This window comes from Arthrobacter sp. UYCu723, assembly GCF_054059215.1.
In genome coordinates this window covers 2999194-3056864 of the sequence record NZ_JBSSBW010000001.1, presented here as the reverse complement: position 1 = coordinate 3056864, position 57671 = coordinate 2999194, and the positions used below count along the sequence as shown (strand labels likewise).

The following is a 57671-nucleotide window of genomic DNA, read 5'->3' as shown; positions in this document are numbered from 1 at the left end:
ACTTATCCTCTTAGCTTTCAGTGGATCCTGCGTTATCCACGCTAGTAATAACGCCGCCGAAACAATCAAACCGGATCAGGCTATTTTCAGCTCTAGAGAGGCCGCGCACCGATCCAGCGTAGGCGCCGCCTGCATCGCCCGAGGGGCCGCATCACCCGAGGGTCCGCTGTCAGCGAGGTGCCCTGCTTTCGGTGGGTCCGCATGGAACCCTCCGCTATACGGTAGCATACTGAGGTCGCCGCGTCAGGCTGATGGCAACCACCAAACGTCCTCCATCTGCCTGCATGTTAGATTCGAAAGCGATTCCACGACGAGCCTTTTTAGGACTAATAGTTTGCCAACGACAGCGACATTTTCTTCACGTGTTTCACGATCTAAAGAGAAAATTCTTACGTGGATATGCCTCAATGACAATGCGTTAAAGGTTGCGGTTGTCCTTGCGTATTTGGTTGTTGTGGCCAGCGGAGCTACCACTTCATCCATTGGGATTTCCGTACTCAGGGAGGACTCAAGTCATCCCTTGGGTCTTCAACTCGGAGAGTCATCCCCGATTCGGGCGGACGAATACAATGCGTTCTCCCCCATTGTCCTTTCGATCATGGCGACCGGCGGCGCACCGACGACCAGCGTGCTTGCTGCCCCGGCGGATCTGGTTCACCGCTACTCTTCCGGTGGTTTTTTTGAATCCATTGTGTTCTTCGATTCCACCCTCCTGCACAGTGCATCGTTCTTGCCGGACGCCATGGTGTTCGCTGCCCACTGGTGGCTGCCGGCACTGCTGCTTTTCCTCTTCCTCCCCAAGTGGTTTGTCCAGGTAGGTGCCGGCGGCCGCTGGGGGTGGCTGGCAGCGATGCTGATAGTGCTGTCCCCGGCCGCATCGTGGTGGACGATGATGCCGATCCAGCTCATCGCCTACACAGTGGCAGGTTCGAGTCTTCTGTTGTCCGCGTTCCAGCGGTTCACGCGTCAAGAGCGCCTCATTCCCGCGCTGCAGAGCGTTGCGTCAGGAATTCTGATCGCCGGAATGCCCAGTTTTTACATCCCGTGGTCCCTGGTTCTTGGCCTGCCCATCCTTGTTGCGACCGTCGCCTGGATTTTCGCCGTCCGGGCAAACTGGAAGCCGAAAATCCTGGCTTTGGGCAGCGCGGGCCTGGTTGCCATGGTGTTTGCCGGGGGTGTCCTCGGGGAAAACCGTGCTGGAATAGCGGCGCTGCTGGAATCCGTGTACCCGGGCTCACGCAGGTCCGCGGGCGCAGCGCAGAGCTTCGGCATGCTCTTCGGCGCTCCGGCCCTGGGCGCGCTGCAGGAGATGACTCCGGTGGGAAGCAACGAGAGTGAGCTGTCGACAGCGTTCACCATCACGTTCGTCTGGGCAGCTTTCCTGCTCGTCGGTCTCAGAAAGTTTGGGCGCCCGCGGGACAACGTCGTCGTCTTGGTTCTGCTGGGATTCGGGCTGACGTGGCTCGCCTGGTGCACGATAAACCTCGGAGACCAGAGCGCAGCTATCCCCCTGCTGAACTACATTCAGCCCGCGCGGGCGGCCCAGGTCTGCGGGATAACTGGAGCCGTCCTGGTCTGCCTGCTGCTTTCCCGTCTGCCGGCCAGGCCCGGCTGGCGGCTACCTGTTGTCTCGGCGGTCGTCTGCGGCCTGATTACTGCCTACGCCGCTTCGCTGCTTCAGCAGTCACAGCTTCCCGTGATCACGAACACGTTCATCGCTCTTGTGGCTATCGCCGTTGCCGTCGCGGTCTTTTGCGTGACGCGGTTTCCCCACAAGATCTGGCCGATGCTGCTCGTCTCTGCGTTGGCCGCGGTGCCTGTCATCAATGCAAACCCGCTGCTCTTCGGCATGGGCGATCTGCGCGTATCCGCAACTGCAGGCTACCTGCGCGATCAAGGAAAGACTGCACGGGCGACGGACGGGGTGTGGGTGTCCGACTCACCAGCATTTGACACCGTCATGCTGGCCAACGGTGTCCCGTCGCTGAGCGGGCTGCAGCGATCCGGGCCCGACAAGACGCAATGGGCCAAGTTGGATCCGGATCAGGCCCACGCCAACGAATGGAACCGCGGTGGCGGATTCATCTACTTCCAGTGGTTGCCTGGCCAACCCATCTCGTTCGGCAACAATGGCTCGGACTCCGCAATGGTCGGAGCGGACCCCTGCGACCTCAAGCTGCGCATCCCGAATCTGCAGGGAATCGCTTCCACCCACCCGCTGAATGATCCATGTCTCCGAGCGGACCGGGTCCTTAAGTGGTCCGATCAGGACATATTCACCTACAAGTTCTCCTAAGTGCCAGGCGGACGTTCCAGCAGCATCGAAGGTAGGCAGCGGCGCCGCCGTGCGGCGCCTGATTGCTGTTCCGTGCGGAGCATCGGAGGCCGCTGCAACCCGCCGAAATGGCAAGCCGCAAGGGCGGAGAGGCTAGGGTTGTAGGGAGGAAGGACTCGGCACACTCCAGATTGGGAAAGGATTTTCGTTGCGCAATCGGTCCATAGGCGGGGCTTTCGCCTGCATTCTGCTCGCTGGCATAGGAGTGGCCGGTTGCTCCGGCGGGACGTCCGCAAACGGCGTCATAGGTTCTCTCACCGCGATCGGGACCCCCGTGCAAAAAGACCCGATCGGGGCATGGAGCAGCGCCTGGACCAAGAAGAACAACGCCACGTCCCTGAACTACTCCCCCGATGGTCACGACGTCGGGTTGTCTGCCCTGGCAACGGGGCAGGCCTACTTTGCGGCACTGGATGCGCCCCTTACGGTTGAGCAGCAGGATCGGACCAAGGCGGCCTGCGGGCCCTCGGGGGCTTTTTCCGTCCCGGTTTCCATCACGTCCATCGGCGTTGCGTTCAACATGCCCAGTATCCGGAGCCTGAAGCTGACGCCGGCTGTGCTGGCCGGCATCTTCTCCGGGGAAATCACCCGCTGGGACGCGAGTGAGATCGCCGGGCTGAATCCCGGCCTCACGCTTCCATCCACGAAGATCGTTCCGGTCACGGCGACGGCACCAAGTGCCGAAACGACAGCGTCCACCAAATATCTCAGCGGCGCCCCGGAGTGGACCGCCGGCGTTTCCGCCGTCTGGCCGAAATCTGAAGACGGGATCGAGGTCAAGAAACTCTCCGATGTCGGATCCAAGGTCGACGAGACGGAGGGGGCCATAGCGTTTATGGATCTCGGCTCGATCGGCGGTCGCTTCGACACGGCACTCCTTAGCTTCGGTGACGGTTTCATCCGCATCTCCAAGGACTCAGCGGCCGTCGCTGCCCAGGAAGGGGCCACCCGGACCGTCCCCACAGGCGTCGAGTTCACGCTTCCGGAAACAAGCGCCCAAGGCTACGCCCTGGGCGTCGTCAGCTACCAGGCATTCTGCCGTTCATACAAGAACGCGCAGCTGACCACGCTCGTGAAATCCTGGGGGAAATTCGTGCTCAGCCCCGATGGCCAGGTCGCCTCGACCTACTTCGCAAACGTGGCCTCGCCAAGCGAAGCCGCCCTGCGCGAGTCCAACAAACTGATTGAAACTATCGGGGAGGCGAGTTGATGCACGCAACCGAGACCGGCACCCAGCCGTCGTCCGTCACTACTGGCACAAAGAGCACACTCCGCGGCCGCTCCCGCAGGCGCGAGTTGTCCCCGGCCACCCGCAGCGGGCTGAGGTTCTTCCTGCCCGTCTTCGCTCTTCTGTCCCTCCTCACCACCCTGTGGATCCTGGCGACACCGCTCATGGCGTATCCGGATGAACCCTCGCACGCCATCAAGGCGGCCGCAGTGGCCCGGGGCCAGTTCTTCCCCGCACCGGGAGAGTCCTACGGCCACGGCATCCATGTTCAGGTTCCGTCCTACATCGCCAACGTCGAATCCCAGATGTGCTTTTCGTTCCAGATGCAAAAACCCGCGGGTTGCGCTCCGGCCATACCGCCGGATGACAACTACCAAACCATCGGCGTAACCTCGGCAGGCTTGTACAACCCGTTCTATTACTGGCTGGTCGGGCTGCCCAGCCTCTTCATGTCAGGTGCCCCCGCACTGTTTGCCATGCGGATCGTCAGCGGCCTGATGTCGGCGGCGTTTTACGCGGCCGGCTTCACCGCACTGTCACGTCTCCGCCACCCGAAGTGGCCGCTGATCGCGGCCAGCATTTCGACGACACCGATGGTGCTGTTCCTGGCGAGCGGCATCAATCCCAACTCCCTGGAAGTGGCGGCCTCGATGGCCGCATTCTGTGGACTGGTTTCGGTGCTGGAGAACTCCCGACACCTGGACCGTGCGCGCCCCGGCATCGTGACCGTCGGCGTCGCCGCCGCAACCCTGGCCAACACCCGAAACGTGTCGCTGCTGTGGCTGCTGTGCGGCGCGATCGTTGCATGCCTGGTCTTCCGGCGGGCCGACGTTGCAGCCATCTTCAGGAACCGGATCGTGCTGGCAGTCACAGCCCTGGCGAGCGTCGGAATTGTCCTGGGCGTGGCTTGGAACTTCATCATGCTGAAGGCGCCCGCTTCCGCAGGGGAAGCCCCGGCAGGCATTTCGAATCTCGGCGGAGAAGTGCGCCCTTACAACGCCTTCCTGACCATGATGGACAGGTCGTTCGACTTTGTGCACCAGTACGTCGGCGTCGCAGGGTGGCTCGATGCGCCGGTGCCCCAGGGAGTCCTCGCCTTCTGGAGCCTGCTGCTCGTCGGGCTGGTACTTATGGTGTTCCTCGTCCGGCCCTACCGCCTGCAAGGGGCCTTCTGGGTGGCGCTGGCATTCCTCGCGGTGGTGCCGGCAGCGCTCCAGGCAGCGCTGATCAACACCACCGGCTTCATCTGGCAGGGACGCTACAGCCTCCCGCTGTTCGCGATCGCGCTGATCTCAGCGGGCTTGGCCATGAGGTTCCGCCCGTTCCACCAGCGCCCCCAGAGCCGGACCATCACCAGGATTCTGCTGCTGGCAGCCTGGGTTGCACACATCTACGCCTTCCTGAACGTGCTGCGGCGCTACGTCGTCGGCCTGCAGGAGTGGGGCAATTGGCAGACCATGGTCACGGTTCCCGGCTGGCAGCCTCCCCTCTCCTGGGAGGTCCTCACCGTGGTATTCGCAGCAGTGCTGCTGGTCGCCGCTTCGAAACTGTTTTCCTACCTGCATCCAGGCTTCGAGCTGTTGCCGAGGCTGTCCCGCCGGGTCAGAAAACTGCGTTCCGCCCTGAACCGGCCATCCGGCAACCGCTAGGGCTGCCTCAGCCCTGCGAAAGTTCTGCGCCGAGGTACTCCTTGAGCCGTTGGGACACCTGCGGAGGCTGAAACCCGGTGGCCCAGATCTTGTCCAGCGCCAGGACGCTGTTCAGGGGCCGCGGCGCCGCCGGCTTGCCCTTGAAGTACTCCTCCGTGCTGACGCCCGAGACATGTGATGCCTGCCCGCCCGCCAGGTCAAAAACATCGGCTGCAATTGCGGCCCAGGACTGTGGTTCGCCGTCGTTGCTGAGGTTGTAGACGCCGTAGTCCGAGCCCGTCTCCAGCAGGTGCCTGATGCCGGCGGCGATGTCCTGCGTGAACGTCAGCCGTCCGATCTGGTCATCGACGACGGACGGCTCGATCCCCCGCCGCGCGAGCGAGGCCATGGTCCGGACAAAGTTGTTCCCCTCGCCGATCACCCAGCTCGTGCGGACGATGTAGTGGCGGGGAACAACGCTGACGACGGCGTCCCCCGCGGCTTTCGTCTGGCCGTAGACGCCCAGCGGCGCTACCGGTTCGGACTCCGCATGCGTCGTGCGGGCGCCGTCGAAGACGTAGTCCGACGAGACATGGACGAGGGTCAGGTCATGCTCGACGGCGGTGCGGGCCAGCCGCGCCACGGCCGTGACATTGATCGCCCAGGCGGCGGCCCGGCCTTCGGGCGACTCCGCCGCATCCACGGCCGTGTAGGCGGCCGCGTTGATGATCGTCGAGTAGTTCTTCCAGTTCCGGGACGCGAAGGAATCCTCGCTGGCCAGGTCGAACTCATTCCGGCCGGCGAACTCAACGCCGGTCTCGCCGTCGTACAGCTCCCGCAGGGCCTTGCCGAGCTGGCCGTCCGCGCCAACCACCAGGATCTTCTTCGCCGGCATCGGCGCCACATCCGCCAGGCGCGGGTGCGCCTTGTCCTTGTCGGAGAGTTCGGCCTGCTCCAGCGGGATCGGCCACGCGATGGCGGCGGTCTCGTCGGCCAGGTTCAGGAAGGTGTACTGGCCCTGGGCGTCCGCGGACCAGTGGTCGTTGACGAGGTAGGTGTAGGCGGTGTTGTCCTCCAGGGTCTGGAACGCGTTGCCCACGCCCCGGGGGATGAAGATGGCCTGGCTCGGGTCCAGCTCCGCCGTGAAGACCGCGCCGAACGACGGACCCTCGCGAAGGTCCACCCACGCGCCGAAAATCCGTCCGGTGGCGACCGAAATGAACTTATCCCAGGGTTCGGCGTGGATTCCGCGGGTGGTCCCGGCCTTTTCGTTGAACGAGATGTTGTTCTGCGCCGGGCGGAAGTCCGGCAGGCCGAGGGCCACCATCTTTTCGCGCTGCCAGTTCTCCTTGAACCAGCCGCGGTTGTCTCCGTGGACCGGGAGGTCGTAGAGGACGACGCCGGGGATGGGGGTTTCGTGCGCTGTGAGCTTCTTCGAGAACTCGATCGACATCGTCTACTGGCCCTGTTCCTTGTACTTGGCTTCCGTGGCCGCCTTCTGCGGGCGCCACCACTGCTCGTTGTCACGGTACCAGGCGATGGTGTCCTCGATGCCGGCGTCGAAGTTGGAGAAGCGGGGCTCCCAGCCGAGCTCCCTGCGGAGCTTCGAGGAATCAATCGCGTACCGCATGTCGTGGCCCGGACGGTCAATCACGTGGTCGTAGGCGTCCGGGGCCTGGCCCATGTGCTTCAGGATCAGTTCGACGACGTCCTTGTTGTTCTTCTCGCCGTCGGCGCCGATCAGGTAGGTCTCGCCGATCCGGCCCTTGTCGATGATGGCCAGGACAGCCGAGGAGTGGTCGTTGGCGTGGATCCAGTCACGGACGTTCTCGCCCTTGCCGTACAGCTTGGGGCGGATCCCGTCGATCACGTTGGTGATCTGGCGCGGGATGAACTTTTCCACGTGCTGGTAGGGCCCGTAGTTGTTCGAGCAGTTGCTGATGGTCGCCTGCAGGCCGAAGGACCGCACCCAGGCGCGCACCAGCAGGTCCGAGCCTGCTTTGGTGGACGAATAGGGGCTCGACGGGTTGTACGGGGTGTCCTCCGTGAAGCGTTCCGGATCGTCCAGTTCGAGGTCGCCGTAGACCTCGTCGGTGGAGATGTGGTGGAAGCGCTTGTTGTACTTCCGCGCAGCCTCGATGAGGGTGTAGGTGCCGATGATGTTCGTGTCCAGGAACGGGCGCGGATCGTGCAGCGAGTTGTCGTTATGGGATTCCGCGGCGTAATGGACCACCACGTCCGCTTCGGCGACGAGCCCGTCAACGATGCCGGCATCGCAGATGTCGCCCTGGACGAGCCGGAAGCGGTCCCCGGGAAGGCCTTTCACGGACTCCACATTGCCGGCGTAAGTGAGCTTGTCGAGGACCATGACGTGATGGCCCGTGTTCTCCAGTACGTAGTGGACAAAATTGGAACCGATGAAACCGGCGCCGCCGGTGACGAGGAGTTTCTGCATCCTGCCAGCTTACCGAATGCCCGCGGCCGGCTCAGAACCGATTGCGCCGCCTGCGGAGTGCTTCGACCATGAGCCGAAGCAGCATCATGCGTGCCGCCAGTATTTTGGGGAGCGACCGCCAGCCGGCAGGAGTCTGGTTTTCCTCGTGGAGGCGCCGGCAGATGGTCGACTCGTCCAGATGTGAAATAGACCCGGCAACGTTGCCGCAGACGGCGAGCCAGAGGTCGTGGGATTCGCGCACGTACGGGGGAATCGGCAGGAAGTATTTGGCCGCGTCCCGGCGGAACGCCATTCCGCAACCATAGTAGGCACGGTATCCGACCAGGATGCCGGCGAGGTTGGCGAGGTGCCGGCGGGAGTCGGCGGAACGCAGCCGGGGTATCCACGGCCGGGGGCCGCCCCCCAGCATGTCAAAGTTGCTGGCAACCACCTGGGATTCCGCGAGGGCCTCGAGCATCAATTCGATCCGTCCGGGAAGCCACACGTCGTCCTGATCTGACAGGAAGATGAAGTTCCCGCGGCTGAGCCGGACGGCCTCTTCGAAAGTGCGCACGTAGCCCCGGTTGCTGGCGGCCCGGACCAGGCGGATGCGGGGGTCCGTGATCGCGGCGATGATGGTGGCCGTCTGGTCGGGGGACGCGTCGTCCACGATGACGAGCTCGTCGTCGGCGCCCAGCTCGGCGAGGATGGAGGCTACCTGCTCCTGGACGAACGCCGCTCCCTTGTAGGTCGCCATGCACACGCTCACCCGGATCTTCCGCCCGTCCGGCGTCGTCAAATCGTTCATGCAGACCACTCTAGGTGAACTCTTGCGGCGGAAGCCCGGACGGGGTGATCGCGTATCATCGTTAGGTCAAGCCCTCGAGCACTAGGACCGTACACCGCATGAGACCCGTATTGCTCCGGCTTGCGGGCTTTACCCTGCTGCCGCTGCTGGCACTGGTTCTGCCCTTCCTCCTGTTGCCGATCATTGCCCGCGTCGTGGGCGCGGCGGGCTGGTCCAGCATCACCTCAGGCCAGGCCATCGGTGTCTTTGGGGCGACGATCATTCTCTGGAGCTGGAACATCTCGGGTCCCGTGGAGATCGCCCGGGCCGGGGCCGCCCCCACCCGGGCCGCCCTGTACTCCAGCAGCATCCGCTCCAGGATCGTGATCGCGGCAGTGGTCCTGCCCCTCATGACTGCTTTGGTGACGTTCGTGGCACATGACGGGTACGGGCTCGATGCCGTCACCATGGCCTGGGCGACTGTCCTCACCGGGTTTTCCCCCGCCTGGTACGGGATCGGGACAGGGCAACCCCGGATCCTGGCCGTCTACGACACGCTCCCCCGCTTCTTCGCGGCGCTCATCAGTGCGCCCCTGATCGTGGCCACCGGCCAGGTCTGGACCTACGGTGTCGTGTCAGTCGTTGCGACCCTGGCGGCGCTTGCGGCGTTCCACAAGCGCTTCGGCGAGGCTGGAACCTGGTTCCCGAAGAGTCCGCGGAGCGTGCTCCGGGAGATGATCGTCCCCCACGCCGGTACCGCGGGCATCAACCTCACGGGGAGCGCCTACGCCTCCTCGCCCGTGCCGATCGCCACCGCTACGGTGCCGTCCGCGACGGCCACCGCCGGGTTCGCCTCCGCCGACGCCATCTACCGGCTGGGACTCTTCAGTGTTGTTGCCCTCGGCAACACCTTCCAGGGATGGACGCTTGAGCGCGACGCCGCCGACCCCCGCCAGCGGCACCTCGTTGCCCTGGGCACGCACGCCGGGCTCGGCATTGCGGGCGGACTATTCCTCGCCTTCTTCGGTCCCTGGGTGTCCGGCCTCATGTTCGGTGACGACAAGCGCGCCGATACCCTGACGTGCATTTACTACGGGCTGTCCTTCTTCTTCCTCTCGGCGTCAACCCCCCTCATCAGGAATATCCTGATTCCGGCCCGGCGCCAGAAGTCGGTCCTGAAGTGGACCGGGGTCTCTGCCGTGGCCGGGGTTCTCCTCATGGTGGTTGCCGGCCTGACGTCGAACGTTCCGGGTGTCGCCCTGGGAATGGCGGTGAGTGAGGCCATTCTCTTCCTGGGCCTGCTGGCCCCCGCCCTGCGGGTCCTGCCCGCCGTTGCCCGCCCGTCAACAGTCGAAAGGTAGTATCAACAGCGTGACTGAAAGAGGCCAGCGGCGGATTGCCGCCGTAATTGCAGCGTTCAATCCCGACGACGACCTCCTGGCCAACGCTGCCGCCATCCGGGCACAGGTCGACGAGCTCGTCGTCGTGGACGACTGCAGCGCGGATCCTGCCGCGGCCGGCATCTTCGCCCGATTGCAGCAGCAGGGCGTGAAGGTCCTGGCGATGCCCCGCAACTCCGGCATCGCAGCCGCCCTCAACCGCGGCGTCGAGGAGCTGGAGGCAACAACAGCGCCGGAATTCATCCTCACCTTCGACCAGGACTCGCTGCCCGTTGCCGGCTACGTCGACAACGCCCTCGCGAGCTACGACCTGGCCACAGCCGCCGGCAGGAGGGTCGGCTTCGTGTCGGCGGAATCCTTCAGCGGACACCGCGTCCCCGCACTCGGGAAGTCAGACGGCCTGGCTGAGGCCTTCGACCCGATGCAGTCCGGCTTCTTCATCCCGGTCTCCACCTTCGCCGCGATCGGCAGGTTTGACAGAGGCTTCTTCATCGACTGCGTGGATTCCGAATTCACGGCCCGCGCCCGGGCCGCCGGGTACAGCGTGCTGATCGGTGCCGGCTGCGCTGTCGACCACCGGCTCGGGGCGCGCCTTCCGGCCACTGTGTTCGGCAGGCCGCTGCGGCTCAAGGGCAGCGCCCTGTCCTTTAACTACTACTCCCCGTTCAGGATGTACTACATCGTGCGCAACGGGACGACCCTCATTCGGCGGTACTGGCGGCGGAACCCTTCCTGGCTCCTCCGCCGTCTGGTGGAGGAATCCAAGGCGCAGCTCCTGCGGTTCACGTTCAGCCCCGACCGCGGCAGCCTGGCGATCGCCGCCTGGCACGGATTTCTTGACTCCAGCCGCGGACGAGAGGGCCAGATCAGCAATGAACTCGTCAACCGCTTCCGGGCCCGTTGATATATTGGAGAACTATGAAAATTCATGACCCGACCCGTGTCCTGGTCATCATGCCGGCGTGGAACGAAGCCGAGTCGGTGGGCAATACCGTTCGCGAGGTGCTTGGCGTCGGACGCCCCTACGATGTTCTCGTCGTCAACGACGGATCGACTGATTCCACGGCGGACATCGCCAAGGAAGCCGGCGCGACCGTCCTGACCCTGCCGTTCAACCTGGGTGTCGGCGGCGCCATGCGGGCCGGATTCAAGTACGCGCAGCGTCTCGGCTACCGCCGGGTGATACAGGTGGACGCGGACGGCCAGCACGATCCCCGCAACATCGACGAGGTCCTGGCCGGCCTCGAATACGCCGATATCTCCATCGGTGCCCGTTTTGCCGACCGGGGCGACTACGAGGTCAGCGGACCGCGCAAGTGGGCCATGCAGTTTCTGGCCAAAGTGATTTCCGGACTTGCCAAGACCCGGCTCACCGACGTGACCTCCGGCTTCCGGGCGGCCAACGAACGGGCCATCAGCCAGTATCTGGACCACTACCCGGCAGAGTACCTGGGTGACACCATCGATTCCCTCGTGGTCGCTGTCCGGTCAGGCTGCAAAGTGACGCAGATCCCCGTCGCGATGCGCCCGCGCCAGGGCGGCACCCCCAGCCACAATCCGCTCAAGGCGGCCATCTACCTCGGACGCTCGATTTTCGCCCTGCTGCTCGCGCTGACCCGCAAGCCGTCACGGATTCCCGCGGCACCAGTCAACGCTCAGGGGAGGGCACAGTGACGAACCTGGCAGCATTCATTCTCTCGCTGGCGATCGTAGGGGTCGTCTTTGAAATGCTTCGGCGGAAGAAACTCCGTGAAAAGTACGCCGCGCTCTGGCTGATCGTCGGCGTCGGAACCCTCGTCCTGGCCGCATTTCCCCGTCTTCTGACCATCGTCGCGGAAGCCGTGGGCGTGCAGCTGCCGTCGAACCTGCTGTTTATCATCAGCATCCTGCTGCTGTTGGGCGTCTGCCTGCACCTGTCGTGGGAAATCTCGGTCGTCGAGGACGAAACCCGCACGCTCGCCGAGGAAGTGGCTATTCTGCGCACCATGGTCGAGGCGATGCCCCAGGACTCCGGCGGCGACACGCCGGCGTCGCCGATGTCGAAGTAGCGGGTACCGAAAACTTCCTATGGCACTCGATATCTTCATCCCCTACTGGGGCGACGCTAATTTCATGAAGCAGGCCGTCGACAGCGTCCTGGCCCAGAGCAACCGCGACTGGCGCCTGACGGTGGTGGACGACGCCTATCCCGGTGATGAGATCCGCCGCTACGTCGAGGCGATGGAGGACCCGCGGATCACCTACATCCGCAAAGAGACGAACCAGGGCATTACCGAGAACTTCCGGACCTGCGTCTCGCTGGCAACTCAGGACGTTCTGGTGGTCATGGGCTGCGACGACTTGTTGTTGCCCAACTATGTCGACGTGGTGCTCCGCGCCCAGGCGGCGTTCCCCCAGGCCTGGATCATCCAGCCCGGCGTCCAGGTCATCGACGAAACCGGTGAGGCCGCGGCCCCGCTGGCGGATATTGTCAAGCAGCGCCTCGTTAAGCCGCGCGGATCGGGCGCCCGCCTCGTGTCCGGCGAAGCACTCGCGGTCAGCCTGCTCCACGGCGACTGGCTGTACTGGCCCTCCCTCGCCTTCCGCACGGACCGGATCCGGAACTACGAGTTCCGCGACGGCTTCCCGGTCATCCAGGACCTCGCCCTGGTCATGGACATGGTCCTGGGCGGCGCCGAGCTTCTGATCGAGCCGGAAACGTGTTTTGAGTACCGGCGGCACACGAACAGCGCTTCCTCGGCCAAGCTCGTGGACGGGTCCCGCTTCACCGGTGAGCGCGACTACTTCGAGGTTGCGGAGCGTCTCTGCGCGGCGAAGGGGTGGCACAAGGCCACCCGCGCGGCACGTTTGCGGCTGACGTCACGGGCCCACGCGGTCCTGTACGTTCCCAACGCCCTCCGGCAGGGCGGTACCGGGCCGCTGGGCACGCTCCTCCGGCATGCCTTCGGAAGGTGAGTGGCCGCACGATGCATGAAAATCCGAACGGGCACGTCAGCGGCGTCGCCGGCGTCGTGACGGCCTACCGGCCGGACGCCGGGCTGGTCAGCAACGTTGCATCCCTCCTGCGGCAAGTGCATGCCGTGGTGGTGGTGGACGACGGCGGTGGGCCCGGCTTTGAAGACATCTTCGCGGCCCTCGCCGGCGCCGGCGCCGTGGTGGTCCGGCTCGAGGAAAACTCGGGCATTGGCGCAGCCCTGAATGCGGGCATCAGCCGGGCACGGGAAGGCAGTAGGCCTGACTACATTCTCACCGTGGACCAGGACTCGTACTTGCCCCAGGGCTACGTCCGTGCGCTTCACGATGCGGCTGTTGCCGCGCGGGCTGCCGGCATCGAGCCCGGCCTCGTGTCCCCCGCCCGGATTCAGGGAAACCCGGTCAAGCGCTCCGGATCCCGCAACGGCATCGCCCTGGGCAGGGAACCCATCCAGTCCGGCCTCATGATTCCGGTGGCAACCCTCGATTCCATTGGCGGTTTTTGGGAAGAGCTGTTCATCGATCTTGTGGATACCGAATACTACTTCCGCGCCCTCGACGCCGGCCTGCCGACCGTCCTCGCCGATACGGAATTCAACCACTCCCTGGGGACCATGGTTGAATCCAGCGTTTTCGGGCGGACCGTCAACGTGGGCGGACGGCCGCTGAAGGTCCGCATCGCAGCCACGTGGCGGTACTACTACATCTTCAGGAACAGGGTCCTGGTGGGTCGTCGGTACGCCACCCGCAATCCGGCCTGGGTGGCCGCAGGGATCTGGACCGACCTCCGCCACCTGCTGGTCGTCACGCTGCTGGCGCCCGGGCGCTCCGTCAGGCTCAGCTGCGCGGTTAAGGGCATCACGGACGGCTTCCGGGGCCGCAGCGGCCGGGGACACGAGAACTGAATCCGGTGCGAAGGCGGCGTCCATCCGGCAGGGCGCGGGTTTGGTTCACCGCTGACCGGTAAGGGAGGATATAGTCCATGCGCGGAATTATTCTTGCCGGTGGGACCGGCTCTCGTCTTCATCCCATCACCCACGGCATCAGTAAACAGCTCGTCCCTGTCTACGACAAGCCGATGATCTATTACCCGCTCTCGACGCTGATCCTGGCCGGAATCCGCGACATCCTGATCATCACCACCCCGCATGACGCCGTGCAGTTCCACCGGCTCCTCGGAGACGGCTCACAGTTCGGCATCAACCTCAGCTACGTCCAGCAGGCTGCCCCGGACGGCCTGGCGCAGGCCTTCATCCTCGGGGAAGAGCATATCGGCAACGAGACCGTGGCCCTTGTCCTGGGCGACAACATCTTTTACGGCCAAGGCATGGGCACCCAGCTGCGCAAACATGCCGACATCGACGGCGGCGCCGTCTTCGGCTACTGGGTCAAGGACCCCAAAGCGTACGGCGTGGTTGAATTCGACGACGCGGGCCAGGCCATCTCGCTGGAGGAAAAGCCGGCGAAGCCCAGGTCCCACTATGCGGTTCCCGGGCTGTACTTCTACGACAACGACGTCGTGGAGATCGCCAAGAACCTCAAGCCCTCGCCACGCGGCGAACTGGAAATCACGGATGTCAACCGTACCTACCTTGAGAATGGCAAGCTCCGCGTGGAGATTCTGCCCCGCGGCACGGCCTGGCTCGACACCGGAACCTTCGATGACCTCAATGACGCCTCCAACTTCATCCGCACGGTGGAAAACCGCCAGGGACTTAAAATCGGGGCCCCCGAGGAGATCGCCTGGCGCCAAGGATTCCTGACGGATGACGAGCTGCGTCAACGTGCCGAACCGCTGACCAAGAGCGGTTATGGTGCCTACCTGCTCAGCCTCCTAGAACCGTAACGGCCGGATGTGGTGGTCGGTTTTACCGCAGATCATCGGCGCTGCCGTCCTCCTGATCGCACCAGGACTACTGGTTGCCCTGGCGGCGCGGTTCAAGGGGTTCGATGCCTGGGCGCTTGCTCCCCTGCTGTCGGTGGGCATCATCGTTGTCACATCGACGCTGGCCCCGCTGGCGAACGTCAGGTTCGGCCTCGTGCCGGTCGCCGTCGTCTCGCTGCTGGTGGCCGCCGTGGGGCTGGTCGCTGTACGTTTTCGCGCCGCCCGGCTGCCGGCCGCCCCGCGGCCGCGGAGGCGGCCCTGGCCAGCGCCGTGGACGCCGGGCGGTATCGTGCCGTTTGCCGCCTTCGGTGGCGCGGCACTGCTGGTCGCTGCCAGCGTGGTCCGGGCCATCGGCTCCCCGGAGGCCTTCTCGCAGACGTATGACGCCGTCTTCCACCTGAACTCTGTAAAGTTTGCCCTCGAGACCGGCCAGGCGTCGTCGCTGACAATCGGCGCGATGACCGGGGGCGGATTCTACCCGGCCGGCTGGAACGCCGTGGCCACCCTCGTGGCGTCGACCACGGGCGCGGAGGTGCCGGTCGCGGTCAACATCACCAGCATTGTCATTGCCGCCGTGTTCTGGCCCCTTGGCTGTCTCCTTCTGACCCGGTGGATCGTCGGCCCGCGGGCGGCGGCGACGGTGGCGGCGGCAATCGCCTGTGCGTCCCTGGGTGCCTTCCCGCTCCTGATGATGGATTTCGGTGTCCTGTACCCGAATCTGCTCGCCATCAGCCTCCTGCCGGCGGCCATTGCCCTGGCGGCCTCGCTCGCCGGCCTCACACCGGGATCGGACCGGCGGGATCTGGCCACGGCGCTGGCACTCCTGCTGGGACTCGCCGGGCTCGCCGTCGCGCACCCCACTACCTTTACGGCCTGGCTGACCTGGACGTTGCCCATGGCAGGTTCCCTCGCGTGGCGGTGGTTCGGGCCGGCGTGGCGTAACCGAGGGACCGCGCGAGGCCGTTTCATAAAATACGTCCTGTCGGTGTTCGGGTACAGTGCCACGTTCGTGACCTTGTGGATCGTCCTGCGGCCGCCGGCGGATGCCTCGTTCTGGAAACCCCGCGGCACCGTTCCGCAGGCTTTTGGTGAAGCCCTGATGACATCCCCCGTGGATCTTCCCCCGGCCTGGCTTGTGGCGCCTCTGACGCTTCTTGGCCTCTGGGCATGTTTCAAGGTGCCGAAACGCTTTGCCTGGCTTGGGCTGGTCTTCATCCTGTTTGCGGGCCTCTACATCGTCGTCGCCGGCTTTCCAGAGTCTCCGACGCGGGACTTTCTGACGGGGGTCTGGTACAACGACAGTCTCCGCGTTGCTGCGCTTCTCCCGGTGGCCGCCGTGGTGCTCGTCGCCGTCGGCATCGATTGGGCAGCCGGGGCGCTCCCGGCCGCCCGAAATCGGTATCGTCACGTCGGCCGGGCCCTGCACGGTCCCGCCGGCTGGAGCGCGCCGGCACGGCTGGCCTACCGCACCGCGGGAGGAATTGTCCTGGTCCTCGCAGCCGTCGTCTTGGGCCAGCAGGGCGGCCTCAGGGAGGAGGTGCGGCTGGCCTCGTCCCACTACCGGCTGGACGCCTCCTCCCTGCTGGTGTCCCCGGACGAACTGGCAGTCTTAAAGCGCCTCCCGCAGTCAGTGCCCGAAGATGCCGTTCTGATCGACAATCCCTATACGGGCGCGGCGCTGTCCTACGCTCTTGGCGACCGCAAATCCGCGCAGCTCCACGTCCTCAGCTACATCTCCCCGGAGCTCCAGAAAATCTATGACGGCTTGGGGCGCGTCTCAACGGATCCGAGCGTCTGTCAGGCCGTCCGGGAAGAAAACGGCTTCTACGTCCTGGACTTCGGCACCAGGGAAGTGCACCGCGAATACCACACGCCCCCCGGCCTGACCCGTCTGGATCAGAACCCAGGCCTGCAGCTGATCGACAGCCAGGGCAAGGCAAAGCTCTACAAGATCACGGCCTGCGGCAGCTGACGGACCGCAGTCCGGAACCGCGCCATGCTCTTGCATCGGGGCCATGCCGTTACAGCGAGACGGACCTCCGCCGGAGTTCGCCGACGACGTCGTGCACTTCCCCGTCCATGATGACCGCGCCGTGCTCCAGCAGCACGCCGCGTTCACAGACCGTGGCGACCAGGTCAAGGTCGTGGCTGACCACGAACAGGGTCTTGCCTTTGTCCGAGAGTTCCTTGATCTTGGCGATGCACTTGCGCTGGAACGGCTCGTCGCCCACCGCGAGGATCTCGTCGATGAGGAAGACTTCGGGGTCGGTGTGCACCGCGATGGAGAATGCCAGCCGCAGGTACATGCCCGATGAGTAGAACTTCACTTCCGTGTCAATGAACTCGCCGATCTCGGAGAATTCCACGATGGAGTCGAACTTCTCGTCGATCTGTTTCTCGGTCATGCCGAGGATCGCGCCGTTGAGGTAGACGTTGTCGCGGCCGCTGAGGTCGTGGTGGAAGCCGGCGCCGACCTCAATCAGGCCCGCCACCCGGCCCCTGGTGCGCACCGTCCCGCCGTCGGGCTGCAACACGCCCGAGATCAGCTTCAGGAGGGTGGACTTGCCGGAGCCGTTGAGCCCCAGCAGGGCAACGGTTTCGCCCTGCTTGACCTCGAGGGAGACGTCCTTGAGGGCCAGGAATTTCTTGGACAGATCCCCCTTGCGGCCCTTCACCAGCCACACGAGGGCCTCTTTCAGGGACCGGGTGTGGCGCAGAACGAACTGCTTCCGGAGGCCCTCACAGCTGATGGCGACGTGGCCGTGCGAAGTCATCTTAAAGCTCCTGTGCGAAGTGGATGGCGAGCCGGCGGAACGTCAGCTGTCCGAAGAACAGCACCACGAGTGTCACCAGCATGGCGACCGGGAGCCAGACGGTCAGCAGGTCAGGCGGCATGGCGCCGCCCACCAGCTGGTCGGCTTTGAGCGTCGGTTCCCAGAAGGCCCAGTGGAAGACTTCGACGGCGACCGTCATCGGGTTCAGCTGGTAGATCCAGAACCACGGTCCCATCACGCCTTCGACCATCGACCAGACGTACAGGACGGGGGACGCCCAGGTGACGATCATGACGATCATGTCCACGATGTTCTCGGAGTCACGGAAATAGACGTTGACCGCCCCGAACATCAGGCCCAGGCCGGTGGCTAGAACTGCGACCATCAGGAAGATCAGGACCACGGCGGCCAGCTGCAGGATCGACGGCGTCCATCCCACCACCAGGCAGGCGCCAATCAGCACCAGGAGCTGCGGCAGGAAGTGGGCAGCCGAGACCCAGACCGTGGCGACCGGGAACAGTTCCCGCGGCAGGTAGATCTTCCGGATGAGATCGCGGTTATCCACGACGGAGCGGGTGGAGTTCGAGAGCGACTCCGTGAAGAAATTCACCAGCACGATGCCGGCGAAGAGATAGATCGCATAGTTCGGCGTGCCCCGCTGGAGATTCAGGAAGATGCCCAGCGCCACGAAATAGATCAGGAACTGAACCAGCGGTTTGACGTACGACCAGAGCAGCCCGAGCACCGAGCCGCGGTAGCGCACCTTGATTTCCTTGCGCACCAGCAGCTTCAGGAGGAACCGGTCCCCATAGACGTCGAGGAGGCCCCGCCCGCTGCCGGGCCTGACGAGCTGGTCGGCCGGACCTGCCATCTACTCACCGTCCTTGGAGTTCGCCTCAAACGTCTTTTTCCACGCGTCAATCGAACTGATCTCGGCCACTGCGCGGCGGTACTGTTCGGCGAGGGTGTCCCATTCGCGAAACAGCTTTGCGTGCAGCAGGGTCGCTTCCGTCAGCATGGATTTGAGCTTCTTCGGGTCGCGCTGGTACCACGACGCGCCGGTGCCCTCCGCGTTGGAGACCACGACGCTGTCATAGTGCGCCACCCGGTACCAGCGGTTGTCCCGGTGGGCCAGATAGCCCTGGGGCCGTTCGGCGCTTTCCGGGCCCGGCGCCTTGATGAGCTGGCGCGCCACCGTCTTGATGCCCCATGGAATCAGTTGCTTCTTGCTGGGCAGCCCCACGACCGTCCCGCCCATGGGTCCGCGGCCGATCTTTGGCGCCGGGAAGTCATCGACGTCTTCCTTCAGCTGGGCGTCCGGGTACTGCGCTTTCAGCGCGTTGATTTCCGGCAGCTTGGTGCCGAGCACCTTGTGGAGGTCGTCGGGTCCGTTCAGGAGGTCGCGCAGCGCGTCGATCCGGCCGTGTTCGGTGAAGTACTGCATCGAAACGAGGTGCTTGACGTCGGACTGGAAAGATTCGCGCAGCACGCGGCCGCCCTTGGGATACGGGCTGTGGATCAGCGTGGTGATCAGCCGGTTGCGTGCGTGGAAGTAGGCCTGCCAGCCGACGAGGTCGTCTTTGTCGATCCAGGACACGTGCCAGACGGCGGCACCCGGCATTGAGACCGTGGCAAAGCCGGCTTCGCGGGCGCGCAACCCGTATTCGGCGTCGTCCCATTTGATGAACAGGGGCAGGGACAGCCCGATTTCCTGGATTACCTTCGTGGGGATCAGGCACATCCACCAGCCGTTGTAGTCAACGTCCACGCGGCGGTGCAGCCACGGTGTCTGTCGCAGGTTCGCGACGCTGAAATCGTGCCGCGTTTCCATGTCGGCATGGGGCAGGGCCGGGACGATCCGGTAGGGGTCCACGACCTCGCCGAAGGTGTGCAGGACGCTGCGGTTGTAGAGGTCGAACATGTGGCCGCCGACAATTGTCGGCTTGCGGCAGCGGTCGGCGAACGCCAACAGCCGCACGATGCTTTCGGGTTCGACGACGATGTCGTCGTCGAGCAGCAGGGCGTAGTCACTGCCGTTTTCGACCGCCTCGAACATGCCACGCGCGAAGCCTCCGGAGCCGCCCAGGTTTGCCTGGTTGATGACCCGGAGCTTGCCGCCGAGGGCGTCCCGGACGGCGGCGAAGCCCTCTTGGTCCTCGACCTTCTGCGTGCCCTGGTCCACGATCAGGATTTCCTTGACGTTTTCAAGGACGTCCGGATTATCCGCCAGGATCCGGGCGTTGTTCAGGCAGAAGTCGGGCTTGTTCATGGTGGTGATTTCGAGGGTCACCTGACCCTTGGTCGCGGGACCGCCCGTGGCCTCCCACGCACCGTTCTTCAGGACCAGGTCGCCGGTGCTGGCGGCCAGATCAAACCAGTACCAGCCGCCGTCGCCGAAGGGCTTGAGTGAAAGTTCGAACGTGGAGGTGGCGTCGCCGTCGACGTGCTTGCCGTCGACGCGCTGGACCGATCCGCGGGCGTTCGACTTGTAGACCGTGACCGTTCCCGGACCGCTGGACTCTACGACCAGGCGGACGTCCCGCACCGAGGTCCAGCGCCGCCAGTAGCTGGCCGGGAAGGCATTGAAGTACGTGCCGAAGGAGATCTGCTCGCCGGAACGGACGCGCATGGAGTGCCGGCTGAGGAGGTCTTCGAAGTGTGCCTGGCGGCTCTCCGAGCTGAACATCTGCAGCTTGTCTTCGAGCAACTTGGGCGTGCGGGCGAATTCGTCGTTCTCCCGCAGCCGGACACCGCTGGCGGTGCCGGCGTCGGCGTACAGGGGGACCGTGTCCGGCTGGTCTGCCGAGGGCAGGATGACCCGCTGGATCGTCTTCCAAGGGTTTGTCACGTCTGCGGCGCTCATGCGTCCACACCTCCGCTTTCGAGCTTGGCGCCGCCTTCGAAATGGGGGCGGATCTGATTGTCGAACATGGTCAGCGCTGAGCCGATGGCCATGTGCATGTCCAGGTATTTGTACGTTCCGAGCCGTCCGCCGAAGAGGACGTCCTGCTCGGCGGCCGCCAGGTCACGGTATTTGAGCAGGCGTTCCCGGTCCGTGGCCGTGTTGATCGGATAGTAGGGTTCATCGCCTTTTTCCGCGGCGCGCGAGAATTCACGCATGATGACGGTCTTCTCCGTCTGGTAGTCGCGCTCCGGGTGGAAGTGGCGGGGCTCGATGATGCGGGTGTAGGCCACGTCCGCGTCGTTGTAGTTGACCACCGACGTTCCCTGGAAGTCTCCGACGTCGAGCACTTCTTCCTCGAAGTCGATGGTGCGCCAGGAGAGGTCGCCCTCGGCGTAGTCGAAGTAGCGGTCCACGGGACCGGTGTAGATCACCGGGATGTTGCCGACGACCTTGTTCTTGCTGTACTCGTGCGATTCGTCGAAGAAGTCGGTGTTCAGCCGGACTTCGATGTTCGGGTGTTCGGCCATCTTCTCGATCCAGGCGGTGTAGCCGTGGGTCGGGAGGCCTTCGTACGTGTCGTTGAAGTACCGGTTGTCGTAGTTGTAGCGCACGGGCAGCCGGGAGATGATGCCCGCCGGCAGGTCCTTGGGATCCGTCTGCCACTGTTTGCCGGTGTAGTGCTTGATGAACGCCTCGTAGAGCGGCCGCCCGATGAGCTGGATTCCTTTGTCGTTCAGGTTCTGCGGATCGGTGCCGGCAAGTTCCCCGGACTGTTCCTTGATCAGCTCGCGCGCCTGGCCAGGAGTGAGGTTGGCCCGGAAGAACTGGTTGATCGTCGCCAGGTTGATCGGCAGCGAATAGACCTCACCCTTGTGCACCCCGTACACCTTGTGCACGTAGTTCGTGAAGGTCGTAAAACGGTTCACGTACTCCCACACGCGCTCGTTGGACGTGTGGAAAAGGTGGGCACCGTAGCGGTGCACCTCGATGCCGGTCTGTCCTTCTTTTTCGCTGTAGGCGTTGCCGCCGATGTGGTGGCGCCGGTCGATGACGACCACCTTCAAGCCCAGCTCGGTGGCGGCCTGTTCTGCGATTGTCAGGCCAAAGAAGCCCGACCCTACGATGACGAGGTCAGCGGTCACAAACTCTCCTGGTTCGAATGCGGGCAGCCCAATGTTGCGCATTGTCTGCTGCTCCAGCCTACCCGAGACGGGATCGGAACCGCGGACCAGCCTCCGGCGCCCAGGGTTTCCCGCGGCCGCAGGGCAGTCGTCATGGCGCCTCCGCAGCCGCTGCCGCGCCGTTCCCGCCGGGGTTCCTTATCCACATGGCTGGGCTTCCCCGGGACGCCATCCTGCCGCCGCTTCTAGCGTGGGCTACAGTCCGCTTCGGCAGAAAGGATCCTGCGGTGATGTTGCAGTGATTTTCCAGTGATGTTGCAGTGCACCCTGGTGCCAGCACCAGGTTCGGCGCTCGCGGGAGGCCCGGTCGAGCTGGCCGTCGAGGTGCCCGCGGAGTGCTCGGGCACGGACCTGGAGGAGGCCATCTCGCGGCGCTACGGAACGGGCGGGCTGACGGTGGACGGGGCTCCGGTCCGGGCCGTGCGGGTTGGTGATCCGCCGCTGCGTGACGGGGCGGTCCTGGTCGACGGCGCCTCGCAGGCTCTGCCCGGCATCAGCCAGGGCCGTCCGGCGGTTCCGCCGCTGTTCCTCGCCGTGCACAGCGGTCCCGGCGCGGGGACCATCGTCCCGCTTCGGCGGGCGCGGTTCCGGATCGGACGGAGCGGGACGGAGATCGTCCTTCCGGACGCCGAGCTGTCCCGTGAACACGCGCGGCTGGACGTCACGGACTCGGCTGTGACCATCGCTGATCTGCACAGCGCCAACGGGACCGCCGTCGACGGCAAGCGGGTGAGCGAAGCGGTGGTGGCCACCGGCTCGGTGATCCGTTGCGGTAATTCCACGATGTCCCTCATCTTCGGCGGCGGTTCCGCGGATTCCGGGGTGTCGGAATCCGCGGGCTGCAGCGTTGCGGAGCCGCTGACTGTGGGCGGCCCCGCGAACAGCGCTCCGTTTAACAGCAGCCGCGCAACGGTGCTGCTCACAGCAGTGTTGCCGCTGGTCATCGGAGTTGGCCTGGCGCTGTTGACCGGGCTGTGGATGTTCCTGGCGTTCAGCCTGGTCTCTGCCGCGTCCATGCTGATCCCGGCGGTGTCCGGCCGGAGGCAGCGTCGCGGGCTGAAGGCAGCCCTCGCGGCAGCCGTGCGCGAGGATATGGAACGACGACGGCGGTCCGCCCCGTCCGCGGCGGAACTGTGCGCCCACAACGCCTATGGCGATGCCGACGGCAAGGAACCGCGCGCCGGAACCGGCGCCCTCTGGCTGCGGCTTGGGCTCGCTGAGCAGCGGGCAAACATCAGGCTGGAACCGGCGGATCCCGGCTTCCTGCCACCCCCACTCGGCCTGACGCCGCTGACGCTCGACCCGGCCGCCGTCACCGCCGTCTCCGGCCCGCAGGCTGCTGTGGCCGGGCTGGTCCGCTCCTTCATCCTGCAGCTCGCCGGCTATCCTGCCGCCCGGCGGACCCGGGTCCTGATTCACGGCTCCCCGGCGTGCATCCCGCTCGCCGCGCGGTTCCTCCCCCGGGTGACGCTGTCCGGCCACGACGGCGTAACGGCCAGCCACCTGCGCGCCGGCCCGGGTCCGGGCTGCGACCGCGGAGTACTGATCATTGTCGACGACCCCGGCGGCGGGCTCATCCCCGCGACGACGCCGGGCACTGCCCGGGCCGCCGCACTCAGCGCTCTGGCCGCCGGCAAGGGCTGGCAGGTGATCGATTGCTCGCGTCCCGCGGACCCGCCCGAGGGCCCCGTCATTGCCCTCGGAGGGCGCACGGCCCGGCTGACACGGGGCCCCGATGCGATCCCGTTCCTGCCTGACCTCGTCCCTCCCCCGGTGTTTGACAGCTATTGCCGCCGGTCAGGGTCCGCCGGACGTCAGTGCCTGGATCGGCCGGCGACTATGGCGGCCGGCGGCGCCCTGGCCGGGATCCTTCCCCTCGAAGCCGCTGATGTTGCCCGCCGCTGGGCAGATTCCGGTCACACGGTCGGGCTGCCGGTTCCGGTCGGCACGGGCCGGAAGGGAACCCTCCACCTGGATCTGCAGCGCGACGGCCCGCATGTCCTGGTGGCGGGCACCACAGGCTCGGGCAAGTCGGAGTTCCTCCGGACGCTGGCGGCGGCGTTGGCTGCCACCTACCCGCCGGACCGCATCAACCTGCTTTTCGTGGACTTCAAAGGCGGCTCGGGGCTCGGCCCGCTGACCGGGTTTCCACACTGCGTGGGAATGCTGAGCGATCTCGGGATACAGGAAGTTGACCGTACCCTGGTCTCGCTCCGGGCTGAGGTGCGCCGCAGGGAACAACTGCTGGCGTCCGCCCAGGCCCGCGATCTCATCATGTACCGCTCGCTGGACCGGACTCTGCCCGTCCTCCCCCACCTCGTCATCGTCATTGACGAATTCAGGATGCTGGTCGACGAAGCCCCGGGAGCGTTGACCGAGCTGATGAGGATTGCGTCCATCGGCCGGTCACTGGGAATCCACCTCGTCATGGCCACCCAGCGCCCGCAGGGCTCGATCACGGCCGACATCCGGGCGAACGTCACAAGCTGCGTGGCCCTGCGGGTCCAGTCCGGGATGGAATCGATCGACATCATGAACTCTGCCCTGGCGGCAGACATCCCCATCTCCAGTCCGGGGCGCGCCTTTCTGGCCAGGGGGGCCGAAGCGCCGGAGGAGTTCCAGACGGCCACCCTCACTCCTGACCGGCCCCCGCCCGCCGCGCGAACCGTGACCGTGCTGACAGCGGGCGAGTGGCTCGGCCAGCCGCCCGCGGATGCGCGCAGCGGCGAAGCGGAGGAAGCCGGGAGGACGCGGGTGCAGGAGGCGGCAGCGCTGGCAGCGGAAAGCAGCAGGCTGTGGGCGGCCATGGGGGGCAGCCCTGTGCGCCGCCCGGTCGCCGCACCGCTCCCGACGCTGCTGCCGTTCCCGCGCGCCGTCTCCCCCGGCAGCCCGCCTCCCATCCAGGCAACGCCCACGGTCTCCGGGGACGGCGGCACGGTCCGGCTGGGTTGGCTGGATTTGCCGGAAGAGCAACGCCTCGCGGAGCTGTGCTGGCGCCCGGACGATCACGGCCATCTGGGGCTGGTCGGCGGGGCGGCGGGCGGCGGGGACGCAGCCCTCGCCCTGGCGGTGGACCAATTGCTGGCCTCGGAGCGGGAATCGCATCTCTACATCCTTGATGCTGCCGGTTCATTCAGCCGGACCGCCGCATCGGCCAGGGTCGGGGCCGTGGCCGGTCTGCACGAACCCCGCCGCGCGGTCAGGGTACTGGAACGCCTGGCCGCAGACATGACGCGGAGGCTCAGCGCGCCGGCTGTTCCTGACCCGCCCCGGTTGGTCCTCGCCCTCTGCGGCTGGGGCTCCTGGGTTTCGGCATTCCGGTCAGGCCCGCTTGCCCGGGGCGAAGACCTGGTCCAGGACATCATCCGGGACGGTGCCAAGGCCGGAATCACCGTCATCGTCTCCGGCGAACGCGAGCTGGCCACCGCACGGTTTTTCGGCGGTATCGCCAACCGCATCTTCATGCCGGCCGGCTCAACGGAGGAAGGCCGGCTTGCCTGGCCTCGCCTGCCCGCGCTGGAGGCTCTTCCCGGCCGGGTCGCCGTTTTCGGCGCTTTCACCGGAATCGCTTCGGCGGCGGGCCACGCCGGCCAGCTTTATGAGGCGCCACCTCCCGGGCCGCTGACGAGTCCCGAGTTGTCCTTGCGGCAGGTGCCCTTCAGGGTCGAAGCCCTGCCGCAGCGGGTCAGCGTCTCCGAAGTGCTCGCCCGGCTCGGCGCCCCCGCACCGGCAGGACGCCGGCCCGCAGACCCACCGGCGGACGAATCCGTGGAGGACCGCGCCCGGGCACGGTCCCGGGCACCCGTCTCCCTCTGCCTCGGGGTGGGTGGAGACGATCTCAGGCCCGTCAGCCTCACGCTCCCGGCCGGCAGCGTCCTGGCTGTCCTGGGCGGTCCCGGCTCGGGGAAGACATCCTTGCTGGCGGCCCTCCCGGGCCTCAATCCATCGGGTGACGGCTGGCTGCACCCTCGGGCCGGCCAGGATCCGGCGGATTTTTGGGCCGAGACTCATGCCCAGGCCCGTGCCGGCACCCTGAATCGCGCGGCAGTGCTGGTGGCCGACGATCTCGACCTGCAGTCCGAGGAAACCAACCGTGAACTGCTCGGCCTCAACAGCCTCGGCTGGACGGTGATCCTTGCTGCCGGTTTCAGTCCGGCTCTTCAGCAGCGCGTCCCCCTCGCGCATTGCGCGCGCAGCCACGGAAAAGGAGTACTGATCTGCCCCGGAAGCCTCATGGATGGAGACCTTTTCGGGGTCCGGTTTGAGCTGGAGGCCAGCCCGCCGGCCGGACGCGCCGTCGTGATCTCCGACGGGCAAGCCATGGCAGTGCAGTTGGCCGCGGATCCCGCCGCCGGCAGGGCCACGCCGGAAGCTGTGCCGTGACGGAAGCTGTGCCGTGACGGAAAGTGGCTACAGGGCCGGAGGGGCGCCGCCGGTCCGGGACGCGAAGGCGATGACTCTCTTGTCGAACAGCAGCACGATCGCGGCGGCGGCCGGCACGAGCATGGCCAGTCCCGCCAGAGGGTATCCGCCAGTCAGGGTGGGGAAGCCGATGGTGAGGGCGAAAAGCTGGGCCACCAGGGCTCCCGCCCTCGGCCAGCGGTATCCGCCGAACAGGAATCGGGCCACGGCAAAGAGCCAGATGGAAGACCCAAGGAGCAATCCCAGCGTGAATACCGCGCCCCAGAACGAGAGCACCGGGGCTCCCGTCAGCAGTTGGCTTCCGTACCAGCCGGCAGCAATCAGCAGGGCGGCCGCCTCGAGCGCCACAATTGCTGCGATGACCGTTATTCCGGCCGGCCGCACACCCCGCCCGGGAGGACCGCCCGCGCCGGGTCCGGCAGGTTCGGAAGGGTTCTCAGACGGTCTTGACACACTGGCACAGTACCGGACATAGTCGTCTGAATGTGAGGGCGCCGCCAGCCCATGTGATGCATCGCTCACGATCCGGTGGCATGTCGAACCCAATTACCCCTTGTTTACACAGCGTTAACGTGACACGCTTAATCCAGATGACCGAGGGGGCCCCAGAGGGCCCCTTTCTTATGAAGCCTCTAGTGAATAATTTCACAAAGGCATTTAACGAGTTCCCAGGAATGGAGTGACTGATCAGCATGGATTGGCGTAACCGCGCAGCGTGCCTTGAAAAGGACCCGGAGCTGTTCTTCCCGGTAGGAAACACCGGCCCTGCCCTCCTGCAGATCGAGGAAGCCAAAAGCGTCTGCCGGCGCTGCCCGGTAGTGGATACCTGCCTGCAGTGGGCGCTTGAATCCGGCCAGGATGCCGGCGTCTGGGGCGGCATGAGCGAGGACGAACGCCGCGCCTTGAAGCGCCGCGCAGCACGCGCCCGCCGCGCCTCCTGATTTTTCCGCCTTCGGGCGGCACGTTTCCGCCTGCGGGCGGGACTGCAGCAAGGGCCGCAGACCCCAGGGTCTGCGGCCCTTGCGCGGTTAACAGCGCCGGCTCAGCGGGTGGCCAGGCTCAGCACGATCTGCACCGCGGTGCCGCCGCCCTCCCGCGCTGACCACCGGATGCTGCCGCCCAGCTCACTGGTGACGAGGGTGCGCACGATCTGCAGTCCGAGGCCTTCCGCATAAGGCGTCTCGGGAATGCCGACGCCGTCATCCGCCACGGTCACCGTCAGCAGTTCCTCACCGTCCTCGCCTTCCGAGCGGTTGGCGATCAGCCAGACCGTGCCGGCCCGCCCCTCCAGCCCATGCTCGACGGCGTTGGTCACCAGCTCGTTGATGACCAGGGCCAGCGGGGTGGCGAAGTCGCTGGGCAGCTCGCCGAACAGCCCGGAGCGCTGCGTCTTCACCTGCTGCGACGGCGAGGCCACCTCCGCGGAGAGACGGAACTGGCGCCCGATCAGCTCATCGAAGTCGACGCTCTGGGTGAGGCCCTGGGACAGCGTTTCGTGCACGAGGGCGATTGTCGCGACCCGGCGCATGGCCTGTTCGAGCCCCTGCTTGGCCTCGTCACTGACCATGCGCCGGGACTGCATCCGCAGCAGCGCGGCCACGGTCTGCAGGTTGTTCTTGACCCGGTGGTGGATCTCGCGGATCGTGGCGTCCTTCGTGACGAGTTCCATCTCCCGCCGCCGCAGCTCCGAGACGTCGCGGCACAGGACGAGCGCCCCGAACCGTTGCTCTTCGTCGCGCAGAGGAATGGCCCGCAGCGACAGGCTGACACCCCGCGATTCGATTTCACTGCGCCACGGCATCCGTCCGGTGACAACGAGCGGCAGCGTTTCATCGACCAGGCGCCGGTCCTTCAGGAGCCCTGCAGTCACCTCGGCAAGGCTCCGGCCTTCGAGCGATTCGCCGTCGCCGAGGCGCCGGAAGGCAGACACCCCGTTGGGGCTCGCATACTGGACGATCCCCTCGGCGTCGAGCCGGATCAGGCCGTCCCCCACCCGGGGTGCGCCGCGGCGCGAGCCGGTGGGGGAGGCAAAGTCCGGCCACAGTCCCAGGGTGCCCATCCGGAGCAGGTCGTAGGCGCACTGCCGGTAGGTCAGCTCCAGCCGGGACGGCATGCGCGAGCTGGAAAGGTCCATGTGCGTCGTGACGATGGCCAGCGTCCGGCCGTTGCGGACCATCGGCACAGCCTCGACCCGCAGGGCCATGTCGCTGCTCCAGTTGGTCTCATTTGAGCGCTCGATGGTGCGGCTCTCCCAGGCCTTGTCGACCAGCGGCCTCAGGTCCGATCTGATCCCCTCCCCCACGAAGTCGGCGTGGAACACCGTATGCGTGGTGGAGGGGCGGACATGGGCCAGCGCCACATAGCCGAACTCGGGATGCGGAAACCACAGCGCCAGGTCTGCGAACGCCAGGTCGGCGACCATCTGCCAGTCGCCGACCAAGAGGTGAAGCCACTCGGCATCCCCCGGGCCGAAATCAGCATGCTCCCTGATAGGGTCCGTAAAGATTGCCACAGCACCTCCATTTGCGACGCGGCGAGCAGCAAGGTGCTCCTAGCGTCGAACGATTGACCTCAAGAGCCTCAATGCTACCGACAGGGACGCCATGTCATCGGCCTCGAGGGCGTTGACCTCGTCGAACATGCGCTCCGCACGGTCCAGCTGTTCCACATTCTGGCTTTCCCACAGCTCCAGCCGTTCCTCCGCGGGGGTTCCGGGAGGCGTCGACTCCAGCACCGCGGTCGTCATGTCCGACACGGTCGAGTAGAGGTCGTCGCGCAGGGCCGCGCGTGCCAGCGCCTGCCAGCGGTCCTGCCTGGGCAGCTTGGTGATGCGTTCCAGCAGGGAATCCGCGTGGAAGCGGTCAAACACCGTGTAGTAGACATGCGCGATGCTCTCCACATGCTCCGGGCTGACGTGGACGATCTTGGCGATGTCCAGCAGCACGAAACTTTCGAACAGCTCCGCCCAGCGGTGGGCCAGGTCTTCCGGCAGTTCCCAGCTGCGCGCCTTCTCCAGCCATGCAGACACCCGGGCACGGTCGTCGCCCCGCAGATAGTCGAGCAGCCGAGCACGCATCGGGTCCATCAGCGGCTTGAACTCTCCGACGATCTCGGCGATCGGCCGGGACGCGTTACTTTGGCTCAGAACCCAGCGGACGGCCCGGTCCAGGAGCCGGCGGATGTCCAGGTGGACGGTACTCCAGTGCTCGGTCGGGAAGGAAGCCGGCAGCTCATTGAGCTCCCCGACCATGATGTCCAGCTCATAGACCTCGCGGAGCGCCACAAACGCCTTGGCTACGGCGGCCTCGGTGGCCGAGGTCTCCTCCATCGCCCGGAACACGAAGGTGATACCGCCCATGTTGATCATGTCGTTGGCCACCACCGTCGCGATGATTTCCCGGCGCAGCGGGTGGGTGTCCAGTTCGGCGTCGAACCTCTCCCGCAGCTGCTTGGGAAAGTATGCCCGGAGCGTTTCACGGAACCACGGATCCTCGGACAGCGAACTGTCCCGCAGCGCCGTCGCGAGTTCGATCTTGGCGTAGGCCGCCAGCACGGAGAGCTCCGGCGCCGTCAGCCCCTGGCCCTGTTCGAGGCGCTCCTGCAGCGTCTCCGTGGTGGGCAGTGCCTCCAGATCGCGCTTCAGGTCCGCCGACTTCTCCAGCCAGTCCATCAGGCGTTCGTAGCTGGGACTCCATTCGGAGACCCGCATGCGGTCGTTGAGCAGCAGGATGTTCTGGTCGATGTTGTCCTGGAGCACCAGCCGGCCGACTTCGTCCGTCATCGAGGCCAGGAATCCGGCGCGTTCGGCGGGGTCAAGCTTTCCCGCCGCCACCATCCGATCGACGAAGATCTTGATGTTGACCTCGTGGTCCGAGCAGTCCACGCCGGCCGAGTTGTCGATCGCGTCTGTGTTCAGGATGACGCCCTGAAGCGCGGCCTCGATGCGTCCGCGTTGCGTCATGCCCAGGTTGCCGCCTTCGCCGACGACCTTCACCCGCAGATCGCGGCCGTCGACCCGGATGGAGTCGTTGGCCTTGTCGCCGACCTCGGCATTCGTTTCGGTGCTCGCCTTGACGTAGGTGCCGATTCCGCCGTTGTAGAGCAGATCGGCCGGGGCCAGCAGGATCGTGCGGAGCAGTTCGGGCGGGCTCAGCTGGGTCGTGCCGTCCGGCAGTCCCAGTGCCGCCCTCACCTGCGCCGACACGGGAATCGACTTGGCCTGGCGTGCGAACACGCCGCCGCCTGCGCTGATCAGTGACTTGTCGTAGTCGTCCCAGGAGGAGCGGGGCAGTTCGAAGAGCCGCTGGCGCTCCGCGAACGACACGGCCTCGTCCGGGGTCGGATCCAGGAAAATGTGCCGGTGGTCGAAGGCTGCCAGCAGACGGATGTGCTTCGAGAGCAGCATGCCGTTGCCGAAAACGTCGCCGGACATGTCGCCGACGCCGACGACCGTGAACGGTTCGGACTGCGTGTCCAGGTCCAGCTCGCTGAAGTGGCGTTTGACGGACTCCCAGGCGCCGCGGGCGGTGATGCCCATGGCCTTGTGGTCGTAGCCGACCGAGCCGCCGGACGCGAAGGCGTCGCCGAGCCAGAAGCCGTATTCGGCGGCGAGGCCGTTGGCGATGTCGGAGAAGGAGGCCGTGCCCTTGTCGGCCGCCACCACGAGGTAGGAGTCGTCGTCGTCGTGGCGCACGACGTCGGCCGGCGGCACAAGCGCCGCGCCGTGCGGCGTCGTGATGAGGTTGTCCGTGATGTCCAGCAGGCCGCGGATGAAGGTCTTGTAGCAATCGATGCCTTCGGCCAGCCAGGCGCTCCGGTCCGACGCCGGGTCCGGGAGCTGCTTGGCGTAGAAGCCGCCCTTGGCTCCGGTGGGAACGATCACGGCGTTCTTGACGGTCTGCGCCTTGACGAGGCCGAGGATCTCCGTGCGGAAGTCCTCGCGCCGGTCCGACCAGCGCAGGCCGCCGCGGGCCACCTTGCCGAAGCGCAGGTGCACGCCTTCGACGCGGGGCGAGTAGACCCAGATCTCGAACATCGGCGTCGGGAACGGCAGCCCATCGATGGCGGCGGGATTCAGTTTGAAGCTGACGTGGGTCTTGTTCTGGTAATAGTTCGTCCGCAAGGTGGCCTGGATCAGGTTCGCGAAGGTGCGCAGGACCCGGTCGGCGTCGAGAGTCGCCACCTGTTCGATGGCTGCGTCCAGTTCGGCCCGGACCTCGCCCTGCCTGATCCGGCGTTCGTCCTCACCCAGCGAAGGATCGAAGCGGGCCTCGAACAGGGCGCTGAGCCCGCGGGTGACATCCGCGTTGGCCAGCAGCGTGTCCGACATGAACTCGAAGGAGTTGGTGTTGCCCATCTGCCGCATGTACTTCGCATAGGCACGCAACACGATGACCTGCCGCCAGTGCATCCGTTCACGCAGCACCAGACGGTCGAAGGTGTCCGATTCCACGGCACCCGACACCGCGGCGCCGAAGGACGCCGCGAGCAGCTGGCCCGTCGTCAGGGGGTCCACCCCGGCCGGGTATTTCAGGCCGAGGTCATAGAGGAAGAAGTCGCGGTGATCCGACGTCTCGATCTCGAAGGGTCGCTCGTCCAGCACCTCCAGGCCAAGGTTGTGGAAGTACGGCAGGATCTGGCTGAGGCTCTTGGGCTCCAGCATGTAGAGCTTGACCCGGGCGTCTTCCTCCAGCGTGGCGCCGGCACCTTCCGGCATGTACACGTGGACGCCGGGCTCTTCCTCGACGCCCTCGCCGGCCCGCTCGGCAGCAGCACCGTACTTCTCGAACCGGGCGATGTCCTCCAGGGCATCTTCCACTTCGTAGTCGACCCGGTAGCTGGCCGGGAAGGCCTCGGCCCAGATCGAAGCCAGTTCCTTGGTGGTGTTGTCCCCGGCGGTGGTTGCCCCCGCGGTTGCGGCCCTGCCGCCGTCGGCGGTGGCGCGGAGGACTTCGGAGATGCCTTCGCCCCAGGACCGTGCCGCCCGGACGAGGCGCTTCTCCAGCTCGTCGCTGCTGATGTTGCTGACATCAGCGCCCTTGGGGAGGCGGATGCGGAAGAAGAGCCGCGCCAGCGCGGATTCGGTCATCCGGGCCTCGTAGTCGATGGACACCGCGTTGAATGTCTCCCGCAGTTCCTCTTCGATGCGCAGGCGCACGTTCGTGGTGTACCGGTCACGCGGAAGGTAGACGACGGCGGACATGAACCTGCCGTAGATGTCCGGCCGGAGGAACAGCCGGGTGCGGCGTCGTTCCTGCAGCCGCTGGATGCCCGTGGCGATGGCGGCGAGGTCGGGGATTTCAATCTGGAAGAGCTCGTCGCGCGGGTAGGTTTCAAGGATGCCCAGCAGGTCTTTGCCGGAATGGGAGTCCGGCGGGAAGCCGGCGTCGCGCAGCACGGCGGCCACTTTTTCGCGGACCACCGGGATGTCGCGGACGGATCCGGCGTACGCCGTCGTGGCGAAGAGTCCGATGAAGCGGCGTTCACCGTTGACGCTGCCGGCCGCGTCGAAGCTCTTGACCCCGATGTAGTCCAGGTAGGCCGGGCGGTGCACGGTGGAGCGGGAGTTGGCCTTCGTGATCACGAGCGCGCGTTTTTCGCGGGCCTTCTTCCGGCCGGCTTCGGTGAGGTGCTGGATCTGGTGCGGGGTGTCGGCTGCGCCGCGCAGCAGGCCAAGGCCGCTCTCATCCCGCGGTTCCAGGACGTCCTCGCCCGATTCGTTCCTGAGGTCATATTCGCGGTAGCCAAGGAACGTGAAGTTCCCGTCGTCCAGCCAGCGGAGCAGCGCCTGCGCCTGGCGGAGTTCAGCGATCTGAGCCGGGTTGGCCACTTTGTCCAGGTCCCGGGCGATCTCCTGAGCCTTATTCCGCATCTTCGGCCAGTCCTCGACGGCGGCGCGGACATCACCCAGTACCCGGCCGAGACCTTCCACCAGTTCCCCGTGCTTGGTGTCGCCGGCGCGGTCGATTTCGACGGCGATCCACGATTCCATGTGGGATGCGTTGTCGCCCTCAGCGATCAGGTGGGACAGGTTGGGCATCGCGGCCGTATCACCGCTGGAGATGCCCAGGTGGGAAGGAACGCGCGCAATCTTGACGAGCTCGCCGGTGCCGCGGTTGCGAGTGACGACGAACAGCGGGTGCATCACCAGGTGGATCGGGGCCTTCTGCCGGACCAGTTCCGCGTTGACGGAGTCCACGAGGAAGGGCATGTCGTCCGTGACGATGTAGACGACGCTGCAGTCCGGCTCGTCAACGATGGAGATGTTGGCAATGCCGGGGAGCCGCTGGGCCGCGACCTGGCGGTGCGTCTCGGCCCTGGCCGTCAGTACTTCGTGCGCATACCCGCGGGAGTCGTCCTCGGCAAGGTGCTCGTAATAGTCCCCGAGATACCCTTCCCCGGCACCGATCGAAACGGGTTGATCCTCCACGCTGGACCCAGACGACATCAACAAACGCCTCCATCAAAAAGTTCATGGCCGCCTCATTGCGGCCCTTACGGCGAGCCTAGCCCTTTGACAGGAGCTTTGCTGTGGAAGAAAACACAGAGGATTTGCGATTTCGCTGGGCAGGTGCACAAACGAGATTGGCAATGGCCCTTCGGAGCATGGAGTCCGGCGCAGTTTCGAGCAGCAGCGAGCCAGCCAGCAGCGCCGCATCGGCGGCTGCGGTGTCCGCCGGAACGAAGCCGGAGAGCGCCAGCCCCGGTCCGTACCGCTCCCACGCCTCGCGCAATTGCCGCTCAGGGGACCGTCCCACAGCGGCGGCGCGGACCTTGTTCATCACGATCCGCGGTGACGCCTGCGGAACGGCGGCTTCCAGCTGGGCCAGCCCCCGGACCAGCCGAGGCACGCCGATAGAGTCCGCAGCGCCGACGGCAAAGACCGTGTCCGCCACTTCAAGGCTTCGCAGTGTCGCCGCGTTCCGGCGTGGAGCCATGGTGTCGAAGCTCAGCTCCTCATCGGCCTCCAGACAGAAACCGGTGTCAATGACCGTCACGTCGGCCACCTCCCGTGCCCGGTCCAGCACCAGGGAGAGCGCGGCGGCGCGGAGCTCCGTCCACCGGTCCGCGCGGGTGATCCCGGTGAGCACCCGGAAGGTCCCGGACTTGATGGCCACCGGGGTGGCGATCCTGCGCAGCGCGTCTCCATCCAACAGGCCCTGGTCTGCAAGCCTGCAGGCTTGCGCCAGCCCGGCCGCTTCATCCAGCAGGCCGAGCATGGCCGCGACGCTGGCGCCGTAACTATCGGCGTCAACCAGCAGCACTGATTTGCCTTCCGCGGCGAGTTCCCCGGCGATGTTGGCAGCTATGAGGGTCCTGCCCGGCGAGCCTGCGGGGCCCCAGACGGCGATGATCTGCCCCTTCCCTGAACCATGCGGGGAACGGCCCGCACCGCCGTCGGACGGGCGGAGTGCGGTCCCGGCCCCGGTGAAGGCGAGGTCGGCTCCCAACGCCGGTCGGGGCCCCGCTCCGCTCAGCTGCGCCACTGCCCCTATGATCAGGCTGGCAAGGGCGGCGGCGTCGACGCCAGGCAACTCGGCGACCACCCCTATCCCCCGCAGCCGGGTCATTTCCGCCGGATTGTCAGTCAGAGCCAGGACAGCTACCCCGACGGCTGACAGCCGGTCCACCAGCGACGCCGACAACTCCTCGCTGCCCTCCGCCACGACGGCAGCCCGGGCCAGTCCGCTCTGGCAGGCAGCCAGCAGTTCCGCGAGTTCACTGCATCGCCTGACGACGGACACCGGCCCATGGAGGCGCTCCAGCCCGCCCACCAGGTCTTCGCTCGAACGCCCGACGGTCACGACCGGAATGCTCATTGGGAGGTACCGCCCGGATTCCAGACGACCGATATTTTTGCCTTGTTGGCCTGCGCCCCCAGCAATTCCGGCATTTGGCTGTCCTTGACCAGGACCATCACAACAGTTGACCGCGCAGAACCGAGAGCGGTGCTGCCCGGAGTGATCTGGGCGATTTCCGCCCCCGGGAGCAGCAGGACGGGTTGGCTGAAGCCGTTGCGGGTATCCGGAAGGGCCACCCAGACATCCACCCTGGAGCCGGCCACAGCCTGTCCAGGAAGGACCTCGTCGATGGTGACGGAAACCGGCTTGCGGTCCAGGAGGTCGAGCCGCCCCATGCTGTCACGCGGCACCAGCTGATCCTTGCCGATCCTTTGAACTGCGACGAGCCCTTCGCCCAGGCCCGCCTCCGGAGTCAGGTAGTGCGGCTCGACGTCGCCGAGGCGGACCTTTACCCGGTTCAGCTTGTCCGCAGTCACTTTCTCACCGACGGCGATCGGTTCCCGTGCGGCGTACGCCTCCGTGGTTTGGTCGGCTGCCCCCACCAGCGAGATGACTCCTGTCATCGAGGCGAGCACGAGCAGGATTCCGACGACGAGACGGGGATCCTTCCAGGAAGGCTTCTTCAGCCGCGCACCGCCGGCCACCGTGCTCACGCCCATGCGCCCGCTCCCTGTCTGTCACCCCGGCTGGTGGTGCCGGGAACCCTCATTGTGACGTCTTGCAGGCCCGGACGGGAAGATGCGGCGCCAAACAACTTCAATGTGTGGATAACGGCACCAGATGAACCCATCGGTGGCAAAATGGAGTTATGCCCCGATTCCTCACCCTGGCAGATGTTGCCGAGCAGCTCCAGATCAATGCTCCGGCCGCCTATGCGCTGGTGCGCAGCGGCGAGCTCAAAGCAATCCAGGTGGGCGGCCGCGGCCAGTGGCGTGTGGAGGAAAAGATGCTCGAGCAATACATCGAGGAGCGCTACGCCGAGGCTAGCCGCATGATCGCCGAGGCCAAGTCCAAGACCGTGTGAGCCTGCGGCCCTGCGGCGCTGGCGAGAGTTCCCGCTCGGGGCTTTTCCGCTGACACCAGCCCGCTATGCCTCCGCGGTCCGGGCCGATCTGAGTGCCGCCAACGCGGAAAATGGGATGGTCACCATCTGGCGCACGTTGGCCGCACGCCGGTCCTCCCCCTCCTCCGTCGCGGCGAGGTCCAGGTGGTCGCGCCCCACTCTGTCGATCACGCCATGGAGCGGGGTTTCTCCGGCCGCGCTCCGCACTGCCAGGACTGCCAGGCGCGTCCGGTCCCTCGCCAGCCCCCGTAACGCGCTGGCCAGGCCGAGCCGCTGACGGACTCTGGATGGTTCGCCAACCGCCAGGCTGGACAACCCGAGGTACTGGACCACGGCCGCGTACGGGATCAAGACCTGGTGCAGTGGCTCATTGAGGACCAGCGCCTCACTGCCGGCGTGGCTCAGGGTGCCCCCGAACACCGTTCCGGAGGAGAGCTGGACGCTGACCGGCAGGCCGAGTGATCCGCGGAGCCTGTCTGCCAACTCCACGGCCGCCGCTTCCGCGCGCATCCGCTCCGCGATTTCAGCATCCAGATCAAGCCGCTCGCTGGCGGCCAGTTGTGCCTCCAGATCTGTGAACAGGGTGTCCCAACGCATGACGCCAGCGTAGGCGCGCGCTCATTCGGGGTCAATCCACACAATTCCGGCAGGTCCTAGACAAATCGCCACGACGTGGATCACACTCTTATAAATGCATCAAAACGAATCAAACTGTATCAAACTGCATTCAATGAGAACGAAAGTGGACGTCATGGACAGTGAAGAGTCTTCGCCCCGGAGATCGGGGCCCCGGCACCTCCCGGCGACCGACGCCGCACTGGCCGTTGTGATTCTGCTGCTGGGTTTCTTCCTGGCAGGAACCGGAAGCAGCCTCGTGCAGCGTTGGCGTTCCTCCTCGGCGCGTCAGCAGTCGCTGGCGTTCGAGGACCAGCTCGGCATCATCGCCAACACCACCGGCCTGATCGTGATCACGTGGTGGGTCATGTCGCTTACGGCCGCGGTGGCTGCGGCGCTGCTTGAGCGCAGCGGCAGGACCCGCGCCGCGACGGCCACAAGCAAATTCAGCCCCGCGTTCATGCGACGCCTCGCTCTGGCCGCCGTCGGATTCCAGCTCCTCGCGGCACCGTTGGCCACCGCGGCCACGGCGCCCCCGCGCCCCGACCCCGGTTCCTTCCCCCGGCCGGCCGTCTCCGCGCAGTGGACTCCGACCGCAGCGGCTGCCAAAGGCCTGGTTCTCCCCCGCCGCATGCTCGACCTTGCCGCCCCGGCTTCCCAGGCTGAAACAACCGCCCCTGCTCCCGCGACCGGTCCCGCGACGAGTCCCGCCGCTCCCGGGCCTGACGTCACCGCGCGATGGACGCCCCGCGCCCCCGCCGTGGAGCCCGGCCCACTGGCGGCGCGTCAGCTCCGCACGCAAGATCCCGCGGGATCACGCGCCGAGGTAACTGTCCGTTCCGGGGATTCACTCTGGAGCCTGGCCGCGGCCGGGCTCGGGCCGTTCGCGTCGGACGTCGACATTGCCCGGGAGTGGCCCCGGCTGTATCAGGCCAACCGGGCGATCATCGGAGAGAGCCCCCACCTCCTGCGTCCGGGCCAGGTCCTCAGACTTCCCCCTGGAGACTAAGGCCGACGCCGGGAACACGGCCACGACGCACCAGGCACCGCTCGGCGGGGCCTCGGCGCCAAAGACCTTCAGCAAAGAGAGAAACGCAGCAACACAGGAATCCAGCAACAGCCAACAGCAAAGGAACCACCATGAGCGCCAACACCGGGATCCGCGCACTCGCGGCAACCCCAGCATCACCCCGCACCCCTCTCCGCGTGGTCCCCGCTGGTGCCGCCCCGGCGCCGGGCCGCGCGGCAGCTCCGCACACTGCAACGGCGGAACATCGTGCACCCTTGCAAGTCGTGGATGAGGGTCGCGAAATCTGCACAATCTGCCGCGGCACGGTCCAGGCCGCGATCGAGGTCCTTGCCGGTACACGGCCGGTCCAGCAGCTGGCCCGGCGGCTCGACGAGCGCTGCCTTGCGGCCCTGCAACACCGGGCGGCCCTGACGCGGCGGGTGGCGTCCGGGAACTCTCCGACCGCCGGACGGTTGCACCGAAACCCCTCCGTGCGCTCGGTCCGGGCCTGCAAGGTCTCCGAGGACGTCTATGAGGCCAGTGCCGTGGTGGTCGACGAGCTCCGCGTCCGCGCCGTCGCTCTCCGGCTGGAACGTAGCAGGCTTGTCTGGCGGGTCACGGCGCTGGAAATCGGCTGACACCGCAGGCCGCACAGTAAGGCCGCACAGTCAGGCCCAGAGACGGCCGGGGCTCCCGGAAGGACAGGGCTCACGGAAGGAGGAGAGAGAAGCCGAAGGGGACCGGAACAAGTGTTCCGGTCCCCTTCCATGGCCGTCGATGGTGCGTCAGCGGCTGGCTTAGCGCCGCTTCTTCTTGCTGGCGCGGCGCGGGGCGTCCTGGGCTGCGGCCTTGGCCGGGTTTCCGGAGCGGCCGGAGGCCTTGGCCTCGACCCGCGTCTGGGCCGCGCCGTCCTCGCCGGGAGCGGTGTACTGCAGCTGGGCAGGCTTCTCAGGGGCTTCGAGTCCGGCAGCGTGGATCTGCGGCTCGTGGTGCTCCGTGTGCTGGCCCGCGGCGTCGGCGATCACCACGTCCTCAGCGGGGGTCACCTCGACCTCAAGGTTGAACAGGAAGCCGACGCTTTCCTCGCGGATGGCCTCCATCATGGCCTGGAACATGATGAAGCCCTCGCGCTGGTACTCCACCAGGGGATCGCGCTGGGCCATCGCGCGCAGGCCGATGCCTTCCTTCAGGTAGTCCATCTCATAGAGGTGTTCCTGCCATTTGCGTCCGATCACCGACAGGACAACCCGGCGCTCGAGCTCGCGCATGCTCTCGGAGCCGATCGCCTCTTCGCGTGCCTGGTAGACCAGGCGGGCGTCGGAGAGGATCTCCTCCCTGAGGAAGTCCACCGTAATCCGCGACTTGCCGCCGGCCTCATCGATCAGGTCGCGCGGCGTGACGCTCACCGGGTACAGGGTCTTGAGGTTGGACCACAGCAGGTTGAAATCCCAGTCGTCGCCGGTGCCCTCGGCCGTGGCTTCCTCGATGAAGGCGTTGATGGTGTCTTCCAGGAAAAACTGGACCTTCTCATGGAGGTCATCGCCTTCCAGGATGCGCCGGCGGTCGCCGTAGATGGCTTCGCGCTGGCGGTTCAGGACGTCGTCGTACTTCAGGACGTTCTTGCGCTGTTCGGCGTTCCGGCCCTCCACCTGGCCCTGGGCCGAGGCGATGGCGCGGGAGACGAGCTTGGATTCCAGCGCGACGTCGTCCGGCACCGAGCTGTTCATCAGCCGCTCAGCCGCGCCGGAGTTGAACAGGCGCATCAGGTCATCGGTCAGGGAGAGGTAGAACCGGGACTCGCCGGGGTCGCCCTGGCGGCCGGAGCGTCCGCGCAGCTGGTTGTCGATGCGGCGTGACTCGTGACGCTCGGTCCCGAGCACGTACAGGCCGCCGAGGTCGAGGACTTCTTCATGCTCTTCCTTGACCGACTGCTTGGCGGCTTCAAAGGCGGCCGGCCAGGCGGCCTCGTATTCTTCGGAGTTCTCCTCCGGATCCAGCCCGCGCTTGGCGAGTTCGGCAACGGCGGTGAACTCGGCATTGCCGCCGAGCATGATGTCGGTACCGCGGCCGGCCATGTTCGTGGCCACGGTGACGGCGGCCTTGCGGCCTGCCTGCGCCACGATCGCGGCTTCCCGCGCGTGGTTCTTGGCATTCAGCACCTCGTGCCGGACACCTTCCTTGGCCAGCAGCCGGGACAGGTATTCGCTCTTCTCGACGCTGGTGGTGCCGACCAGGATCGGCTGTCCCTTTTCATGTCGTTCGGCGATGTCCTGGACCACGGCGTCGAACTTGACTGCCTCATTCTTGTAGACCAGGTCCGCCTGATCGATCCGCGTCATGTCGCGGTTGGTGGGGATGGCGACGACGCCGAGCTTGTACGTGCTCATGAACTCGGCGGCCTCGGTCTCGGCCGTGCCCGTCATGCCGGCGAGCTTTTCATACATGCGGAAGTAGTTCTGCAGCGTCACCGTGGCGAGGGTCTGGTTCTCGGCCTTGATCTCGACGCCTTCTTTGGCTTCGATGGCCTGGTGCATGCCCTCGTTGTACCGCCGGCCGGCAAGGATGCGTCCGGTGTGCTCGTCCACGATCAGCACTTCGCCGTCGAGGATGACGTAGTCCTTGTCCCGCTTGAACAGTTCCTTGGCCTTGATGGCGTTGTTCAGGAAGCCGATGAGCGGGGTGTTGGCGGACTCGTACAGGTTGTGGATGCCGAGGTAGTCCTCCACCTTTTCGATCCCGGCCTCGAGGACGCCGACGGTGCGCTTCTTCTCGTCGACCTCATAGTCGGCCTCGGGCTTCAGCCGCGTGACCACCTTGGCGAATTCGCTGTACCAGCGGTTGGTGTCGCCCTGGGCGGGTCCGGAGATGATGAGCGGAGTGCGGGGCCTCGTCGATGAGGATGGAGTCCACTTCATCAACGATGGCGAAGTGGTGGCCACGCTGGACGAGTTCCGACTTGTCCCACGCCATGTTGTCACGCAGGTAGTCGAAGCCGAATTCGTTGTTGGTGCCATAGGTGATGTCCGCGGCGTACTGCTCGCGGCGCACGGCGGGGTCCTGGTTGGACAGGATGCAGCCGCTGCTCAGGCCCAGGAAGCGGTAGACGCGGCCCATGAGGTCGGACTGGTATTCGGCGAGGTAGTCGTTCACGGTGATGACGTGCACGCCGTTGCCGGCGAGGGCGTTGAGGTAGGCCGGAGCGGTGGCCACCAGGGTCTTGCCTTCACCGGTCTTCATCTCGGCGATGTTGCCCAGATGGAGGGCGGCGCCGCCCATCAGCTGGACATCGAAGTGGCGCATGCCGAGGGTGCGGGAGGACGCTTCACGGACGGCGGCGAACGCCTCGGGCAGCAGCTCGTCCAGCTTTTCGCCGTCGACGTGCCGGGCACGGAGGCGGTCAGTCTCTTCACGCAATTCGGCGTCGGTGAAGGTCTTGAAGGAGCTTTCCAGGGCGTTAATGGAATCGGCATAGTTCCGCAGTTGCCTCAGGGTTTTTTTGTCACCGGTGCGGAGAAGTTTTTCGATAAGTGATGCCACGTGAAGTTGCTCCCAGTCTCAAGCTGCCGAATTCTGGCGTGTTTAGTCTACGGGAGAGACGCAGGGCCGGTTACGCCTGTTCCCTCAGAGCGGATACACCGTTTTCTGGCCGGTGACGGCGTCCGCGAGCGCCGGTGCCAGATCCCCCGTGGGGGAAACAACAACCCGGTCCAGTTCCAGCCACTCTGCCATGAGCCGCAGCTCCGCGGCGAGTTCGACGGCGGTGTCCGCCGGCGCGTCCGGCTCGGCGTGCGCGGCCCTCGCCAGGAGGAGTCCGTTGGCACGGTCGGCTTTGAGGTCCACCCGGGCCACAATCCCGTCGCGCAGCAGGAACGGGAGCACGTGGTACCCGAAGCGCCGCTTCGCCTCCGGGGTGTAGATCTCGATCCGGTAGTGGAAGCCGAACAGTGCCTCGAGCCGGCGGCGCTCAAAGACAAGGGAGTCGAAGGGGCTCAGCAGCGCCCTGCCGGTGGCCGCACGCGGCAGCTTCGCCAGCACGTGCCGGTAGAGCGGCTTGTCCCAGCCGGCGACGGTGACCGGCTGCAGCCGCCCGGCCCCGACGAGGTGCTCCACGGACACGGCTGCCGCCCGCAGCGGGGTCCGGAAGTAATCCGCGAAGCAGCGGACCGTACCGATCCCGTGCGCCTGGGCGGCGGCTTCGATCAGCCGGTCCATCGAGGCTGCCCGATCCGGCTCGGACCAGCCAGGACCATCGGGCCCCGCATGCAGGATTTTGGCGGTCAGGGTGTAGCGGCGTTCGAAGGATTCGGTGCGGGAAGCGGCGGAGACCAGGCCTTCCTCGAAGAGGTGTTCCAGGACCCTCTTGACGGCGTTCCAGTTCCAGCCCCAGTTTTCCTGTTGCTTGTCCTCGACGTGCCCAAGGCGGGCTGTGAGTTCCGCAGCGGTCATGGGCTTCCCGGTGGCGAGCGCCTCCAGCACCCGGGACGCGACGCCGTTCCGCAGTTCCGGGTCCATGGCGTGTGCTCCCACCCATTTCCGGCTCTGCCACTGGACGAGGTCCCGGAAATGGTCGGGGTGGATGAAGCTGGCCTCGTGGGCCCAATACTCCATCATGCGCCGCGGGTGGGTGCCGGCCATCCGGTTCAGGATCCCGCGGTCGTAGTTGCCCAGCCGGGAGAAGAACGGGAGGTAGTGGCTCCGGGACAGCACGTTGACGGAGTCGATCTGGACCAGGTGCAGGCGGGCAAAGGTGCGGCCCACCGCCCGTGCAGTCACGGGTCCGGCGGGCCGCATCTTGTCCAACCCCTGGGCTGCCAGTGCGATCCGCCGGGCCTGCTTAAGGCTCAGCGATTCGTGCATGCCAGTCCCTCCGTCGAAAAGTCAGCACCAGCTTATGTGCTGGCCGGCTCCTCCTCGGAACGGTAGGCGAGGATCTTCTCTTCGGGCGGCGTCTCGCCCGGTTCGCAGGTCTGGTCGAGGGAAATCACACCGTAGGTCCAGCCGTCGCGGCGGTACACGACGGACGGTGCCTTGGTTTCCTTGTCCACGAACAGGTAGAAGGCGTGCCCGACGAGCTCCATATTGTCGACCGCATCGTCAAGTGTCAGGGAGGCCGCCGGGAAGACCTTGCGGCGGATCAGCACGGGCGAGTCGCCGGCGGGGATGTCGTTCTCGACCTCATAGGGAGACTTCTCCGCGGGAGCCTGCTTCGGTTCGTCCCAGTGGCTCGCTTCCTCGTAGAGGGGCTCAGTGGTGCTGGCCGGTTCCAGCGAGGCTGTCGCCTCGCGGACGGCCACGGGGGTGTGCCTGCCGTGATGGACCTTCTTGCGGTCCTTGGCCCTGCGCAGGCGTTCAAGAAGTTTGTTGTAGGCGAGATCGAACGCGGCGAACTTGTCTGCGGCGCTGGCTTCGGCCCGGATGACGGGGCCCCGGCCCAGGACTGTCAGCTCAACGGTGAGCATTTCATCGGCCTGACGGGCCTTGGTCTCTTTGGAGACCTTCGCGTCCACCCTCTGGACCCTGTCGCCAAGCGAGGTGATCTTCGAGATCTTCTCGTCGGCGTACTCGCGGAACCGGTCTGAGACCGTTAGATTTCGTCCGCTGATCATGAACTCCATGGTGCCCTCCAAATAACTTCGGTGACACGACGGCGGCACTTCCCGGGGCCGATCTGACTGACAGTCGAGCCCCTTTCCGAGCCGCTATCGACAGGTACATCTGTTCTTGGTACCCATCTTCGACGTTAGTTCATAGCCACCTCTTATTCATCCTTTCTTGGTTTATTTTTTTCCATGTCCGCCACCATCCCTTCCGGCTTGCCTGCCACCATGCCGTCAGCGGCTCCGATGTCGGACGCGACCGGCGGGCGTGTCGCAGCGAGCACGACAGCACCCCGGACAACGGCTCCTGCCAGCTGCAAGGCACGGGCAGCCTCTGCAAGGGTGGCGCCCGTAGTGAGCACGTCATCAACGATGATGCAGGGCCGTCCGCGCAGCTCCGGAGGCCACAGGCCGCCCTTGGCGCGCATGGATCCCCGCACCCGCTGCGCCCGGGCACCGCGCCCCAGCCCTTTCTGGCCGCCGGCCAGTCCCTGCAGAGCGTCACAGCCTTTTCCAGTCCCAAACTTCGGAGCGGCCCCCGGCCCCAGCAGACCGGACGCCGAAGCACGCGACTTCCGGGCCCACGCCAGGGGTCCCGCCTTCCGCAGGGCATCCACGACCACGGGACCGGCCCCCGTTGCGGCCTCCGAAAGCGCGTACCGGCTGAACCTCCTGAGCAGCAGATGGACCGGGCTGAAGCCCCGCTTCCGGTAGGCGCTGTTGCTCGTGGGCACCGGCACCAGCCAAAGCGCCGCAGAATCCCCCGCTGCGGAGCTCACGGCCCCGGCGAGGGCCTTGGCCAGCACGTCACCGAGCTGCGTCTGGCCGTACCGCTTGAAAGACAGCACGGCCTGCGCCAGCTCACCGCGGTAGGCGCCGGCCGCCACAACCGGAAGCAGCACGGAGCCGTCCATGTCCATCAGCGCCGGCGCCTGCGCCTCGGCCCGGAACGGGTTCCGGGTCAGCAGCCGGACCTGCCGCGCGCAATCGCCGCAGAGAGCCAGGTCCTCCGCCCCGCAGCAGACGCAGTCCACCGGAGCGGCGAGTGACAGCAGTTCAGCCGCTGCGGCGCCTGTCCGGTCCGCCAGCCGCACCAGTCCGCGCGGGTAGTCGCCACGATGTCTTGCCGGCTGGACTTCCCGCAGGGCCAGGTCCGGGTCCGCCGGCCGCCTGCCGTACCACATGTACTTCGTCATCTTTCAAGGCTCGCGCGGCCCCGCTGGCGGCGACAGTTGCCGGCGCCGCTATGTGGACAGCCTGCGGAGACCGCAGGTCAGCCGGGGAAGGACGGATCGATCAATCCCTTGAGCTGGGGCGACCAGCCGTTGCCCAGCCGCTGGAAGATGCCTTCGGCGGACTGGGCGAAGATTTCCTCCGGGCCGTTGCCGGCGCTGAGAGCCGTGAGCCCCGGCCATGGCGCGAGCTGCTCCGGCAGTGCGGACGTCAGGGACAGCAGTTCAGGAGTCACGGCGCCGCTCGCGGAACCCTTCATGACGGCGACCGTAGTGTCGTCTACCCAGACCCCCTGGTCCGGGTCAGCGGCGGTCAGGAGGGTCATCGGTGCGGTGAGGTCCCGCGGAGTGCCGTCGGCCGCCCTGATGATGCCCGTCACCTGGACCTTGGTCTTGCCGTTCTGCTCCGAGACAACGAGCGCCCTCGCGCCTTCACGGGACACCCTGAACTCCTTGACGGTCCGTCCGGCAAGCCAGCCCGGCGCCAGTGACACCGTGGGCACGGCCGCACCTTCGACCACGCCGACGGGCCGGTAGGCAACGACTTCGCTGGCGCCGCCGGCTCCCGGACCGGCCGTCCACACCCAGTCATAGCGTCCGAAGGAGGGCCTGGACAGGCTGGCCCGTGTGGTCAGTGCCCTGGCTGGCTGGCCCGGCACGATGGAGTACAGGGTCGTGCGGCCGGCGTTGAGGAATGCCGCCGATTGCGAGACCGGAGACTCCGCCGGGGCCCGGGGCACGAGCGCGGCGACGGACTGGATGTCCGGAAGCGGCGAGATCCTGTTGTTCTCGTACCGGACCAGATCGTTGTTGCTGACGGCGATCTGCCGGGCCGGGACGTTCTTGTCGCGTATCGGCGGAAGCACCGATCCGTTGTCTTCGACACGCACCAGGTCCTGATTGGCCCGGAGTTCCACATTGATGACGTCCGGCTGGCTGCGGAACGTCAACGCGAGCTGCGTCTGCATCCGCAGCCTGTCCTCATTGGAGGCCTCCACCAGGTCCTTCGCCGTGAGATCCACCTGGGCTGCCCCGGAGACGACCGGAACAGATTCCCGGGCCAGCTTGATGCCCGAGGGAAAGGCGCTGACGACGGCGCCCTTGAGATAGGCGGCGGGTCCGCCCAGGAGCGCGCTGGTCATGGCCTTGACGGTCTTCTTCTTGATGAACCAGCGGACATCGGGGACTGCGTAGGTGAAGGTGGGGTCGTAGAAGTAGATCGGATAGGCGCCGTAGATCACCTTGAAGGTTTCTTCCGGGATGGCCGTCCCGTCCGGAAGCTCCGCTATCCTCCATTCGCCGTCCACCTGGGTCAGCGTGGCAGGAATGCTCTCCATCGTGCCTGCGGGAAGCTGGGTGGCGATGCCGTCGGCATCGACTGAGTAGGCCACATCCAGTTCGTAGTTGAACACGTTTTCGACGTCCGTGCGCACCACCCGGGCGGACCGGAAGACGAGTACCCGCTGGTCCGGTTTCCACGAAACTGAGGAGGCCTGGGTGAGGTACTGGCGGGCGACGGCGTAGTCGTCCTCGTAGCCGCTGCCGGCGAGGTAGAAATCCTCGATCACCGCTTCGGGTCCTGCGCCCGGGCGGGGCGCGGACGGGAAGAAGACGGGGGCATTCTTGGGGTTTCCGGCGCTCTCGTCCGTGCTCTTGCCGACCGGCCCCGAGCGTGGGATCTGGGCGCACGACGTCAGCACGAGCAGGACCGCTGCCAGCAGGGCGGCGCAGAAAACCGTGAGCTTCCTCGAGGAACCCCTCATGACTCCTCCTTCATTCCCGCGGCGGTGCCCGCGGTTCCGGTTGCGGTCCCGGTTCCGGCATCCCCGGTGCCGCCGGCCTGGCCCTCCTGGACCGGCGCCGGGTCGAGGAGCAGCATAGTCCGAAGAGGCCCGGAACCTGGGAGTCCGACGTCGGCCGGTTCCAGCTGGAGTGGCGACCTCGTGATGGTCGCGCCCTGGCGCAGCGGAAGGGTCAGCCGGAAGTTGGCCCCGTTGCCCTTCTTACCCCAGGCCTGCAGCCAGCCGTTGTGGAGCTTGGTGTCCTCCGCGGCAATGGAGAGCCCCAGGCCGCTGCCTCCCGTGGTCCGGGCCCTGGCCGGATCGGCGCGCCAGAACCGGTCGAAGACGCGGGCCGCTTCCGCCGCACTCATGCCGATTCCGTGGTCGCGGACCGCCACGGCCACGGCGGTGCCGTTGGCCGCCACGGATACGTTCACCGGCCGGCCCTCGCCGTGCTCCAGGGCGTTAAGGATGAGGTTGCGCAGGATCCTGTCGATCCTGCGGTCGTCCGTCTCGACGATGACGCTGCCCGCGGGGGCATTGAGGGTGACCTCGGACCCGTACTCGGCCGCGACGGGGGCGACTCCCTCGATCACGTGGGTGATGAGCTGGACGATGTCGGTGGGTTCGGCGTCGAGCGTGGCCACACCGGCGTCGAAGCGCGAGATCTCCAGCAGGTCCGCCAGCAGGGACTGGAACCGCTCCACCTGGTTGTACAGCAGTTCGGCCGAGCGCTTGTTGATGGGGTCGAAATCGTCGCGAGCATCGTAGAGCACCTCCGCGGCCATGCGCACGGTGGTGAGCGGGGTGCGCAGCTCATGGGAGACGTCGGAGACGAAGCGCTGCTGCATCTGGGACAAGGTGGCGAGCTGCGTGATCTGTTCCTGCAGGCTCGCGGCCATGTGGTTGAACGAGGCGCCCAGCCGGGCCACCTCGTCCTCGCCCTTGACCACCATGCGCTCCTGCAACTGCCCGGCGGCCAGCTTTTCTGACACGACGGCGGCATGGCTCACGGGGCTCACGACGTTGCGGGTCACGTACCAGGCGACGGCACCGATCATGAGCACAAGCACCGCACCGCCGGCAAGCAGGACGTTCTGGATCTCGTCGAGGGTCTTCTGCGCCGTGTTGAGGTCATAGATGAGGTAGAGCTCGTAGACGGTGCCGTTGAAGGTGACCTTGTTGCCGACGGCGATGCCGGGGCGGTCCTCTGTACCCACCGGGAATTCCGTGGACGCCCAGAACTGGTCCTTGCCGGAGTCCTGGACGGCCTTGCGCAGCTCGGGCGGGATGACGCTGATGGTCAGCTGGTCCGAGGCACGCGATTCCACCCAGCGGTTGCGGGGCTTGGTCTGTTCCGGCATCGCTTCAAAGACATAGCGGCGCTGGATCACCGAGCCGCGGCCCTCGACGGCGTTCAGGGTGTCGTAGACGAGCGTGATGACGCTGGACTGGTCGGTGACCTGGGCGCCATCGAACGTGTCCTGGACCTGCTTGACGTTGTACCGCGTCTCGGACTCCGCTTGGGCAAGGCGTTCCTGAAAAAGGTTGTTGGCAATCTGGTTGGAGAGGTAGGCGCCCACTATGGCAAAGGAACTGACAGCGAGCATCAGCGTCGTCAGCACCGTGCGGAACTGCAGCGAGCGGCGCCATTTCCGGTGGACGGAGCGCAGCAGAAAGCGGGTGCCGGGCAGTAGTCCGGAAACTCCGATCCGGACCAGTCGGGCGACCCGTACACCCATGATCAGTGCGCGCCGGAGCCAGATTCTGGTGCGGAAGCGTACGAGGGGCCAGCCGTCGGCCGGACCGTGTTGCTGCCCGCCAGGGGCGGGGGCCGGTTCCGTCGCGCCGGCGGGCCGGCCGTCCGAGGGCTCAGGAACCTGCTTTGTAGCCGACACCACGGACCGTCAATACAACTTCGGGGGCTTCCGGGTCACGTTCGATCTTTGACCTCAGCCGCTGGACGTGGACGTTGACCAGCCGCGTGTCCGCGGCGTGGCGGTAGCCCCAGACCTGCTCCAGCAGGAGCTCCCGGGTGAAGACCTGCCACGGTTTGCGGGCCAGGGCAACCAGCAGGTCGAATTCAAGCGGCGTGAGTGAGATCCGCTCGGTGCCGCGGCTGACGAGGTGGCCGGCGACGTCGATGGTGACGTCCGCGATGCGCAGGGTTTCCGGCGCCTTCTGGTCACCGGGTCGGAGCCGGGCCCGGACGCGGGCCACGAGCTCGGCAGGCTTGAACGGCTTCGGCACATAGTCATCGGCGCCGGACTCCAGCCCCCGGACCACGTCCGAAGTGTCTGATTTAGCCGTCAGCATGACGATCGGGACATCCGACTCGGCACGGACCTGGCGGCAGACTTCGATGCCGTCCATGCCCGGAAGCATCAGGTCGAGCAGCACGAGATCGGGCTTCGACGAACGGAACACTTCGAGCGCCTGCCCGCCGTCGGCGCAGAAGACGGGCTCAAAGCCGTCATTGCGCAGCACAATGCCGATCATCTCGGCGAGCGCCTCGTCATCGTCCACTACCAGAATGCGTGCCTTCATAGTTATATATTCCCTTATTGAAATGGCTTTGTCGTATTCAGCGTTTTCGCGGCATGGCGCGGGCACTCCCCGGGGGCCGAAACTTCCGCGCACGGGCAATGCGGTGGTGACAAGAGACTGCTCGTCCTGCATGCTGTGGACAGGCACCCCTCCGGCCAGGCGACCGGAATGACCAGGCGACCGGAATGACCAGGACGACCGGAATGACCAGGAGGCTCCCGTGAACACCCCGATCTATCAGCTCGCCCTCGGCCGCGACTTTGCCCGGCTGCAGCCGGAACTGCAGGACTACTTCTCGCTTGTCCCCGGCTCGGGCCACTACGGCGTCGGCGAGGGTGTGTTTGAAGTGGTGGGCTGCCGGCAGCCCTGGCTGCGTCCGCTGCTGCGCCTGACGAGCGGCGAGCAAGCCTTCTTCCCGGAGTACGGCGAGGGCATCCCGTTCCGGATCGAGAACCATGCCCATCTGGACCCGTTCGGACGCTCCAGCCTGACGGCCCGCCGCGAGCTCTACTTCCCCGGCACCACCCGGCTGTTCCACGACACCACGAGCTTCGAGGACTCCGGCAGCAGGAAGGGGCTCGTCGATTACGTCGGCCGGTACCGGCGGCTCGTCACCGACCTCCATCTCAGCGTCACCGCCGAGGGGCGGCTGCGCGGCGTCTCGGAAGCGTCGCGGCTGTTCCTGGGGCCGCTGCGGATTCCGTTGCCCCGCGCCTTCGATGCCACAGCCTACGCCGAGCAGTGGTGGGAGCCGCGGGAAGGCAGCCAGGGCAAACACCGGATCCAGGTCAAGGTGATCCAGCCGCAGATCGGCCTGGTGCTGGTCTACGCCGGGCACTTCGACTACCGGCTGGAGCCCTACTCCGGGGGCATCACCGCCCCCGGCTACCTGCCCGACGCCGCCAGGCCGGACCGCTGGGAGAGCCGGGTCTGAGCACTTCGGCCTGGCTGCAGTCTGTGCCGTTTGGCGGTTCAGCCGAGGGCCAGCTGGTTGAGTCCGTCCGCCACCTGGGTCAGCCGGGTCAACACGGCCGTCGCGGACGACGGCGAGTGCCGCGCCAGCCCTTCCGAGGGAGTGACGCGCAGCGCGCTCAGCGTGGACGCCGGCAGCCCGAGCTGGCGCCACGGGCGCCAGACCGTTTCGACGACGTCGGCGACGCGCGGCAACACCGCCGACGGCGCGGCCACGTCCAGCGCGCCGGCCCAGAGCCGCTTGCCGGCCTCCACGGCGCCGGCCAGCTGCTCCCATTGGCGGGAGGTCAGGGCCCGCAGCGGGACGGCGATCCCGTCCGCCCCGGAGGAAATGATCCGGTCAAAGGGTGCCTCGACTTCCGGGACCGCGACGACGATTTCAACAGCGCCCGCTGCCCGCAGCGCGTCAATCACCAACCGCCAGGAGTCGGCAGCCTCCTCGCCGGGGACGGAGCGCAGGGTCCGGTAACCGCTGGACGTCGGAATGGTACCCGCCAGCACGGAGGCGACCTCCGGCTCGTCGATCTGCACGATGATGCGGGCACCGGGCGCCGACGCAGCAACCCGGCTGAGGTAACCGCCGACTCCCGCCGCCAGCGAGGAGGCGATATCGCGCCTGGCGCCGTAATCGATGAGCGCCCGCTCACCATTGTGAAGATGCAGGCCGGTGGCGAGGCTGAGCGGGCCGCGCAGCTGGACCTTAAGGTCCGTGGCGGGCGTGTCCTCGGCGCCAATCACGTCGGCCAGGATGTTGACGTCTGTGGAAAGGGCAGAGCGTGCCCGTTTCAGGTCCTTGCCGGGACGGTCCACGATCCGCCAGCCATAGGGCTGCACATCCACGGACAGCTCCACCAGCAGGGAGGCGGTCCGGCCGAGGGCGTCGGAGCCGACGCCGCGGTCCGGGAGCTCGGCGAGGAAGGGCAGGTGCGGGCTGCCGAGTTCGCCTCGGATGATCCGTGCGGCCTCGGCCGGGTCTTCGCCGGGCCACGGGCCGAGCGCTGTGGCGGTGACCTGGCCCGGATCCAGAGTCTCAGTCGGAGCCTGAGTCTGAGTCTGAGGGGTACCCATCTCAGGCGTCTGCGGAGACGGCAGGGCCCGCGGGACCGGGACAGCCGGAGCCGTTTGCCTGGGCGGCGGCCTCATGGTCTTCGGCGATCGCTTCGTGGTGGCGGATGACCTCGCCGATGATGAAGTTCAGGAATTTTTCGGCGAATCCGGGGTCCAAATGCGCCTCGGCGGCGAGCCGGCGCAGGCGCGCGATCTGGGCCGTCTCCCGGCCGGGGTCCCCGGCGGGAAGCCTATGGGCGGCCTTGAGGAAGCCGACCTTCTGCGTCGCCTTGAAGCGTTCGGCCAGAAGGTACACGAGGGTCGCATCGATGTTGTCGATGCTGGAGCGGATCGACAACAGTTCAGCCATCACCGCGGGATCCACCTGGCCGGCCAGTGAACTGGCGCCAGGATCATAGGAATCGGCATCGGGATGAGTGTGGTTCTGCTCGGTCATTGACCCAGTCTAGGGGCACTGCTGCCAATCGTTCCTGCTGTTAAGCGGCGCCCTGCCGTACCTCACGCTGACCGCGTCCGGTCCCGGCAAAGGACATGCCCACCGTTCAATCTGAACCGTGGGCATGTCCTTCCGCTGACGCCGAAGGCTCTCAGCCGTGCAGGACGGCGCGGAATTCCTCCCGGCGCCGGGCCTGCTCATCCGGGTCCGGAACGGGCAGGGACGCGATGAGCTTCCGCGTGTAGTCGTGCTGCGGATTGCCCATCACCTGGTTCCCGAGCCCCTGCTCCACCATCTTGCCCTTGTAGAGCACCCCGACCCAGTGGGACAGGATGTCCACCACGGCGAGGTCGTGGCTGATGAACAGGGCGGCGAACCCGAATTCGGCCTGGATCTCCTTGAACAGCTCCAGCACCTTCGCCTGGACCGAAACGTCGAGCGCCGACGTCGGCTCGTCGGCGATCAGCAGCTTCGGGTTCAGGATCAGCGCGCGCGCCAATGAGGCGCGCTGCCGCTGCCCGCCGGAGAGCTCGTGCGGGAACCGTTCCGCGTACGACGCCGGCAGCTGCACCGATTCAAGCAGCTCACGCGTCCGCTGGCGTGCCTGCGCCGGCGTCGGGTTGCTGTGGATGATGAGCGGTTCGGCGACGCAGTCGCCGATGGTCAGCTGCGGGTTGAAGGATGCGGCCGGATCCTGGAACACGAATCCGATGTCTTTCCGCAGTGGCTTGAAGGTGCGCTCCTTGAGATTGAGCATCTCGTAGTCGAGCACCTTCAGGCTGCCGCCCGTGGTCCGGTTCAACCCGGCGATGGCCCGGCCGATGGTGGTCTTACCGGAACCCGACTCGCCGACGAGCCCGAAGACCTCGCCCTCGGACAAGGTGAAGCTGACACCGTCCACCGCCTTGAATGCGGGGCTGCCCAGCCGGCCGGGGTACTCGATGGTCAGGTCCCTGGCCTCGACCAGCACCTTGCCGCCCTGGTGGGCGCGCTCGGTCAGGCCTTCCGAGGCCGAATTCCTGCCAAGGTGCGGGACCGCGGCCAGGAGCTTCTTGGTGTAGTCCTGCTTCGGCTCCGCAAAGAGGACCCGGGAGCTTGCCTCTTCGACGACGTCGCCCTCGTACATCACGACGACGCGGTCGGCGAGGTCCGCCACCACGCCCATATTGTGGGTGATGAGCACGATCGAGGTGCCGTACTGGTCCCGGAGATCCCGCAGCAGTTCCAGGATCTCCGCCTGCACGGTGACGTCGAGGGCGGTGGTGGGCTCGTCGGCCACGATCAGTCCCGGGTTCAGCGCCAGCGCCGCGGCGATGACCACGCGCTGTTTCTGGCCGCCGGAGAACTGGTGCGGATAGTGGTTGACCCGGGTTTCCGGGTCCGGGATGCCCACCTTGCGGAGTGCCTCGATGGCACGCGACTTGGCTTCCTTGGCACTGATGCGTCCGGTTCCGCCGTGGCCGGCGTGGGCCCGGATGCCTTCGGCGATCTGCCAGCCCACGGTGAAGACAGGATTGAGCGCAGTCGACGGCTCCTGGAACACCATGGCCACGTCGCGGCCGCGGATCTGCCGGAGCGTGGCCGGGCTGACGCTGATCACGTTGTTGCCGTTGATCAGTACAGCTCCGGAGCTGATGGCGGTTTCCGGCAGCAGTCCGAGGATGGTCTTCGCGGTGACGGTCTTGCCCGAGCCGGATTCGCCGACGATTGCCACGACCTCGCCGGGGTTGACCTCGAGGCTGACGTCCTTGACGGCGTACACGTCCCCGGCGTCGGTCGCGAAGGTGACCTTGAGGTGGTCGATGTCGAGGACAGGCCCGGCGCCGCGGCCGTGCGGGTCGATGTTGGTGGTCATGGAAGTCTCGCTTCTGGTTCGAGTGCAGCCTGCGCGCCGGCAGTGGAATCGGGTCCGCCCTTGCCGGAGGCTGCCTTCTTGCGCCCGCGCAACCGGGGATCATTGAGGTCGTTGATGCTCTCGCCGACCAGCGTCAGTCCCAGGACGGTGAGTACCATCGCCAGGCCTGGGAACACACCCGTCCACCAGATGCCGGAGGTGGTGTCCGCGAGAGCTTTGTTGAGGTCGAAGCCCCATTCTGCGGCCGATGTGGGTTCAATGCCGAAGCCGAGGAAGCCCAGGCCTGCAAGGGTCAGGATGGCCTCGGAGGCATTGAGCGTGAAGATCAGCGGCAGGGTCCGGGTGGCGTTCTTGAAGATGTGGCGGCTCATGATACGGATGCTTGAGGCGCCCACGACCTTCGCCGATTCAACGAATGGTTCTGCCTTGAGCCGGATGGTCTCAGACCGGATGACGCGGAAGTACTGCGGGATGAAGACGACGGTGATGGAGATTGCCGCCGCCAGGATGCCGCCCCAGAGGTTGGATCTTCCGCCGCTGATGACGATCGCCATGACGATGGCGACGAGCAGGGACGGGAAGGCGTAGATGGCGTCGGCGATCACGACGAGGATGCGGTCCAGCCAACCGCCGAGGTAGCCGCTGACCAGGCCCAGGATCACACCGACGAAGATCGACATGACCACCGCCACAACGATCACCATGACGGCGGTCTGAGCCCCCCAGACGACCCGGGAGAAGACATCGTAGCCGCCGACCGTGGTGCCCATGAGGTGCTTGCCCCCGGGCGCCTGCTGCGCCGGGAAGCTGCCGTCGGCGTCGGAAATCTGGGAGAAGCCGTAGGCGGCGATCAGGGGCGCGAAGATCGCGGTCAGCAGGAAGATGCTGGTCAGCACGAGCCCGGCGACGAGCATGCCCCGCTGCAGGCCGACGCTCTTGTTGAAGTGTGAAACGACCGGCAGGCGCCGGAACCAAGGGGCACGCGGGTCCTTCACGGTGACAGAAATGTCAGGGGTGCTCATATCAGTACCTCACGCGGGGGTCGATCAGCGCGGCGACGATGTCCACGATGAAGTTAGTCACGGCCACGATCACGGCCAGAAGGACCACGATCCCCTGGACGGCCACGAAGTCGCGGGCCGTCAGGTAGGTGGCCAGCTGGAAGCCGAGGCCCTTCCATTCGAAGGTGGTCTCGGTCAGCACTGCGCCGCCGAGCAGGACGGCGATTTGCAGCCCCATCACGGTGATGATCGGGATCAGCGCCGGCTTGTAGGCGTGCTTCGTGACCAGGCGGAATTCGCTGACGCCGCGTGAACGGCCGGCTTCCACATAGTCCTTGCCCAGCGTGCCGATCACGTTGGTCCGCACGAGCCGCAGGAAGACCCCCGCCGTGAGCAGGCCCAGTGCGGTGGCGGGAAGCACGGCGTGCGCCACCACGTCACCCAAGGCGGCCATGTTGCCGCTGCGGATCGCATCCACCCAGTAGACGCCGGTCGGCGCTTCGAGCGCCGTGAGGGCCAGTTCGCTGGAGGTCTTGGCCCGTCCGGCCACGGGCAGCCAGCCCAGCCAGACGGAAAAAACCAGCTTGTACAGCAGCCCCGAGAAGAAGACCGGTGTGGCGTAGAAGAGGATGGCGAGGATCCTCAGCACGGCGTCCGGGGCCTTGTCGCGCCGGTGCGCGGCAAGCATGCCCAGCGGGATGCCGATGAGCAGCGCCACGAGCACGGCGTTAATGGCGAGTTCGAGGGTGGCCGAGCCGTAGGTCGTCAGCATCTCGGAGACCTTGCGGTTGTCCGAGAGCGTGGTGCCGAAGTTGCCGGTGAGGAGCTGTCCGAGATACTCGAAGTACTGCACGAAGATGGGCCGGTCGTAGCCGGCGTTATGGATGCGCTCCTGCAGCTGCTCCGGCGGAAGCCGGCCGCCCAGGGCTGCCGTAATCGGGTCGCCGGTGATCCGCATCAGGAAGAACACCAGGGTGACCAGGATGAGGATGGTCGGAAAAATCAGGAGGAACCTGATCAGGATGTATTGGCCCAGTCCCCCGCCGGACGACTTCTTCTTTGACGGCAGCAGGCCGTCGGCGTCGGTTGGCGGCGCCTCGATAAGTGTTGTCATTGGTACCTAAAAGTGTGTTTCCGTCTGCCTCGTGGGCTTCGGGAATCGGTTGTCCTCTACCGGCAGGAAAGGCGGGACGCCGTGCAGGCGCCCCGCCTCCTCGGCTGGAAAGAACCGGATGGGGATTGGACCTACTTGGAAATCACTCCAAGGCGGGTCTTGAAGGACGGATCCAGGGTCTTTTCAACACCCTTGATGTCCTTGCCGGCGACCATCAGCTGAGCGCCCTGCAACAGCGGCAGCGTGGAGAGGTCCTTGGCGACGGCCGTCTGGGCGTCGCTGAGCAACTTTTCACGCTCGGCTTTGTCACTGGCGACCAGTTGCTTGCTGATCTGGTCTGTGACGTCCGGGTTCTCATAGTGGTTCTTGAGGAAGTTGCCCGGGATGAAGAACGGCGTGAGGTAATTGTCCGCGTCCGAGTAGTCCGGGAACCAGCCGAGCTGGTAGACCGGGTAGACGTCTTTGGTGCGGTCCTTGGAGTAGGTAACCCACTCCGTGGACTGCAGCTCGACCTTGAACAGGCCCGATTTCTCCAGCTGTTCCTTGATCATGGCGTACTCATCGCCGGAGGACTTGCCGTAGTGGTCCGGGTTGTACTGCAGCTTCAAGGTGACCGGAGCGGTGACACCGGCATCACTGAAGGCCTTCGTGGCCTTGTCCAGGCTGGGCTTGCCGCTGCCGTCCCCGTACATGTCTTTGAGTGGCTTGGCTGCCCCGGGCAGTCCATCCGGGACTACGGAATAGGCCGGCAGGTAGGTGCCTTTGTAGACCTGGCTGGCGATCGCCTCGCGGTCGACGACGTTGGCCATCGCCTGGCGGACGGCAAGTGCCTTGGCGGGATCGGCGTCGGTAGTCTTGGCACCGAACGGCATGGTGTCTAAGTTGAAGACGATGTAGCGCAGTTCGCCACCCGGGCCCTTGTGGACGGTGACCTTGGAGTCTTTCTCGAGGTCGGCGGCGTCCGTGGCTGTCAGCGTGCGCCCGGCGACGTCGATGTTGCCTTGCTGCACATCCAGCTTGAGGTTGTTTGAGTCCGCGTAGTACTTGATCGTGGCGCCGTCATTGGCTGGCTTTCCCAGCAGGCCCTGGTAGTCCGGGTTGACCTTGAGGCTGACGAGCTCGTTCTTCTTGTAGCTCTCGATCGTGTACTGGCCGGCGAACGGCTTGCCCTTGACGATTTCGTCGTCGCTCATCAGCGTGTCGGCCGGAAAGACCTCTTCGTCGATGATCGGCCCGGTGTTAGTCCCGAGCACGCTGGGGAAGACCTGGTCGTTGCCGGCCTTGAGCGTGAAGACCACCGTGGTGTCATCCTGGGCCTCCACCGAAGCGAGGTTGCTGAGGAGTGACGCCGGACCGTTGTCGTCGTTGATCTTGACTACGCGGTCAATCGAGTACTTCACGTCGGAGGACGTCAGAGCGTGGCCGTTGGCGAACTTCAGCCCGGACTTGAGCTTGACCGTGTACTCGGTCGGCGAAGTGAACGATGCGGATTCGGCAATGTCGGGGACGGCTTCTGCCGTGCCGGGCTTCGAGTTCATGAGGAACGGGTAGATCTGGTTCATCACCATGAAGGAGCCGGCGTCGTAGGAACCGGCCGGGTCGAGGGTGACGACCTTGTCCGTCGTGCCGTACGTAATGGCGCCCCCGCCGGCGGCGCTGCCGGATGCCGTGCCGCCACCGGAAGGGCCGGTGCAGGCGGTCAGTGCGAAGGCGGATACCCCGGCGAGCGCGATGGCGCTCTGCAGGGCCTTTTTGTTCATTGCCATCTGTGAACTTTCTGTTCGATGAGTACTAGTGCGCAGCCCCGAAGTGAAACGAACGACTCGGTGGGCGGCGCGCTGTCCTGATGCCTAGATTCAACCAGAGAACCATTTGGTGAATCGTTTCATCTTGTGAGATGAGACACAAAATTTACACGAACGGCAGGAAGTCATCACTTTCTTCAGGAATCCAGCCGGATTTTCGGCAGGCCCGCGGGCCTGGGCCGTCTGGAGTGGCAGCGCAGCGCGGAAGGAGCACCGCACATCGAATATGTGCGGTGCTCCTTCGAAGCCACCGGGGCCCGGTGCGCGGCTGTGTTAGAGGGCGGTGCGCTGCAGCGAACGCGCGGCGTCGATGGTGGCCTGCCCCAGCACGCGGCTGCCCTGGTACAGGACCACGGTCTGGCCGGGGGCGACGCCGCGCAGCGGCTCGGTGAGGGTGACCACAAGGTTGCCGTGCTCGACGGCGCCGGTGCCGTCGCCGGTGGCGTCGCCGCCGTCGGACGCCCCGGGGCCAGTGCGTTCCATGCGGGCCGTGGCGGGCACGGGGTCTCCATGGGCGCGGACCTGGGCGTAGCAGTCGAACTCCGCGCCGGCGTGCACCTCGGCGATCGGCAGCCCGGCCCAGGAGACCTTGATGCCGCGGATTTCGTCGATGGCCAGCAGGGCCTCGGGCCCGACGACCACCTTGTTCTCCTTCGGCCGGATTTCCAGGACGAACCGCGGCTTGCCGTCGGCCGCCGGGGTGCCCAGCTTCAGGCCGCGGCGCTGGCCAACCGTGAACGCGTTGGCGCCCGGGTGCTCGCCGACCTTCGCGCCGGATTCGTCGACGATGTCGCCCGTCGTCATTTCGATCTTCTCGGCGAGC

At 66.1% G+C, this 57671-nt stretch carries 45 protein-coding genes (1 of these 45 running past the window's edge); 17 read left to right on the top strand and 28 right to left on the bottom strand.

Going from position 1 to position 57671, the window contains the following annotated elements; translation table 11 throughout:
* Window positions 1-334: 334 nt before the first annotated feature.
* The 3 genes from ACVWZ8_RS14360 (at window position 335) to ACVWZ8_RS14350 (ending at window position 5212) form a co-directional block, all read left to right on the top strand.
* Window positions 335-2296, top strand: a complete 1962-nt coding sequence (locus ACVWZ8_RS14360; protein WP_456504987.1) for a DUF7657 domain-containing protein — start codon at window positions 335-337, stop codon at window positions 2294-2296.
* A 244-nt stretch (window positions 2297-2540) separates the two neighbouring features.
* Window positions 2541-3545: a substrate-binding domain-containing protein gene (locus ACVWZ8_RS14355; RefSeq protein ID WP_456505955.1), complete on the top strand. Its 1005-nt coding sequence runs from the start codon at window positions 2541-2543 to the stop codon at window positions 3543-3545.
* The gene (locus ACVWZ8_RS14350) at window positions 3545-5212 is read left to right on the top strand and encodes a DUF2142 domain-containing protein (protein ID WP_456504986.1); all 1668 of its coding nucleotides are present in this window, start codon (window positions 3545-3547) and stop codon (window positions 5210-5212) included. The genes ACVWZ8_RS14355 and ACVWZ8_RS14350 overlap by 1 nt, the downstream gene beginning before the upstream one ends.
* Before the next feature lie 7 nt (window positions 5213-5219).
* On the opposite strand, the gene ACVWZ8_RS14345 is transcribed toward ACVWZ8_RS14350, so the two are convergent.
* From ACVWZ8_RS14345 to ACVWZ8_RS14335, 3 genes are read right to left on the bottom strand one after another with little or no spacing between them, the layout of a single operon-like run.
* Entirely contained in the window at window positions 5220-6644 is a 1425-nt protein-coding gene (locus tag ACVWZ8_RS14345) for a sugar nucleotide-binding protein (protein ID WP_456504985.1), read from the bottom strand.
* Window positions 6645-6647: 3 nt separating this feature from the next.
* The gene (rfbB, locus tag ACVWZ8_RS14340) at window positions 6648-7646 is read right to left on the bottom strand and encodes a dTDP-glucose 4,6-dehydratase (RefSeq protein WP_456504984.1); all 999 of its coding nucleotides are present in this window, start codon (window positions 7644-7646) and stop codon (window positions 6648-6650) included.
* 31 nt (window positions 7647-7677) lie between these two features.
* On the bottom strand, window positions 7678-8433 hold the full coding sequence (locus ACVWZ8_RS14335) for a glycosyltransferase (protein WP_456504983.1): 756 nt from the start codon (window positions 8431-8433) through the stop codon (window positions 7678-7680).
* 98 nt (window positions 8434-8531) lie between these two features.
* On the opposite strand from ACVWZ8_RS14335, the gene ACVWZ8_RS14330 reads away from it, so the two are divergent.
* The 8 genes from ACVWZ8_RS14330 (at window position 8532) to ACVWZ8_RS14295 (ending at window position 16642) form a co-directional block, all read left to right on the top strand.
* Entirely contained in the window at window positions 8532-9773 is a 1242-nt protein-coding gene (locus ACVWZ8_RS14330) for a polysaccharide biosynthesis protein (RefSeq protein ID WP_456504982.1), read from the top strand.
* Window positions 9774-9783: 10 nt separating this feature from the next.
* Entirely contained in the window at window positions 9784-10716 is a 933-nt protein-coding gene (locus ACVWZ8_RS14325) for a glycosyltransferase (RefSeq protein ID WP_456504981.1), read from the top strand.
* A 14-nt stretch (window positions 10717-10730) separates the two neighbouring features.
* Window positions 10731-11486: a glycosyltransferase family 2 protein gene (locus tag ACVWZ8_RS14320; RefSeq protein WP_456504980.1), complete on the top strand. Its 756-nt coding sequence runs from the start codon at window positions 10731-10733 to the stop codon at window positions 11484-11486.
* A complete protein-coding gene (locus tag ACVWZ8_RS14315) occupies window positions 11483-11860 on the top strand; it encodes a DUF2304 domain-containing protein (protein WP_456504979.1) in 378 nt (125 codons plus the stop codon). Before ACVWZ8_RS14320 ends, ACVWZ8_RS14315 begins: the two co-directional genes overlap by 4 nt.
* Window positions 11861-11879: 19 nt before the next feature.
* Entirely contained in the window at window positions 11880-12767 is an 888-nt protein-coding gene (locus tag ACVWZ8_RS14310) for a glycosyltransferase (RefSeq protein ID WP_456504978.1), read from the top strand.
* 11 nt (window positions 12768-12778) lie between these two features.
* Entirely contained in the window at window positions 12779-13690 is a 912-nt protein-coding gene (locus ACVWZ8_RS14305) for a glycosyltransferase (RefSeq protein ID WP_456504977.1), read from the top strand.
* A gap of 77 nt (window positions 13691-13767) precedes the next feature.
* A complete protein-coding gene (gene rfbA, locus ACVWZ8_RS14300; RefSeq protein ID WP_456504976.1) occupies window positions 13768-14631 on the top strand; it encodes a glucose-1-phosphate thymidylyltransferase RfbA in 864 nt (287 codons plus the stop codon).
* A gap of 7 nt (window positions 14632-14638) precedes the next feature.
* Window positions 14639-16642 carry a DUF6541 family protein gene (locus ACVWZ8_RS14295; RefSeq protein WP_456504975.1) on the top strand — a complete coding sequence of 668 codons (2004 nt, stop codon included), beginning with the start codon at window positions 14639-14641 and terminating at the stop codon, window positions 16640-16642.
* Between the two features lie 49 nt (window positions 16643-16691).
* Here the strand turns inward: ACVWZ8_RS14295 and ACVWZ8_RS14290 are convergent, their stop codons facing one another.
* Genes ACVWZ8_RS14290 through glf form a run of 4 tightly spaced genes read right to left on the bottom strand, consistent with a single transcriptional unit; the run spans window position 16692 to window position 21491 of the window.
* The gene (locus ACVWZ8_RS14290; RefSeq protein ID WP_354239448.1) at window positions 16692-17444 is read right to left on the bottom strand and encodes an ABC transporter ATP-binding protein; all 753 of its coding nucleotides are present in this window, start codon (window positions 17442-17444) and stop codon (window positions 16692-16694) included.
* A gap of 1 nt (window position 17445) precedes the next feature.
* Window positions 17446-18315, bottom strand: a complete 870-nt coding sequence (locus ACVWZ8_RS14285; protein WP_456504974.1) for an ABC transporter permease — start codon at window positions 18313-18315, stop codon at window positions 17446-17448.
* Window positions 18316-20307, bottom strand: a complete 1992-nt coding sequence (locus ACVWZ8_RS14280) for a glycosyltransferase (RefSeq protein ID WP_456504973.1) — start codon at window positions 20305-20307, stop codon at window positions 18316-18318.
* A complete protein-coding gene (gene glf / locus ACVWZ8_RS14275) occupies window positions 20304-21491 on the bottom strand; it encodes a UDP-galactopyranose mutase (RefSeq protein WP_456504972.1) in 1188 nt (395 codons plus the stop codon). Before glf ends, ACVWZ8_RS14280 begins: the two co-directional genes overlap by 4 nt.
* A 291-nt stretch (window positions 21492-21782) precedes the next feature.
* On the opposite strand from glf, the gene ACVWZ8_RS14270 reads away from it, so the two are divergent.
* Window positions 21783-25913 carry an FtsK/SpoIIIE domain-containing protein gene (locus tag ACVWZ8_RS14270; protein WP_456504971.1) on the top strand — a complete coding sequence of 1377 codons (4131 nt, stop codon included), beginning with the start codon at window positions 21783-21785 and terminating at the stop codon, window positions 25911-25913.
* 27 nt (window positions 25914-25940) lie between these two features.
* Here the strand turns inward: ACVWZ8_RS14270 and ACVWZ8_RS14265 are convergent, their stop codons facing one another.
* Window positions 25941-26405 (bottom strand): hypothetical protein, encoded by a 465-nt coding sequence (locus ACVWZ8_RS14265; protein WP_456504970.1) that lies wholly within the window; start codon window positions 26403-26405, stop codon window positions 25941-25943.
* 239 nt (window positions 26406-26644) lie between these two features.
* Between ACVWZ8_RS14265 and ACVWZ8_RS14260 the strand changes: the two genes are divergently transcribed.
* Entirely contained in the window at window positions 26645-26893 is a 249-nt protein-coding gene (locus ACVWZ8_RS14260; protein ID WP_015937605.1) for a WhiB family transcriptional regulator, read from the top strand.
* A 101-nt stretch (window positions 26894-26994) separates the two neighbouring features.
* On the opposite strand, the gene ACVWZ8_RS14255 is transcribed toward ACVWZ8_RS14260, so the two are convergent.
* Genes ACVWZ8_RS14255 through ACVWZ8_RS14240 form a run of 4 tightly spaced genes read right to left on the bottom strand, consistent with a single transcriptional unit; the run spans window position 26995 to window position 35412 of the window.
* On the bottom strand, window positions 26995-28464 hold the full coding sequence (locus ACVWZ8_RS14255) for a sensor histidine kinase (protein ID WP_426978721.1): 1470 nt from the start codon (window positions 28462-28464) through the stop codon (window positions 26995-26997).
* A gap of 39 nt (window positions 28465-28503) precedes the next feature.
* Window positions 28504-33399 (bottom strand): NAD-glutamate dehydrogenase, encoded by a 4896-nt coding sequence (locus ACVWZ8_RS14250; RefSeq protein ID WP_456504969.1) that lies wholly within the window; start codon window positions 33397-33399, stop codon window positions 28504-28506.
* A 58-nt stretch (window positions 33400-33457) separates the two neighbouring features.
* Window positions 33458-34771 carry an AAA family ATPase gene (locus tag ACVWZ8_RS14245; protein WP_456504968.1) on the bottom strand — a complete coding sequence of 438 codons (1314 nt, stop codon included), beginning with the start codon at window positions 34769-34771 and terminating at the stop codon, window positions 33458-33460.
* Window positions 34768-35412 carry a CpaB family protein gene (locus ACVWZ8_RS14240; RefSeq protein ID WP_426978727.1) on the bottom strand — a complete coding sequence of 215 codons (645 nt, stop codon included), beginning with the start codon at window positions 35410-35412 and terminating at the stop codon, window positions 34768-34770. The genes ACVWZ8_RS14245 and ACVWZ8_RS14240 overlap by 4 nt, the downstream gene beginning before the upstream one ends.
* A 149-nt stretch (window positions 35413-35561) precedes the next feature.
* Between ACVWZ8_RS14240 and ACVWZ8_RS14235 the strand changes: the two genes are divergently transcribed.
* Window positions 35562-35777 carry a helix-turn-helix domain-containing protein gene (locus ACVWZ8_RS14235; RefSeq protein ID WP_306916140.1) on the top strand — a complete coding sequence of 72 codons (216 nt, stop codon included), beginning with the start codon at window positions 35562-35564 and terminating at the stop codon, window positions 35775-35777.
* Between the two features lie 63 nt (window positions 35778-35840).
* Here the strand turns inward: ACVWZ8_RS14235 and ACVWZ8_RS14230 are convergent, their stop codons facing one another.
* The gene (locus ACVWZ8_RS14230; protein WP_456504967.1) at window positions 35841-36413 is read right to left on the bottom strand and encodes a hypothetical protein; all 573 of its coding nucleotides are present in this window, start codon (window positions 36411-36413) and stop codon (window positions 35841-35843) included.
* Between the two features lie 133 nt (window positions 36414-36546).
* Here ACVWZ8_RS14230 and ACVWZ8_RS14225 point away from each other — a divergent pair, with 133 nt between their 5' ends.
* Window positions 36547-37440, top strand: a complete 894-nt coding sequence (locus tag ACVWZ8_RS14225; protein ID WP_456504966.1) for a LysM peptidoglycan-binding domain-containing protein — start codon at window positions 36547-36549, stop codon at window positions 37438-37440.
* Window positions 37441-37571: 131 nt separating this feature from the next.
* A complete protein-coding gene (locus tag ACVWZ8_RS14220; protein WP_426978733.1) occupies window positions 37572-38078 on the top strand; it encodes an Rv3235 family protein in 507 nt (168 codons plus the stop codon).
* Between the two features lie 159 nt (window positions 38079-38237).
* On the opposite strand, the gene secA is transcribed toward ACVWZ8_RS14220, so the two are convergent.
* The 8 genes from secA to mtrA all read right to left on the bottom strand — a co-directional run bounded on the left by secA (window position 38238) and on the right by mtrA (window position 48597).
* Window positions 38238-40307: a preprotein translocase subunit SecA gene (gene secA, locus ACVWZ8_RS14215; RefSeq protein WP_456505954.1), complete on the bottom strand. Its 2070-nt coding sequence runs from the start codon at window positions 40305-40307 to the stop codon at window positions 38238-38240.
* Window positions 40219-40977, bottom strand: coding sequence for a DEAD/DEAH box helicase (locus ACVWZ8_RS14210; RefSeq protein WP_456504965.1), 759 nt, complete (start codon window positions 40975-40977; stop codon window positions 40219-40221). Before ACVWZ8_RS14210 ends, secA begins: the two co-directional genes overlap by 89 nt.
* 84 nt (window positions 40978-41061) lie before the next feature.
* Window positions 41062-42297, bottom strand: coding sequence for a winged helix-turn-helix domain-containing protein (locus tag ACVWZ8_RS14205; protein WP_456504964.1), 1236 nt, complete (start codon window positions 42295-42297; stop codon window positions 41062-41064).
* Between the two features lie 32 nt (window positions 42298-42329).
* Entirely contained in the window at window positions 42330-43055 is a 726-nt protein-coding gene (hpf, locus tag ACVWZ8_RS14200) for a ribosome hibernation-promoting factor, HPF/YfiA family (RefSeq protein WP_426978738.1), read from the bottom strand.
* Between the two features lie 143 nt (window positions 43056-43198).
* Window positions 43199-44233: a ComF family protein gene (locus ACVWZ8_RS14195; RefSeq protein ID WP_456504963.1), complete on the bottom strand. Its 1035-nt coding sequence runs from the start codon at window positions 44231-44233 to the stop codon at window positions 43199-43201.
* Window positions 44234-44310: 77 nt separating this feature from the next.
* The gene (locus ACVWZ8_RS14190) at window positions 44311-46032 is read right to left on the bottom strand and encodes an LpqB family beta-propeller domain-containing protein (protein WP_456504962.1); all 1722 of its coding nucleotides are present in this window, start codon (window positions 46030-46032) and stop codon (window positions 44311-44313) included.
* Window positions 46029-47951, bottom strand: coding sequence for an MtrAB system histidine kinase MtrB (gene mtrB / locus ACVWZ8_RS14185; RefSeq protein ID WP_456504961.1), 1923 nt, complete (start codon window positions 47949-47951; stop codon window positions 46029-46031). The genes ACVWZ8_RS14190 and mtrB overlap by 4 nt, the downstream gene beginning before the upstream one ends.
* Window positions 47923-48597, bottom strand: coding sequence for an MtrAB system response regulator MtrA (gene mtrA, locus ACVWZ8_RS14180; protein WP_354239413.1), 675 nt, complete (start codon window positions 48595-48597; stop codon window positions 47923-47925). Before mtrA ends, mtrB begins: the two co-directional genes overlap by 29 nt.
* A 220-nt stretch (window positions 48598-48817) precedes the next feature.
* On the opposite strand from mtrA, the gene ACVWZ8_RS14175 reads away from it, so the two are divergent.
* A complete protein-coding gene (locus ACVWZ8_RS14175) occupies window positions 48818-49531 on the top strand; it encodes a DUF4166 domain-containing protein (protein WP_426978743.1) in 714 nt (237 codons plus the stop codon).
* A gap of 38 nt (window positions 49532-49569) precedes the next feature.
* Here the strand turns inward: ACVWZ8_RS14175 and ACVWZ8_RS14170 are convergent, their stop codons facing one another.
* The 7 genes from ACVWZ8_RS14170 to mnmA all read right to left on the bottom strand — a co-directional run.
* Window positions 49570-50637 (bottom strand): hypothetical protein, encoded by a 1068-nt coding sequence (locus ACVWZ8_RS14170; protein WP_456504960.1) that lies wholly within the window; start codon window positions 50635-50637, stop codon window positions 49570-49572.
* A gap of 1 nt (window position 50638) precedes the next feature.
* Complete coding sequence (locus ACVWZ8_RS14165; protein ID WP_426978745.1) at window positions 50639-51073, bottom strand: chorismate mutase; 435 nt, start codon at window positions 51071-51073, stop codon at window positions 50639-50641.
* 151 nt (window positions 51074-51224) lie between these two features.
* A complete protein-coding gene (locus tag ACVWZ8_RS14160; RefSeq protein WP_456504959.1) occupies window positions 51225-52928 on the bottom strand; it encodes an ABC transporter ATP-binding protein in 1704 nt (567 codons plus the stop codon).
* Window positions 52925-53950: an ABC transporter permease gene (locus ACVWZ8_RS14155; RefSeq protein WP_456504958.1), complete on the bottom strand. Its 1026-nt coding sequence runs from the start codon at window positions 53948-53950 to the stop codon at window positions 52925-52927. The genes ACVWZ8_RS14160 and ACVWZ8_RS14155 overlap by 4 nt, the downstream gene beginning before the upstream one ends.
* 1 nt (window position 53951) lies before the next feature.
* Window positions 53952-55043 carry an ABC transporter permease gene (locus tag ACVWZ8_RS14150; RefSeq protein ID WP_426978748.1) on the bottom strand — a complete coding sequence of 364 codons (1092 nt, stop codon included), beginning with the start codon at window positions 55041-55043 and terminating at the stop codon, window positions 53952-53954.
* A 131-nt stretch (window positions 55044-55174) separates the two neighbouring features.
* Entirely contained in the window at window positions 55175-56809 is a 1635-nt protein-coding gene (locus tag ACVWZ8_RS14145; protein ID WP_456504957.1) for an ABC transporter substrate-binding protein, read from the bottom strand.
* 312 nt (window positions 56810-57121) lie between these two features.
* Window positions 57122-57671, bottom strand: the 3' end of a protein-coding gene (gene mnmA / locus ACVWZ8_RS14140; RefSeq protein ID WP_426978750.1) for a tRNA 2-thiouridine(34) synthase MnmA. It continues 626 nt past the right edge of the window; only the last 550 of its 1176 coding nucleotides appear in the window; the start codon falls outside the window, past its right edge; its stop codon occupies window positions 57122-57124.

Coding starts and splice junctions, on each gene's coding strand:
- ACVWZ8_RS14350 (WP_456504986.1), top strand. CDS start 3,545: ATGCACGCAACCGAGACCGGCACCCAGCCGTCGTCCGTCACTACTGGC.
- ACVWZ8_RS14345 (WP_456504985.1), bottom strand. CDS start 6,644: ATGTCGATCGAGTTCTCGAAGAAGCTCACAGCGCACGAAACCCCCATC.
- rfbB (WP_456504984.1), bottom strand. CDS start 7,646: ATGCAGAAACTCCTCGTCACCGGCGGCGCCGGTTTCATCGGTTCCAAT.
- ACVWZ8_RS14335 (WP_456504983.1), bottom strand. CDS start 8,433: ATGAACGATTTGACGACGCCGGACGGGCGGAAGATCCGGGTGAGCGTG.
- ACVWZ8_RS14330 (WP_456504982.1), top strand. CDS start 8,532: ATGAGACCCGTATTGCTCCGGCTTGCGGGCTTTACCCTGCTGCCGCTG.
- ACVWZ8_RS14320 (WP_456504980.1), top strand. CDS start 10,731: ATGAAAATTCATGACCCGACCCGTGTCCTGGTCATCATGCCGGCGTGG.
- ACVWZ8_RS14310 (WP_456504978.1), top strand. CDS start 11,880: ATGGCACTCGATATCTTCATCCCCTACTGGGGCGACGCTAATTTCATG.
- ACVWZ8_RS14305 (WP_456504977.1), top strand. CDS start 12,779: ATGCATGAAAATCCGAACGGGCACGTCAGCGGCGTCGCCGGCGTCGTG.
- rfbA (WP_456504976.1), top strand. CDS start 13,768: ATGCGCGGAATTATTCTTGCCGGTGGGACCGGCTCTCGTCTTCATCCC.
- ACVWZ8_RS14295 (WP_456504975.1), top strand. CDS start 14,639: ATGTGGTGGTCGGTTTTACCGCAGATCATCGGCGCTGCCGTCCTCCTG.
- ACVWZ8_RS14290 (WP_354239448.1), bottom strand. CDS start 17,444: ATGACTTCGCACGGCCACGTCGCCATCAGCTGTGAGGGCCTCCGGAAG.
- ACVWZ8_RS14285 (WP_456504974.1), bottom strand. CDS start 18,315: ATGGCAGGTCCGGCCGACCAGCTCGTCAGGCCCGGCAGCGGGCGGGGC.
- ACVWZ8_RS14280 (WP_456504973.1), bottom strand. CDS start 20,307: ATGAGCGCCGCAGACGTGACAAACCCTTGGAAGACGATCCAGCGGGTC.
- ACVWZ8_RS14270 (WP_456504971.1), top strand. CDS start 21,783: ATGTTGCAGTGCACCCTGGTGCCAGCACCAGGTTCGGCGCTCGCGGGA.
- ACVWZ8_RS14260 (WP_015937605.1), top strand. CDS start 26,645: ATGGATTGGCGTAACCGCGCAGCGTGCCTTGAAAAGGACCCGGAGCTG.
- ACVWZ8_RS14250 (WP_456504969.1), bottom strand. CDS start 33,399: ATGTCGTCTGGGTCCAGCGTGGAGGATCAACCCGTTTCGATCGGTGCC.
- ACVWZ8_RS14245 (WP_456504968.1), bottom strand. CDS start 34,771: ATGAGCATTCCGGTCGTGACCGTCGGGCGTTCGAGCGAAGACCTGGTG.
- ACVWZ8_RS14240 (WP_426978727.1), bottom strand. CDS start 35,412: ATGGGCGTGAGCACGGTGGCCGGCGGTGCGCGGCTGAAGAAGCCTTCC.
- ACVWZ8_RS14235 (WP_306916140.1), top strand. CDS start 35,562: ATGCCCCGATTCCTCACCCTGGCAGATGTTGCCGAGCAGCTCCAGATC.
- ACVWZ8_RS14230 (WP_456504967.1), bottom strand. CDS start 36,413: ATGCGTTGGGACACCCTGTTCACAGATCTGGAGGCACAACTGGCCGCC.
- ACVWZ8_RS14225 (WP_456504966.1), top strand. CDS start 36,547: ATGAGAACGAAAGTGGACGTCATGGACAGTGAAGAGTCTTCGCCCCGG.
- ACVWZ8_RS14220 (WP_426978733.1), top strand. CDS start 37,572: ATGAGCGCCAACACCGGGATCCGCGCACTCGCGGCAACCCCAGCATCA.
- ACVWZ8_RS14205 (WP_456504964.1), bottom strand. CDS start 42,297: ATGCACGAATCGCTGAGCCTTAAGCAGGCCCGGCGGATCGCACTGGCA.
- hpf (WP_426978738.1), bottom strand. CDS start 43,055: ATGGAGTTCATGATCAGCGGACGAAATCTAACGGTCTCAGACCGGTTC.
- ACVWZ8_RS14195 (WP_456504963.1), bottom strand. CDS start 44,233: ATGACGAAGTACATGTGGTACGGCAGGCGGCCGGCGGACCCGGACCTG.
- ACVWZ8_RS14190 (WP_456504962.1), bottom strand. CDS start 46,032: ATGAGGGGTTCCTCGAGGAAGCTCACGGTTTTCTGCGCCGCCCTGCTG.
- mtrA (WP_354239413.1), bottom strand. CDS start 48,597: ATGAAGGCACGCATTCTGGTAGTGGACGATGACGAGGCGCTCGCCGAG.
- ACVWZ8_RS14170 (WP_456504960.1), bottom strand. CDS start 50,637: ATGGGTACCCCTCAGACTCAGACTCAGGCTCCGACTGAGACTCTGGAT.
- ACVWZ8_RS14165 (WP_426978745.1), bottom strand. CDS start 51,073: ATGACCGAGCAGAACCACACTCATCCCGATGCCGATTCCTATGATCCT.
- ACVWZ8_RS14160 (WP_456504959.1), bottom strand. CDS start 52,928: ATGACCACCAACATCGACCCGCACGGCCGCGGCGCCGGGCCTGTCCTC.
- ACVWZ8_RS14155 (WP_456504958.1), bottom strand. CDS start 53,950: ATGAGCACCCCTGACATTTCTGTCACCGTGAAGGACCCGCGTGCCCCT.
- ACVWZ8_RS14150 (WP_426978748.1), bottom strand. CDS start 55,043: ATGACAACACTTATCGAGGCGCCGCCAACCGACGCCGACGGCCTGCTG.
- ACVWZ8_RS14145 (WP_456504957.1), bottom strand. CDS start 56,809: ATGGCAATGAACAAAAAGGCCCTGCAGAGCGCCATCGCGCTCGCCGGG.